General features: G+C 40.3%; 28 protein-coding genes and 1 pseudogene. 12 read left to right on the plus strand and 17 right to left on the minus strand.

Going from position 1 to position 40,440, the window contains the following annotated elements; all coding sequences use genetic code 11:
• Positions 1-809 precede the first annotated feature (809 nt).
• The 5 genes from uvrA to ATH1_RS0110170 all read left to right on the plus strand — a co-directional run bounded on the left by uvrA (position 810) and on the right by ATH1_RS0110170 (position 7,342).
• Positions 810-3,668: an excinuclease ABC subunit UvrA gene (gene uvrA / locus ATH1_RS0110150; RefSeq protein WP_081467440.1), complete on the plus strand. Its 2,859-nt coding sequence runs from the start codon at positions 810-812 to the stop codon at positions 3,666-3,668.
• A 198-nt stretch (positions 3,669-3,866) separates the two neighbouring features.
• Complete coding sequence (locus ATH1_RS0110155) at positions 3,867-5,534, plus strand: nucleoside kinase (protein WP_010421070.1); 1,668 nt, start codon at positions 3,867-3,869, stop codon at positions 5,532-5,534.
• Between the two features lie 377 nt (positions 5,535-5,911).
• Entirely contained in the window at positions 5,912-6,436 is a 525-nt protein-coding gene (locus ATH1_RS19300) for a hypothetical protein (protein WP_010421073.1), read from the plus strand.
• A gap of 208 nt (positions 6,437-6,644) precedes the next feature.
• Positions 6,645-6,932 (plus strand): DUF2752 domain-containing protein, encoded by a 288-nt coding sequence (locus ATH1_RS0110165; RefSeq protein WP_010421075.1) that lies wholly within the window; start codon positions 6,645-6,647, stop codon positions 6,930-6,932.
• A gap of 65 nt (positions 6,933-6,997) precedes the next feature.
• The gene (locus ATH1_RS0110170) at positions 6,998-7,342 is read left to right on the plus strand and encodes a TM2 domain-containing protein (protein ID WP_029164071.1); all 345 of its coding nucleotides are present in this window, start codon (positions 6,998-7,000) and stop codon (positions 7,340-7,342) included.
• Between the two features lie 669 nt (positions 7,343-8,011).
• Here ATH1_RS0110170 and lpdA read toward each other — a convergent pair.
• The 4 genes from lpdA to ATH1_RS0110195 form a co-directional block, all read right to left on the minus strand.
• A complete protein-coding gene (lpdA, locus tag ATH1_RS0110180) occupies positions 8,012-9,403 on the minus strand; it encodes a dihydrolipoyl dehydrogenase (RefSeq protein ID WP_010421083.1) in 1,392 nt (463 codons plus the stop codon).
• A 577-nt stretch (positions 9,404-9,980) separates the two neighbouring features.
• Entirely contained in the window at positions 9,981-11,078 is a 1,098-nt protein-coding gene (locus ATH1_RS0110185; RefSeq protein WP_010421086.1) for a TlpA disulfide reductase family protein, read from the minus strand.
• A gap of 10 nt (positions 11,079-11,088) precedes the next feature.
• Positions 11,089-12,204 carry a methylmalonyl Co-A mutase-associated GTPase MeaB gene (gene meaB, locus ATH1_RS0110190; protein ID WP_010421088.1) on the minus strand — a complete coding sequence of 372 codons (1,116 nt, stop codon included), beginning with the start codon at positions 12,202-12,204 and terminating at the stop codon, positions 11,089-11,091.
• Between the two features lie 784 nt (positions 12,205-12,988).
• Positions 12,989-14,074, minus strand: coding sequence for a DUF1573 domain-containing protein (locus ATH1_RS0110195; RefSeq protein WP_010421089.1), 1,086 nt, complete (start codon positions 14,072-14,074; stop codon positions 12,989-12,991).
• A gap of 422 nt (positions 14,075-14,496) precedes the next feature.
• On the opposite strand from ATH1_RS0110195, the gene ATH1_RS0110200 reads away from it, so the two are divergent.
• Positions 14,497-15,675, plus strand: a complete 1,179-nt coding sequence (locus ATH1_RS0110200) for a M20 metallopeptidase family protein (RefSeq protein WP_044115165.1) — start codon at positions 14,497-14,499, stop codon at positions 15,673-15,675.
• Here ATH1_RS0110200 and ATH1_RS22605 read toward each other — a convergent pair.
• Positions 15,665-15,858 (minus strand): annotated as a pseudogene (locus tag ATH1_RS22605) (hypothetical protein). The gene ATH1_RS0110200 and the pseudogene ATH1_RS22605 overlap by 11 nt on opposite strands.
• Positions 15,859-15,940: 82 nt before the next feature.
• Here ATH1_RS22605 and ATH1_RS0110205 point away from each other — a divergent pair.
• Positions 15,941-16,645, plus strand: coding sequence for a Crp/Fnr family transcriptional regulator (locus ATH1_RS0110205; protein WP_010421093.1), 705 nt, complete (start codon positions 15,941-15,943; stop codon positions 16,643-16,645).
• Between the two features lie 203 nt (positions 16,646-16,848).
• On the opposite strand, the gene ATH1_RS0110210 is transcribed toward ATH1_RS0110205, so the two are convergent.
• Both ATH1_RS0110210 and ATH1_RS0110215 read right to left on the minus strand, forming a co-directional pair.
• Positions 16,849-19,311, minus strand: a complete 2,463-nt coding sequence (locus tag ATH1_RS0110210; RefSeq protein WP_010421095.1) for a bifunctional UDP-N-acetylmuramoyl-tripeptide:D-alanyl-D-alanine ligase/alanine racemase — start codon at positions 19,309-19,311, stop codon at positions 16,849-16,851.
• Positions 19,308-19,496, minus strand: coding sequence for a thymidine kinase (locus tag ATH1_RS0110215; protein WP_010421097.1), 189 nt, complete (start codon positions 19,494-19,496; stop codon positions 19,308-19,310). The genes ATH1_RS0110210 and ATH1_RS0110215 overlap by 4 nt, the downstream gene beginning before the upstream one ends.
• Before the next feature lie 73 nt (positions 19,497-19,569).
• Between ATH1_RS0110215 and ATH1_RS0110220 the strand changes: the two genes are divergently transcribed.
• The 4 genes from ATH1_RS0110220 (at position 19,570) to ATH1_RS0110240 (ending at position 23,475) form a co-directional block, all read left to right on the plus strand.
• Complete coding sequence (locus ATH1_RS0110220) at positions 19,570-20,475, plus strand: hypothetical protein (RefSeq protein ID WP_010421099.1); 906 nt, start codon at positions 19,570-19,572, stop codon at positions 20,473-20,475.
• 68 nt (positions 20,476-20,543) lie between these two features.
• Positions 20,544-21,245, plus strand: a complete 702-nt coding sequence (gene rsmI / locus ATH1_RS0110225; protein WP_010421100.1) for a 16S rRNA (cytidine(1402)-2'-O)-methyltransferase — start codon at positions 20,544-20,546, stop codon at positions 21,243-21,245.
• Positions 21,246-21,784: 539 nt separating this feature from the next.
• On the plus strand, positions 21,785-22,657 hold the full coding sequence (locus ATH1_RS0110230) for a Cbp1 family collagen-binding glycoprotein adhesin (protein WP_245531763.1): 873 nt from the start codon (positions 21,785-21,787) through the stop codon (positions 22,655-22,657).
• Positions 22,658-22,782: 125 nt separating this feature from the next.
• Entirely contained in the window at positions 22,783-23,475 is a 693-nt protein-coding gene (locus ATH1_RS0110240) for a YjjG family noncanonical pyrimidine nucleotidase (protein WP_010421106.1), read from the plus strand.
• An 80-nt stretch (positions 23,476-23,555) separates the two neighbouring features.
• Here ATH1_RS0110240 and dnaB read toward each other — a convergent pair whose 3' ends face one another.
• The 10 genes from dnaB to ATH1_RS0110290 all read right to left on the minus strand — a co-directional run bounded on the left by dnaB (position 23,556) and on the right by ATH1_RS0110290 (position 39,130).
• Positions 23,556-25,139, minus strand: a complete 1,584-nt coding sequence (gene dnaB, locus ATH1_RS0110245; protein WP_010421108.1) for a replicative DNA helicase — start codon at positions 25,137-25,139, stop codon at positions 23,556-23,558.
• A 465-nt stretch (positions 25,140-25,604) separates the two neighbouring features.
• Positions 25,605-27,248: a sodium:solute symporter gene (locus ATH1_RS0110250; protein WP_010421110.1), complete on the minus strand. Its 1,644-nt coding sequence runs from the start codon at positions 27,246-27,248 to the stop codon at positions 25,605-25,607.
• A 41-nt stretch (positions 27,249-27,289) separates the two neighbouring features.
• A complete protein-coding gene (locus ATH1_RS0110255) occupies positions 27,290-28,372 on the minus strand; it encodes a glycoside hydrolase family 130 protein (RefSeq protein ID WP_010421112.1) in 1,083 nt (360 codons plus the stop codon).
• A gap of 77 nt (positions 28,373-28,449) precedes the next feature.
• The gene (locus ATH1_RS19305; protein WP_010421114.1) at positions 28,450-29,232 is read right to left on the minus strand and encodes a hypothetical protein; all 783 of its coding nucleotides are present in this window, start codon (positions 29,230-29,232) and stop codon (positions 28,450-28,452) included.
• Positions 29,233-29,400: 168 nt separating this feature from the next.
• Entirely contained in the window at positions 29,401-30,960 is a 1,560-nt protein-coding gene (locus tag ATH1_RS19310; RefSeq protein WP_010421115.1) for an IS4 family transposase, read from the minus strand.
• Between the two features lie 113 nt (positions 30,961-31,073).
• Complete coding sequence (locus tag ATH1_RS19315; protein ID WP_010421117.1) at positions 31,074-31,727, minus strand: hypothetical protein; 654 nt, start codon at positions 31,725-31,727, stop codon at positions 31,074-31,076.
• A 53-nt stretch (positions 31,728-31,780) separates the two neighbouring features.
• Complete coding sequence (locus ATH1_RS0110275) at positions 31,781-33,289, minus strand: cellulase family glycosylhydrolase (RefSeq protein ID WP_010421119.1); 1,509 nt, start codon at positions 33,287-33,289, stop codon at positions 31,781-31,783.
• 75 nt (positions 33,290-33,364) lie between these two features.
• Entirely contained in the window at positions 33,365-34,255 is an 891-nt protein-coding gene (locus tag ATH1_RS19320; RefSeq protein WP_010421121.1) for a hypothetical protein, read from the minus strand.
• 25 nt (positions 34,256-34,280) lie between these two features.
• Entirely contained in the window at positions 34,281-35,783 is a 1,503-nt protein-coding gene (locus tag ATH1_RS0110285) for a RagB/SusD family nutrient uptake outer membrane protein (RefSeq protein ID WP_010421123.1), read from the minus strand.
• A 254-nt stretch (positions 35,784-36,037) separates the two neighbouring features.
• The gene (locus ATH1_RS0110290; protein WP_010421125.1) at positions 36,038-39,130 is read right to left on the minus strand and encodes a SusC/RagA family TonB-linked outer membrane protein; all 3,093 of its coding nucleotides are present in this window, start codon (positions 39,128-39,130) and stop codon (positions 36,038-36,040) included.
• A gap of 261 nt (positions 39,131-39,391) precedes the next feature.
• Here ATH1_RS0110290 and ATH1_RS0110295 point away from each other — a divergent pair, with 261 nt between their 5' ends.
• Positions 39,392-40,252 (plus strand): AraC family transcriptional regulator, encoded by an 861-nt coding sequence (locus ATH1_RS0110295; protein ID WP_010421126.1) that lies wholly within the window; start codon positions 39,392-39,394, stop codon positions 40,250-40,252.
• Positions 40,253-40,440: the final 188 nt, after the last annotated feature.

Below are 40,440 nucleotides of genomic sequence, written 5' to 3' on the forward strand. Positions count from 1 at the left end.
AACAATGTTAACAATGTTAACAATCCTAACAATATTAACATCTTAACAACTTTAACAATTCTAACAACCGTAACAATTTATTAAATGTGAGATGAAAGGAGCATGACAAGGTTTTTCACAATAAGAATATGTATAAGCACCATTTAGCCTCTAATCATCAAAGAAACCAAAAACAGGCAACAGATTCTTCGTCGTTACCTCCTCAGAATGACACCGGGCATCCTGCCATTCTGAGCGAAGCGAAGAATCTCTCTCTGATTGATAATTGTCAAATCTGTGTCAATCTGTGTAATCTGTGGTGAACTCTCAACCTCAACCTCAACCTTAATCTCAACCTCAACCTTAATCTCAACCTCAACCTCAACCTCAACCTTAGCTGTTTGTCATTCTGAGCGGAGCGAAGAATCTAACCACTAATCATCTGACATCAATTAAAGTATGATAAAATGCGCCAGACCAATGACTTAGACTTATTTTATACTGATGAAAAGTAAACTCCGTTTTTGGCTAACGCAACAAATATTACTTTACAATACTCCGTTAAACTTTTCCGGATGTCTGGTAATTAATTGCTTACCAATGAATGGCATAAACCACAACTCTCTCATAATAAAAACTTTGCGTCATTGTGTCTCTGCGTTTAGGCTTTTTTAAACTGACTATTTACTTTTTGAACAGACACATGATTTGTAACAATTTTTTTGCCGACTTTACAGACGGGCACTGGTTATCTTCATATTTTGAAAAGAAGGTTCTTTTCCCGGCTTATATACTTTTGCTATCTTTGTAGGTTCTAAAAAACCTTATAAGTGAAGTCATTGAATAACAGTACATCTCTCATAGAGGAAGACCTTGAGCAAATTGAGATACTTGGAGCAAGGGTTCATAATCTCCAAAACATAGACGTAACCATCCCGCGCAATGAGCTGGTTGTCATTACCGGCCTTAGCGGAAGTGGTAAATCATCACTTGCATTTGACACAATTTACGCGGAAGGACAAAGGCGGTATATAGAAACATTCTCGGCCTATGCCCGCCAGTTTCTGGGGGGGTTGGAACGGCCGGATGTGGATAAAATAACGGGCCTTAGTCCTGTCATCTCTATCGAGCAAAAAACAACCGGGAAAAACCCACGATCCACCGTCGGAACCACCACTGAGGTATATGATTTCTTTCGTCTTCTTTATGCACGTGCCGGAGAAGCTGTCTCTTATGAAACAGGCGAAAAAATGGTGAAATACACCGACCGGCAGATTATCGACCTCATTCTGTCTTCATTTGAAAACAAAAGCGTTTACATCCTCGCCCCTATGGTTAAAGGACGGAAAGGGCACTATAAAGAACTGTTTGAGCAAATCCGGAAAAAAGGATTTCTCAATGTAAGAGTGGACGGAGAAATCAAAGAGATAAAACATGGGATGAAACTTGACCGCTACAAAAATCATTTTGTAGAAGTTGTTATTGACAAGTTAAAAGTATCATCCAAAGACCGGAAACGCCTGGAAAATTCAGTATCTCTTGCTATGAAGCAAGGAAAAAACATTATGATGGTACTCGACAAAGAGGCTGACAAACCACGATATTTCAGCCGGCAACTAATGTGTCCCACAACCGGTATTTCTTACAATGAGCCGGCCCCCCATAATTTCTCTTTCAATTCGCCCCAGGGTGCATGTCCTAAGTGCAAAGGGCTGGGATTTGTCGAAGAAACAGATCTCGAAAAAATAATTCCCGACGATAAAATATCGATCTACTCGGGCGGCATTGTTCCGCTGGGTCGATACAAGAACAGCCTTATATTCTGGCAGCTGGAAGCCATTGCCGACAAACATGGTTTCACCCTGAAAACACCTGTAAAAAACATCCCCGAAGAAGGTCTGGATGAGATACTCCATGGCACTACGGAACCGCTGCGATTAAAAAACACACCACTGGGCAGTTCATCAAACTATAGTCTGAGTTTCGACGGAATTATCAGTTACATCCAAAACCAGCAAAACAATGACACTTCGCAAAAGGCCAGAAAATGGGCCAATCAGTTTATCCGGCAAACAACCTGCCCGGACTGTAACGGCCAACGCCTGAATAAAGAAGCCCTTCATTTTCTTATCGACGGTAAAAATATTGCCCAGGTAAGTAAAATGGATTTGAATGATCTTTATAATTGGTGTGACGGTCTTGAAAGCCGGTTATCGAACAAACAGAGAGCCATCGCTACCGAAATTCTGAAAGAGATCAGAACCCGGTTAGGTTTTATGCTTGATGTCGGTCTCGAATATTTGTCCCTTGACAGAAGTGCCATGTCACTTTCGGGAGGCGAAAGCCAAAGAATAAGACTGGCCACCCAGATAGGCTCTCAGCTTGTCAATGTTCTTTACATTCTAGACGAGCCAAGTATCGGGCTTCATCAACGTGACAATCATCGTCTTATAGATTCACTCAAGCAATTGCGCGACACCGGAAATTCTATACTGGTGGTTGAACACGACCGCGACATGATGCTGGCAGCCGACCATATTATTGATATGGGGCCTTATGCAGGTCGTCATGGCGGCGAAATTGTGGCTCAGGGAACTCCCGATGAGATACTTAAAGCTAACACTCTTACTGCCGGTTACCTGAAACGTATTAAAGAAATTCCTTTACCCGAAACAAGAAGAAAAGGTAATGGAAGAGTATTGACCATCAAAGGTGCCAGGGGCAATAATCTGAAAAATGTTGATGTATCATTTCCGCTTGGTACTTTTATTTGTGTTACAGGCGTTTCGGGTAGCGGAAAATCAACACTGGTCAACGAAACCCTTTATCCCATTCTCAGCCAGCGTATCTACAAATCGGTGAAAGACCCCCTGCCCTTCAAATCGGTAGAAGGACTTGAATACATCGACAAAGTTGTAGATGTGGACCAGGCACCCCTTGGCCGAACACCGCGCTCCAATCCGGCCACTTATACCAAATTGTTCGACGACATACGGAAACTCTTTGCCGAGTTACCCGAAGCAAAGATACGGGCCTATAAACCGGGACGCTTTTCGTTCAATGTAAAGGGAGGCAGGTGCGAAACATGCAAAGGAGCCGGCGTCCGGGTGATAGAAATGAACTTTTTGCCCGATGTAATGGTCGAATGTCCCGACTGCCGGGGGAAACGTTACAACCGCGAAACACTGGAAGTTCGCTACAAGGGAAAGTCTGTCAGCGATGTGCTGGATATGACCATCAACCAGGCTGTTGAATTTTTCGAAAACATTCCTTCCATTCTTCACCGTCTGAAAGTCCTGCAGGATGTCGGACTCGGCTATATCAAACTTGGACAGCCATCCACGACACTCTCGGGTGGCGAGTCCCAGCGAGTGAAACTTGCCACAGAACTCTCGAAAAAAGACACGGGAAAAACTGTTTATATCCTCGATGAACCTACAACGGGACTGCATTTTGAAGACATCAGGGTGTTACTGGATGTTCTCAGCAAACTTGTTTCGAGAGGCAACACGGTTATCGTCATCGAACACAATCTCGATGTCATCAAAACAGCCGATTACATTATTGATATCGGTCCGGAAGGCGGTGCGCGGGGTGGACGGATAATATGTTGCGGAACACCCGAGAAGGTGGCAGCCACAAAAAAAAGTTTTACCGGACAATTCCTTAAAAAAGAAGAAGGTTTGTGATACGGCTTGTTTTCTTTATATTGTAGAACATCCCGATATTCAATTCGCTACTATTAAAGCAATAAGGAACGAGCCTGGAGCTTTGATTCCCCCGGCTCAGCCGCTTTGTTTACAAAGAATTTTGCCTTAAAGGAGCATATATAAAAGGATTGCAAGTCCTATCAGGCCTTAAAAAAACAAATTTTACACTAATAAAATATGAAAAAAACAATAAGAATAAAATGCCTCAATAATAACAAAACATTTTTTGTTGAAAGAGGTACCACTCTAAAAGAAATTGCAGACTCGCAAAATATTAAACTTGACCATCCCATTTTAGGTGCAATGGTCAACAACCAGATTAGAGAACTCGCTTTTGAAATATATAACCCAAAAACCATTGAGTTCATTGACATTACTCATAAAGACGGAATGAGAATGTATATCCGGGGACTCTCTTTTTTACTTTACGCTGCAACACGGGAACTGTTTCCCGAAGCCCGGCTAAGAATTGATCATTCGGTCAGTAAAGGCTTTTATTGCGAATTGCGTGATATCGATTATCAGCCTACAATAGATGATGTCTTCGAACTGGGCCAAAGAATGAAGCAACTGGTCGAACAAGACATCCCCATAGTTCAGCACAAGGAGGAAACAGAAGATGTTATTGAATTTTTCAAACAACACGGTTTACACGATAAAGTAGATTTATTGCGTCACCGCGGACAATATTACTCTACCTATTATACCCTGAAAGACCATATTGGAAAATTTTACGGATTCATGGTTCCCTCTACCGGCTATCTGAAAGTGTTTGATTTAAACAAATACTTCAATGGGATGCTGCTCCAGGTTCCCAGCCAGGAAAATCCGGATGAAGTTCAGGAATTGGTGGAACAAAACAAAATGTTCGAGATATTTCGTGAGTTCAGTCACTGGAACCAGGTACTTAATGTTACAAACATCAGTGACCTGAACAATGCCGCCACCAATGGGAAAGCCGAGCGTCTGATAAAAGTCAGTGAAGCGCTCCATGAGAAAAAAATTGCGCAAATTGCAGACGCCATCTCCGAACGCAGAAAAGATGTAAGGATTGTTCTGATCAGCGGACCCTCATCAAGTGGAAAGACCACTTTTGGAAAACGGCTGGCTATCCAACTATTGGTGAATGGCATCTGCCCCCTCAATCTTTCATTGGATAACTATTTTGTCGACCGCGAAAGAACACCCCGGGACGAAAATGGTCAATATGACTTTGAAGCACTCGAAGCTCTTGACATAAAGTTATTTAACCAACACCTGCGGCAACTTCTTGCCGGGGAAGAAATAAACCTCCCGAAATTCAATTTCGAGACCGGGAAACGCATGTTCAACGGCGATTCACTGAAAATGCGAAAAGACAATATCCTTATCATAGAAGGAATTCACGGACTAAACCCAAAACTGACCCATTCGATAGAGAATAAGACAAAATTTAAAATTTATGTTTCGGCGCTGACCAATATCAATATTGACGATCAGACCAGAATCCCAACCACTGACAATCGTTTGGTACGAAGAATCATTCGCGATTACCGCTATCGTAATTACTCTGCGCTTGAAACCATTTCACGCTGGGATAGTGTTCGTCGCGGTGAAGATAAACACATCTTTCCTTACCAGGAAGAGGCAGATATCATGTTCAACTCAGCTTTGCTCTACGAGCTGGCAGTCCTTAAGCCGTATGCCGAGCCCATTCTGCTCGAAGTCCAGCCTAACCAGCCGGAATACTCGGAAGCCATCAGATTGCTGAAATTTTTCAGCTACTTTAAACCCATCCAACAAAGAGAAATTCCGCCAACTTCCATCCTCAGAGAATTCCTCGGAGGAAGTAGCTTTACCTATTAATTGACGATAGTTTGAATGACAGAGTCTTTTCTCTGAAATAACAGCCGCTTTCTCTAAAAGAGCCGTGCTTCCAGAGCCAATATTTTGGCCTCCGGTTGCCCGGTATTTTTGTCGTGTGAATGGGGCCGTTTCCCTATATACCATTATACCATTAAATAAAGAGGTCAACATGCTCCGGATTTCTTAACCAGCAGCCACAAAAAATGGCAGAGAGTCAGAGCATGGTTCGGATTTTTCCGTATTTTTGACTTGTCTTGAAAGTTAGGGTATCTCAACAAGACACTTAAGTAGCACAAACAGTGAACACCAAAACCACTTTAAAAATGGGGCGAAACCGAAAAGCCAAACGAGTAGGAAAATTTTAAAAATAGTAATTTATGAAAAACTTTAAACTCAGTTTCATTTTATTGATTCTGACAGCCGTAATGTTAAGTAGCTGTTCGCAACGCATTTTTGACTTCACTATGGTTTCAACTAAAAATATTGATTTATCAAAAGCGTCCACATTTAAACGTTCGAACAATCGTGCAAATGGTGAAGATGGCGTATATTGGATAATAACTATCCCCTTAGGGGTTCCAAATTTGAAAGAAGCTATAGATAAAGCCATCGAGTCTACACCAGGAGCCGTAGCATTAGTTGACGGTGTTGTTTATTCAAAATCATGGTGGGCAATTGTTACCGGTTACTCTGGCTACGTTGTTGAAGGAACACCTCTTATCGACCCGGCTTTAGCGTTTAATTCCAAAGATATACCAACATACGGAAAGATAGAATTAGATAAAAATGGTGAAATAAAAAATGTTGAAAATATTTCTTCAACTGAATATTTAGCACTTAAAAATAAATTAGTAAAAGATTCAAAAGAAACAAAATTTAAAAATTCTTTGAAGCTACAATAACAAGCCCATAACAGTGGCTCCAAAAGCATTGTGAATGAGGTGCATATTTAAAAGTATGTACCTCACTTTAACTCCAAGTAAGCATTCCTATATAAAATTTGTAGGATTTTGCCACTAAACGCAAAAACAACAAAATTCATCCGTGTAAAATTTATCTATTAAGGTCGGATGGAACTCGCATGCAAGAACTTAGACTAATCATATAGTGATGAAGTACATCTTTCATCGAAAACATGTGGAAGCTTTTATCTGGATTGTAGGAATACTTTCTCTTGCCATCACCAACCCTTCGACAAGCGATCATTTTTCTCTCTGTCCGTTAAAGAATGCAGGATTTGATTTTTGTCCGGGATGTGGCTTAGGACATTCCATATCATGGCTTTTCAGGGCAAATCTGACGGCATCATTTCAAAGTCACCCTTTGGGAATACCGGCCGTTATTATTTTATTAGCAAGAAGTTTTAACCTTTTGAAAAACGATGTACATTTACAATAAACCGATAAAAGTATTGAGTATAGATAATTGTACTTTATTATAGAATCAACTAAATCTTAGAAACAATGGAACGAATCTACAAACTAATGCCCGAAGTTGAAATGGAAGAAGCCTATTATCTGGATAATCTTCTTAAAGACAAAACCGACCAACAGGTCAAAGATTTTCTCATGGTATACAGGGCACGACGACGTGATCCGCAAATAACTTTATTAACAGCTTTAATCGGATTCCTCGGCATTTCAGGTATTCACCGTTTCCTTCTAAACCAAATAGGAATGGGAATTCTTTACCTGCTTACCATGGGACTCTGTTTTATTGGTACTATTGTCGATCTGGTCAACCATCGTAATCTTACTCTGGAATATAACCAGAAAATGGCCAATAATCTTAAACTGATGATGCGGTAAAGGAAAGTCGGGCATTCACGGATTAGAGCCGGTTTTGTCAATTGTCTCTGTGTCATCTGTGTTCTATTTGGTTACTTCGCTCGTGAAGCAGCATTTTCCGAAATCACATCACCCGTTTTCAATCTCTTATTAACGCTTTAAGGCCATCGGTGATGGTTAACTATAGTACAGGTAATGGTTAATCATAATTACATGTGATGGTTGGCTCAGTATCTCGGGATAACCTATCTGTTTACAGATTACAGCCACTTTCTGTTGTCTTTTCATTTCCTGTTGTTGTTGTTTAATCAAAAATTCCGCTTTTCAGATAAAGTAACAGGCCGGACTTCGTCCTGCCTTAAAAACCCTCGAATCATTGTAAAGGCACTTACAGACTGTTTGTAAAAAAGGCCTGCAAAAAATAATAACCTGCAGGCCTTTAAACTATGAAAAATGGCAAACATTTGTCTCAGTACAACACCCGGATTCGGAGCCGAGCGATGCAATTTTCGTACACTACCGGCTCCGTTCACAAAGTATCGGGGACAAAGAAAATTTAAGTTTTTCACCTCACATATTCGGCGAAAACCGATAATTTCCATGTCGTTGTTATATCTAAGTAAAGCGCTTTTTTACTTCGTTTAAACCGCTGAACTCAGGTAACCATAAAGCTCCCGGATGACAAGAAGATCAAATATGTATTACCTCGTCATAAGCGGCAGCGGCGGCCTCCATAACAGCTTCCGACATAGTTGGATGCGGATGTACTGATTTAATGATCTCGTGTCCGGTGGTTTCCAGCTTACGAGCTGTAACCAGTTCAGCTATCATTTCGGTAACATTGGCACCAATCATGTGTGCACCAAGTAATTCGCCATATCTGGCATCAAAAATAAGTTTCACAAAACCCTCTTTATGCCCGGCAGCACTGGCCTTTCCACTGGCTGAAAATGGAAATTTCCCGACTTTCAACTCGTAGCCGGCTTCCTTCGCAGCCTTTTCTGTCATGCCAACACTCGCCACCTCGGGCGATGTGTAGGTACAAGCGGGGATATTGCCATAATTCAGCGGTTCCACATCCATTCCGGCAATCTTTTCGACGCAAATTATTCCTTCGGCCGATGCCACATGAGCAAGCGCCTGCCCGGGAACAATATCCCCGATAGCATAGACACCATCAACCGATGTGCGATAGAATTCATCAACCTTAATCCGGCCTTTTTCAACTTCAACACCCGCTTCTTCCAAACCAATATTTTCAATATTCGGAGCAATTCCAACAGCAGAAAGAACGATATCAGCTTCAATATTTTCTTCTCCCTTCTTGGTTTTTACAACGACTTTAACCTTCTTGCCCGATGTATCTACGCTGGTTACCTCCGAACCGGTCATTACATTTATGCCGGCCTTCTTAAATGACCGTGCCAGTTGTTTTGACACCTCCTCGTCTTCCAGTGGAACTACATTGTCCAGATACTCTACAAGTGTTACTTTAGTGCCGATAGAGTTGTAAAAATAAGCAAATTCACTGCCAATGGCACCCGATCCGACAACCACCATCGATTCCGGTTGTTTTTCAAGCGTCAGCGCTTTTCGATACCCGATAATCTTTTTACCGTCTTGAGGAAGGTTTGGTAACTCACGGCTACGTGCTCCTGTGGCCAGCAAAACATGTTTGGCCTCCACCGTCTCTTTTCCCCCGTCATTTTTTTCTACCTCAACCTTTTTGTCTTTGGTAAGCTTTCCTGTTCCTTCAATAACTTCAATTTTATTCTTTTTAAAAAGATACTGTATTCCCTTGCTCATGCCAGCAGCAACGTCCCGGCTGCGTTTGATCATGGAAGGAAAATCAGCATTGGCTTTACCTTCAATACTGATACCGTAATCCCCTGCGTGCTGCAAATACTCAAAAACCTGTGCACTTTTCAACAACGATTTGGTAGGAATACAGCCCCAGTTTAGACAAACACCACCCAATTCTGCTTTTTCCACAACACCGACTTTCATTCCTAATTGAGAAGCCCTGATGGCAGCTACATAACCTCCGGGGCCACTTCCTATTACTACGAGATCGTAATTCATAATATGTTATAGTTTGAATTTTTATTAAGTTTAAACTAAATAGATCGTTAGATTTTTAGATATCAGATGTAAGACAATCCATATAATTTTGATATAATGTATTTGCCCGCTCTAAAAAAATTTTTTGTTACAAACCAGTAGTTTGCAGCATATAGATTTTAACGAACTATTGAAAAACAAATTTAATGATATTTTATCCGTATAAATTTATCTAAATAATTGGTCTGATGCAAATCGCTTCATCTTTCATCCGTATAAAATTTATTTATTAAGGTCTGATGCAACTCGCATGCAAGGATTTATACATGTTCTTTTGTGACCATCTTTGTCAGGCCCGTTACGAAATTAACATTCAATTATATCTTAAACAATCATTTTTCTGCTTTGTTGAAAGCCCTCTGCCTATGCAAACAAAAAAACCGGTTTCCAATGAAAGAAACCGGCAATTAAAAGAGGTTTTGAGCCGTAGTTTGTGTCTGTCCTTAAAGCACCATCTGTTGCGTTATGATTGCAACTTGCACTTTCTGAGCAGACACACATATTTTAATCTTCAAAGCCTTCTACAGAAGGACACTAACTATAAAAGTTCTTCCAGTTTTTCCTGCAATGCTTCCCCACGAAGGTTTTTCTCAATTATCACGCCTTCTTTATCGAGCAGCAATGTGAAAGGAATGGACTGTACACCATACTCATTGGCCACATCTCCTTCAGGATCGTGCAGCTGAACCCAAGTAATATTATCTTCTTCAACAGCTTTCAGCCATGGTTCTTTTGTTTTGTCAAGCGACACTCCCACAATTTCAAAATCATCGCCACCATATTGTTGATAGACTTTTACCATATTGGGGCTCTCTTCACGACAAGGCCTGCACCATGAAGCCCAGAAATCAAGGAATACATATTTCCCGTTGAAGTCTTTAAGACTAACTTCGTTTCCTTCGATGTCGGTAAGTGTAAAGTTCGGGGCTTCTTTCCCTATTTGTATCGCTGTTTCAGCAGCTTTTCGCTTTTTCATAGGTTCCAGAATATCCTTAAGTTCCTGAACATAAGGATGATCTGGAATGTTCTCCTCGAAAGATGCCAGTAACTCCTCCAGTTCTTCCATCTGCAAAGAATTGGCCATATTCAGAGCAAGGAATGCCCCAACAGCGTTATCGGTATTATCGAAAACAAAATTGCGGTAATACTCCTGCTGCGATTGCATAATAGATTGATACTCTGCTGCAAGCGATTGCATTTGTCCCTGATCACCAGCTTTCCGGGCATCCATGAATTCCTGCTGAAGCGACTCAGCCCTGTCCATTGAAGGCACCGAATTGTTGAACTCCATAAATATCTCATTCAGCTTCCCTCCAACTATCTCTGCATCCTGCAGATTCTCAATATTACCTGAAATTTTTATATTTTCTGGCTCAAGGAAGAAAGCGACAGGCATTCTGTTGTCATTAATTTTAATCAGATGCAGTTCCGGATATTCAACGGTTCCAGAAAACTCAAATGTTCCATCAACAATTTTTACACTGTCTACAGTCTCCGCTCCGCCTTTTCCAACTTTTTGCAGAACGGCGGTTCCTTCATTAACGCCGTCAATTGTTCCTGACACCGTGTATTGATCTGTTTTACCACAAGATGCCAGTAAAACACCAATTCCCAATAAAAAAGCAATTTTTCTCATAAAACAATCATTATAGTTTATCAAAGTATTTATTTAACAGCTCCCGTGCAGCAATAAAAGAACTTGTTTCGTCGTTGAGCACCTTTTGCTCGTATTTTTTCAGTTCGTTCTTAATTTTAGGATGCTGATAGAAACTGTTCTTGAGTTGTTCGTTTATGGTTTCAAACATCCAATATTTTGCCTGTTCCCGGCGATTGACTTTAAAGAAACCGTTATTCTTCACGAGTTCGACATATTCCATAATCATTTCCCAAATCTCTTTCACTCCCTGGTTTAGAAGGGAAGAGACAATTTCAACCCTGGGCGTCCATCCCGAACGGGGAGGCGGAAACAAATGGAGGGCATTTCTGTATTCGGCTTGAGCCATCTTTGCCTTTTGCAGGTTTTGACCATCCGCCTTATTAATAGCAATGGCATCTGCCATTTCCATAATGCCTCTCTTTATTCCCTGCAGCTCATCACCTGCGCCCGCCAGCATCAGCAACAGAAAAAAATCAACCATAGAATGAACAGCCGTTTCTGACTGGCCAACGCCAACTGTTTCAATAAAAATGGTGTCGAAGCCTGCTGCTTCACATAAAATGATCGTCTCCCTGGTTTTTCGTGCAACACCACCCAACGAACCGGCCGAGGGGGAGGGACGAATATAAGCATTTTTTTCGGCCGATAATTTTTCCATGCGTGTTTTATCGCCCAAAATGCTCCCCATCGAACGTTCACTACTGGGGTCAATGGCCAAGACAGCCAGTTTACCGCCTTTATCAAGAATATGCATACCCAGTGCCTCAATAAAAGTACTTTTCCCCACTCCGGGAACACCTGTAATGCCAATTCTTATCGATTTGCCTGCATGAGGCACACACCTCTCGATAATTTGCTGAGCCATCTCCTGATGGTCGGCTTTATTACTTTCAATCATTGTAACAGCCCGGCTCAGGATGGTCACATCTCCCCTCAGAATTCCCTCCACATATTGTTCTACTGACAATTTTGATCGCTTTCTTCCCAAAAAACGACGGGCCGCATCCGGATTTACAGAAGGCAGGCTTTCTACGCCTTTATTGACGTTAAGGCCCTTGTATGAAGGATCGTTTTCTATATGTTTGTGACCGTCCCAGATATTCATCCGTATAAAATTTATTTATTAAGGTCGGATGGAACTCGCATGCAAGAACTTATACATGTTCTGTTGTGGCAAACTTTGCCATGCTCGTTTTATCCGTATAAAATTTATCTGAGTTATTGGAATGATTCAACTTATCATACTTTAATTGATGTTAGATTCTTCGCTCCGCTCAGAATGACAAACAGCTAAGGTTGAGGTTGAGGTTGAGGTTGAGATTAAGGTTGAGGTTGAGATTAAGGTTGAGGTTGAGGTTGAGAGTTCACCACAGATTACACAGATTGACACAGATTTGACAATTATCAATCAGATAGAGATTCTTCGCTCCGCTCAGAATGACAGGATGCCCGGTGTCATTCTGAGGAGGAACGACGAAGAATCTGTTCCCTGTTTTTGGTTTCTTTGATGATTAGAGGCTAAATGGTGCTTATACATATTCTTATTATGAAAAACCTTGTCATGCTCCTTTTATCTTACATTTAATAAATTGTTACGGTTGTTAGAATTGTTAAAGTTGTTAAGATGTTAATATTGTTAGGTTTGTTAGGTTTGTTAGGTTTGTTAACATTGTTGATATTGTAGATGTGTTAGTTGTTAGAATGTTATAAGTTTTATCACATTAGCTAACAATCTAATGACCTAATTACCTAATTACCTAATTACCTAATTACCTAATGACCTAATTACCTAATGACCTAATTACCTATTAAGGCTATCTTTGCTATGCTCATCTCATCATCCAAATAAAATAAAAATTGCTTTCAACCCCGCGTTTCAGGACAAAAAACTACTTCACCACTGTTCCGCTCAATCTCAACAACAAAGTGCTTCGCTTTGGATCGTTTGAGTAAACCGTTACGGATTTGTTTTGACGCCCACTCATCCCTCGCGAGTTGAATTGTGCCACAATTTTGGTGCTTTCGCCCGGTGCAATAACAGTTTTATCGGGCTGGATAGCGGTACAGCCACACGAAGCTCTGATTTTACGAAGAATAAGATTCGATTTTCCCTTGTTGGTAACAATAAAGTCATGCGAAACTTTTTCACCCTGTTTTATCTCTCCAAAATCGAAAACTCTGTCGTCTATTTCAATAACAGGTGCATTGGCCATTTGTTCTTCCGACCATTTTGAATAATCTTCTTCAATGGTTGCGCTAACACTCAATCTGTTTTTATGATCAGATTCCCCGTTCATCTTCAGATAAACCTGGTCGACAACAAATCCCCAATCGTCTTTAACCGCAGCATCGTAAGTAGCAACAATTTTACCTTTCTGCCCGGGTTCAAGGGTTTCAGGCTCCATTCTGATCTTTAAATGCTCAGGAACTCTCTCGAACTCAATTTTTACAGGGCTGTCAGAGGTATTGATCATTTCCAGCTCTTCGGTTTTTACTTCCTGGGGAGCTATACGTGTAAAGGACAAATGAGCTGTTTTTAAACGGACAGGCCCCATGGCTCGTGGATATATATCCTCAATGGTCTTTTCACGGGGAAGTACCTTTCCGGTTATTCTCAAAACGATGGTTGACTCCTCACCGTTCGTGTAAACCATTATCGATTTGTTAAAGTTTCCGGGACGGTTGCGTGGATCAAATGTCGCCTTAACGTAACCTGACTTTCCCGGCTGCACCGGCTGACGTGTCCAGTCGGGGCTGGTACAACCGCAGGAAGCTTTTACGTTATGAACAATCAGAGGCTGTTCCCCTGTATTTTTAAAGTTAAATGTGTGGGTCACCTTGCCCCCGTCTTCCTTTATCTCTCCAAAATCAAAAATCTTCTCTTCAAATTCAGCATTCGGCCTGGATGGCTGGCTAAAGGCTGTAACACCCAAAGTGCCAAGCATCAAAATCAAAAAAAGCTTATTTATTTTCATATTCTTTAGTATTTAGTTAGTGTCTGTCCATAGAGAACCATTTGCAATCCTTATATAAATACACTTTCCCCGATGCGATCGGGTATCTTTGCAGAGTCAAGCGACATAACCGAGCGGACACTTGCTTGCAAGAACTTAAGTACAAAGCTAACAATATTTTTATTTCTCCATATTTTCTAAAATCATGCCAGTATCATCTGTCTTAAAGTGAAATTTTTCAATACAACCTGATTTCCGCAAAGGTTTTATTTTTTCAGGCTTAACCAACAGCCAAGCACTTTTACTTCCTCACATAAAGCACTATCTTTGCTTTTGCTTTTTGACCTGACGAAACAAACCGGCCGGGCGGTATTTTAATGCCGGCATCGTTTCAGGTGCATAATAACGACATCGTTGACAAACGATATTTGAACGCAACAGACATGGAAGAAATAAAAAATCGGATCAAAGAACTGACAAAAGAGCATCTTGAACAAATTATCAAAGACAGACGATACCTCCATCAGCATCCCGAATTGTCGTTCGAAGAGCATGGTACATCAGCATATATAGCTTCGCGTTTAAGAGAAATGGGTATTCCTTTTCGCGACAAAGTTGCCGGAACAGGAATCATCGCTACCTTAAAAGGGAAAAGTGAGGGCAAAGTAATTGCACTAAGGGCCGATATGGATGCCCTTCCGATCCAGGAAGAAACCGGACTTCCTTTTGCCTCGGTTAACAAGGGTATCATGCATGCCTGCGGACACGATGCACATAGTGCTGCTTTACTTGGTGTTGCCCATATTTTAAATCAGCTAAAAGAAAAATGGACAGGAACCGTTTTACTGATATTTCAGCCGGGAGAGGAAAAATTTCCGGGCGGCGCAAGCTTGTTGCTTAAAGAGGGTGCACTTGATCGTCCCAAACCCGACCTTGTCATAGGGCAACATGTATTACCGGATATGCCGGCCGGCCATGTGGGTTTTAAACCTGGCATGTACATGGCTTCAGGCGACGAGGTTTATCTTACCGTTCACGGACAGGGCGGACATGCAGCTTTGCCGCATACACTTAACGATACCATCTTAATCGCCTCCCACATTATTGTGGCTCTCCAGCAAATCGTATCGCGCATGGTGCCGGCCAATATTCCGACAGTGCTTTCGTTTGGCCGTATTGAAGGATTGGGAGCAACCAATATTATTCCCGGAAAAGTTGAAATTGCCGGAACTTTACGTACCATGGACGAAACATGGAGAGAAAAAATTCAGGAACTCATAAAAAAAATTGCCGAAGGAACCGCCATCTCAATGGGAGCTTATTGCACGGTAGATATTAAGCACGGCTATCCGGTGGTGCATAACCACGAAAAATCCACAAAAAAGGCAATTTCACTGGCCAAAAATTTTCTTGATGAAGAACGTGTTGAAGATATGGACATACGCATGACCGCCGAAGATTTTGGCTATTACACGCATCAATTCCCTTCGGTTTTCTACCGCTTTGGTGTAAAACAGAAAACAGGGAAAACAGGTGCTTTGCATACTCCGCAATTTAATCTCAACGAAAAAGCCATGGAAACTGCCACCGGTCTGCTGACATGGTTGACGGTTAACTGTTGAATTTATGAGCCCGGTCTAAAAAGCCTTCAAACTGCTGATTTTTACCATTTTTACCCCTGACCCCTAAAGGGAACTGCTAAAAATCAGCAGTTTGAAAAAGTCCCCTTTAGGGGATTTAGGGGTCAAAAGGCTTTTTAGACTGCATTCATTATTAAAAATCTCTTTTAGAGCAGACTCAATCATTATCAAATTTTAACCTTTAACAATCACTGTTTTTTATAACTTTGTATGTTTTACAACATTGTTATAAAACATAAACGGGAAAATGGGGACAAAAAAAGGAACACTTCGCGAACCTACCATCAAAGACATACCTCAACTATATGATGTCTTAACACCGGAAGAACAGGAATATCTACTGGCCAACCATACGACCATCAAATACCGGAAAAACCAGATCATCTACCAGGAAGGAGAATGGCCAACAGGTTTGCTTTGCATAGGTACCGGCAAAGTCAAAATTTACAAGGAAGGCATGATGGGACGTGAGCAGATAGTCAGGATGGCCAGCGGCCCGGGATTTATCGGCTACCGTGCCCTGTTTGCAGACGAACGTCACATTGCATCGGCCGTGGTTTTTGAGCCCAGCGTGATATTTCATGTGGCAAAAGATGTTGTCATGAAGCTGATGAAGTCGAACAACGACCTGTGCATGAATATTATCAAATCGTTTGCCACAGAACTGGGATTTGCCAGGTTCCGAACCGTCTCTCTGACACAAAAACACATTCGCGGCCGTCTGGCCGAAAGCCTCCTTGTTTTGCGCGATATATACGGCTACGAAGAAGACAATTGTACGTTAAGCATTTATTTGTCGCGCGAAGACCTGGCCAACTTTTCAAACATGACGGCATCAAATGCCATACGAACCCTGACAGCCTTTGCAAAAGAAAAGTTACTGACAGTTGATGGGCGCATTATTCGTATTCTCGATGAACAGAAGCTGGAAAGAATATCAAGATTAGGCTGATTCAATAGATGGTTAGATGTTAGATTATTAGTTGTTAGTTGTTAGTTGTTAGTTGTTTCAATACTCTGTTAAACTTTTGCAGTTGTTTGGTAATTAATTGTTTACACGATTAATGCCACGAACCACAACTCTCTCATAATAAAAACTTTGCGCCATGGCGTCTCTGCGTTTAGTTTTTTATACTGGACTCAACAATTGTAAGGTTATTCCCTGTAATAGACTCTCGCTACACGGCGTGAAATACTGGTCAGAATTTCATAAGGAATCGTATCAAGCTGACGTGCAAGGTTGGTAAGCGGATAATCATCGCCAAACACGATTACTTCATCTCCCTCTTCGGCATTTATATCGGTAAGATCGATCATACACATATCCATACAGATATTTCCCACAATTGAAGCCAGTCTGCCATTGACCATCATTTTTCCGCGCCGGTTACTTAAATGACGGTTCAACCCGTCGGCATAACCGACGGGAACAATTCCGATCCTTCCGTCGCGCATCAATGACCCTGCCCGGTTATAGCCTATCGTATCATAGGCAGCCACCGGTTTTATCTGGGAAATATATGATTTCAAAGTCACTACATTTTGCAAATCTTTAATTTCGCCTGCTCCAAAACCATAGAGTCCTATCCCGAGCCGTACCATGTCGAACTGTGCTTTCGGGAAACGCTCTATGCCACCAGTGTTAAGAATGTGCATCCAGAAATCCGTATTCAGGGTTGTTTTGATTCTCGTGCATATCTCTTTAAACAGCGATATCTGACGCCGTGTAAATGCATCATGAGCTTCATCGTCGCTCCCTGCCAGATGCGAAAATACCGATTTCACTTTCAGGGCAGGCATCCGTTTAAGTCGCGATACAAGTTCACCGATCTCCCTGTCCAGGAACCCCATACGATTCATCCCTGTATCGATTTTAATATGCACCGGTACCTGACCTGCTTCGGCCGCTGCAACAGAATTAAATGCTTCGAGAATCCTGAAACTATATATCTCGGGTTCCAGATTGTATTCAAGCATTTGTCCAAAGCTTTTTTCTTCAGGGCTCATAACAATTATTGGGATGCTAATTCCGGCCCTCCTTAGTTCCATTCCCTCATCGGCAAAAGCTACTCCCAGATAGTCCACGTTCTGGTGTTGGAGGGCAGATGCAATCTCGTAAGAACCGCTTCCGTAAGAAAAGGCTTTTACCATGGCCAGAACCCTGGTTTCACGGTCCAACAGACGGCGATATTGGTTCAGATTATGTACCAGGGCATCCAGATTAATTTCCATAACAGTTGCATGACGCTTTAGCTCCATCCGCTGAACGATGCGTTCAAACGAAAACCGTCGCGAACCTTTGACAAGTATTGCCTCACCACTGAAATGAAAAGACGGAAGGGCATTCAACAATTCACCTGTTGTTTCAAAAAAGCGGGTATCGCCTCCAAACAAAGAGGAATGTCGTAACAATGCCGGCCCCACTCCAATAAACCGGTCAATCCCCTTTTCATTTATCAGCCCGGCAACAAGCGGATAAAGCTCATCCTCGGGCAGTCCTGTCTGAAGGAGATCGGACAGGATAACAGTTCGGTTGATTCCCTTTTTCCTGCTTTGCTGAGCCAGGAAGTCCAGAGCCATTTCAAGTGAAGTAACATCTGCATTATAGGTGTCGTTGATAAGAAGATTATGATTAATGCCTTCTTTTTGCTCGAGCCGCATGGCAACAGGCATTAATGATGCAGCCCTTTCGGAGATAACATCGGGAGAATATCCCCGGTGCAAAAGAAACAAGGTGACGGGAAGAATATTTTCCACACTCACCCTGTCAGTAAAAGGTATTTCCAAACAAAAAGTAGTCTCGCCGTATTTCAGTGTCAACTTTTTATGATCATCCAGGTCGGTTTCTTCTAATAACTGAAGGGTTACGCCATCGCTCCGCCCCCATGAAAGCAATTGCTTTTCGGGATAACATCTCCTGATGGTCTCATCCACCAATGGCTGATCGGCACCGTAAAAGATAGTGGCAACATTCTTAAAAAGAATCAGTTTCTCCATCAGCTTCTCTTCCAGCGAAGAAAAATTCTCCTGATGAGCCTGTCCCAGTGTCGTAAACAGTCCCATCCCGGGGCGAATGATGTTCTCCAGTCGCTCCATCTCACCGGGTTGTGAAATGCCAGCCTCAAATATTCCCATTTCCGATTGAGCATTCAGTTGCCAGACGGAAAGCGGAACTCCAACCTGACTGTTGTAGCTGCGGGGAGACCTGGCCACAAAAATATCGTTGCCTGTCATTTGGGTAATCCACTCTTTAACAATGGTCTTCCCGTTACTACCGGTAATGGCCAGCACAGGAATGGTGAACTGCCGGCGATGGTAGGCCGCTACATCCTGCAATGCTTTCAATACATCCGGAACTTCAATCCAATTGGCCCGTTCTTTTAGATCAGGAGGAATTTTCCCTTCTTCCACAACAAAATTACTCACCCCTCTCTGCAAAAGCTGTCGGAGGAATTGATGACCGTCGTGTCTGCTTCCTTTCAATGCAAAAAACAAGCCTTCGGAAGCTTCGTAAACTGAACGACTGTCGATAAACAACCTTGAAATCCGGGATTCAACGTTCATCGACAATCTGCCTTGACAAGCTTCCTCAATTTGCCCGGGAGAGTATGTAATCATTTTTTCAGGTATTTTTGATGACAAGCTCTGCAAACAGTCTCACAGGCTTTGTCAGCACCCACTTCGATCAGTTTATCACTTAAGGTTTTACGCAAGGAATATTGAGCCGGATCGCCACAATGCACGTCATGGAACCGGCCATAACTTCTTTTTATACCGTACTCAACCATATTTTCAAGAAACATTAAAAGAAAAATTTATTTTAGCATTGCAATCACTACATTTGCAAATGTAACGAAAAATGGGCCTCAAGCTATTATGGAAAAAGATGCTCTTATAGAAATCATACTTCACGACCTGAACGAAGTTGAAACACTGGTAAAATCATTTAAAGGGAAACCCACAGTTTCAAAGGCTTTCTACCGCCTTACCCGTAACAAACTGAACAGTGTTCTTGAAGAAATTGACATGCTGGAAGAGATTACCGGTTCTTCTTCGGAAACAACAAAATCTTCACCCAAATATACAGAAAAAAAGGAACAGAATTATTTTGATATTGAAAAGAATACAGTAAACGCAACCACCAACAATGCGACGAATAAAGAAGAAATTTCAGCTGCAGCATCGAAAGAAAAGAATGCAGAAAAGATAAATACATCTGAAGAATCCGTACCACAACCCTCTTCGCCTATAGAACAAAAGGCAAAAGAACCTGTTTCTGATAATGCGGCAGAAGAACAGCTGCAAAAAAATACAACATCTGCTGAAGAGGGGCAGACCCAAGACAAAGACCATAACGAAAAACCGGTATATAAATCAGAAAAAAGCAGCCCGGAAACACAACAACAAAGGAACGATAACGTTATTCATCCAAGCAAAGAGCAAAAGAAAGACAACAAAGTGTTGGGGGAAAAACTGGTGACCAATAAAGCTTCCTTTAATGAGCATATTGCCAAAAAACAACCCGAAAACAAGAAAAAACGCTCTTTAACATCACCTCCCATCAGTGATATAAAGAAGGCCCTGGGAATAAACGACCGCTTCTTTTTTCAGCGCGAATTGTTTGGCAGAAATGCCGATCTGATGAACCAGACACTCGATCAAATCAACCAGATGAACGGCATCGATGACGCGAGGAACTTCCTGTTGGCCAATTTCAACTGGGATTCCGAAAACGAGGCTGTTATTCGTTTCATGGAACTGGTGGAACGAAGGTTTTTATAATGAAACCATAAATCGAAGTAATCCTTCGCTAAAGTTATGGATGGCAAAGAAACCACAAAACAATAAAAATGCCGGGTGAAAATCCAACAAGCGCAAAAACAGGAAAACTTTTCGTTGTCCCAACTCCCATCGGGAACCTGGAGGACATGACATTCAGGGCAGTTCGAACCCTGAAAGAAGTTGATTTTATTCTGGCAGAGGACACCCGCACATCAGGCAAATTATTGAAACATTTCAGCATAGAAACCAGGATGTATGCCCATCATAAGTTTAACGAACACACAGCCACAGAAAAGGTGACTGAACGTTTGTTAAATGGTGAAACAGCAGCTCTGATTTCCGATGCCGGTACACCGGCCATATCAGACCCCGGATATCTGGTGGTTAAAAAATGCATCGATGCCGGCATTGGGGTGGAATGTTTGCCAGGTGCAACAGCTTTTGTTCCGGCTATTGTAACAGCCGGGTTACCAAACGACCGGTTTTGTTTCGAAGGATTTCTTCCGGTTAAAAAAGGGCGACAAACACGACTCGAGTCACTTGCCAATGAAGCAAGGACGATAATATTTTACGAATCTCCGCACCGGCTGTTGAAAACACTGAAACAACTGGCAGAAAAATTCGGCAATAACAGAGAAGCGGCAGTTTGCAGGGAGATCAGTAAAATGCATGAAGAGACCCGGCGTGGTAGTCTCGAAGAACTGGAGAAGCACTACAACTCACACCCGCCAAAGGGAGAAATTGTTTTGGTTGTAAGTGGAAAGAAATAGCTAAATTCAGATGAAACAAGCATGACAAAGTTTGTTTTAATAGATTTTTAGATTTAAGATGCTAAGATGTAAGATAAAACGGGCCTGACAAAAATTATTATAAAATTGTTGGGGTTGTTAAATTGTTGGGGTTGTTAGCTAATGTATAAAACTTATAACATTTTAACAACTAACACATTAACAATATTAACAACTTTAACAACTTTAACAACTTTAACAATCCTAACAGTCGTAACAACTTATTAAATGTAAGATGAAACGAGCATGACACGGTTTGTCACAAAAGAACATGCATAAAAACTCAGTCATGCGAGTTCCATCAGACCAATAATTTAGACTAATTTTATACGGATGAAACGAGCATGGCAAAGATTGTCACAAAAGAATATGTATAAAACTCAATCATGCGAGTTCCATCAGATCAATAACTTAGATGAATTTTATACTGATGAAACGAGAATCTCAAATTTACTCTAATATCTAAATATCTATTAATCTATCAATCTATTAATCTATTAATCTATAATCTAATGAACGCCATGAAGAAAACATTGTTAATAATTCTGACCTTGTCACTGCTTTGGCAATGTCAGCAAGGGCCAAGCCGGGAAGAGTTAATAGAACAAAAAGATTCGCTGGAAAAAATGGCTGCATTGAAAGACACCCAAATGAACCAGATGGTGAACACGATCGGTGAAATTGAGGCCACCCTGAGGGTAATCAAAGAAAAAGAAAAAATTATTGCTCTGAAAGCCAGAGAAGGTGAAACCGAAGGTGATGCAGCTGAGCAAATCAATGAAGACATTCGTCTGATCTATGATCTGATGGTACAAAACAAAGAGCGGATTGAATCGCTGGAACAGCAGCTGAAACGCTCGGGCGTCGAAACCAACCGCCTGAGGAAACTGGTAGAAAGCTTGCAACAGGAGTTGCAGGAAAAAAATCAGGAGATAAAGGAACTAAACGAGTTGCTGAAAGAAAAGAATGCAGAAATTGATGACATGAATTATGCACTGACCGATATGGAGATAGCTCTTGACTCCATGAAAGAAGTCAACGCACAAACCAGGGCACAACTTGAGGTAACCAAAGACAATATGTACAAAGGTTACTATGCCATAGGCACCAGGAGCGAACTGAAAGAAAAGAACATCATCGATTACGAGGGTTTTTTGTTTTTTGGAAAAACACAAGTATTAAAAGACAATTTTGAGAAGGCCTACTTTGCCGAAATCGATACCCGAACCACCGACAGCATTGAGCTTTTCCAAACCAATGTAAAAATTCTCACCTCTCATCCTGAGGGTTCATACAAATTGAATGAACAGGAAAACGGGAACCAGGTTTTGGTCATTAATGACAAAGAAAGTTTCTGGAGCATTTCAAAATATCTTGTCGTTCAGGCTAAATAGTGTCGTATAATGAATGAGCCTGGTCTAAAAAGCATCTTTGTTGCCAAACTCATGAATACAATACGAATCACGGCCCCCCGGCAATTTTCTTCCGGGGGGGCGGATCATTTTAAACAAATTTTGCAATGGCCTACAAACATCTCTTTTTTGATCTTGACCATACCATCTGGGATTTCCATACCAACCAGATTATTACGCTCAAGCAACTTTTTGATCAATACAAGCTTGGAAGGTATTTCCGCGATTTTGACGATTTTTTTGAACAGTATATGCCCGTTAATCTTGGATTGTGGCATGATTATCAATACGGGCGCATCCCCAAAAGAGATGTGAAAGTAGGCCGGTTTTACCAAACTTTCCTGCAGGCGGGACTGGATGATATGAATATCGCCGAAAAATTTGCTGACGACTTTGTTCATGACAATTCACTTCAAACCAATGTAATCCCGCATACTTTCGAAGTGCTTGACTACCTGAAAAGAAAGAAATACCACCTGTATATTATTACAAACGGATTCAGAGAAGCACAGCACACAAAAATGGAGCGCAGCGGTTTAACACCCTATTTTGAAAAAACTTTCATATCGGAAGACATAGGGGCAAGTAAACCTCATCACCGTTTTTTTGAACATGCCATAAAAAGTGTTAATGCAAAAAAGACTGAAAGTCTGGTTATTGGTGACAGTCTTGAAAATGACATCCAGGGGGCCCGCGAGTTCGGCCTCGATCATGTATATTTCAATCCGGAAGGCACCCCTCATCAAGAAAAGGTATTCAAAGAAATAATATCCCTGAAAGAGCTGATGAACTGGCTTTAACCCCCCTCAAACATAATTATGTAACCATCTGAAAAAAAGGAAGTTGCTTGAGCTGTGTATAAGATAGGCAAAAAAGTGCTTCAGAAAGGTGCTTCTCTGTCAAAACCTGAAGGTGGGGGCGAATCAAAACCTCCTGATAAATTATTGTTTCCTGTTGTTGCCTCCTCTTCTTCTTCCTCATTCATTTTGGAGCTGAACGTCATGGGCGAACCGGCAGTATTAGCTGTGTCATATCCCGTTCCGGCAGAGGGTAATCCCTGAAGTTCCGGGTCTTCGAAGCGTGCCAGTTCCTTACGGAAACGCAGGCGTACCTCACCGGTTGCTCCGTTACGATGCTTTGCAATAATGATCTCGGCGATACCTTCAAGCGGATATCCGTCAGCATCCTCGAACATGCCATAATATTCGGGCCGGTGAATAAACAACACCATATCGGCATCCTGTTCAATGGCTCCCGATTCGCGAAGATCGGCCAATTGCGGACGTTTTCCTTCAAGTCCCGAGCGACTTTCGACGCCCCGGTTCAACTGCGACAATGCAATAATCGGGACATCCAGTTCTTTGGCCATGCCTTTCAACGAACGCGAAATCATACTCACCTCCTGTTCGCGGCTGCCGGGGTTCATACCCGAAGCGCTCATCAGCTGCAGATAATCAATAATAACTACTTGTATATCGTGTTGTTTTTTTAACCGGCGGCATTTTGCCCGCAACTCAAAGATGGTTAAACCCGGGGTGTCATCCACAAAGATAGGCGCACCCATTAATGCATGTATTTTTGAATCAAGCTGTTCCCATTCGAATGGTGCCAGATTTCCGTTTCTGATTTTTTCCCCTGGTATCTCCGTTTCGGAAACAATCAAACGGTTCACCAGCTGAATATTGGACATCTCAAGAGAAAAAAGAGCCACGGGCTGTTGATGTGTAACAGCCATATTCCGCGCCATAGACAATACAAAAGCAGTCTTCCCCATGGCGGGACGTGCCGCAATGATAACCAAATCAGAAGCCTGCCATCCCGATGTAATCCGGTCGAGTGCAGTAAACCCCGAAGGTACTCCGCTCAATCCGTCTTTTCGTTTTCCGGCTTCACGAATCCGCTCAATAGATTCCTGAATGACCGGATCAATCTGGGTCACTTCTTTCTTCATTGTCCCCTGCGAAAGGAGATAAAAGTTGTTCTCGGCCTCGTCCAACAAATCATTGACATCAATGGATTCATCGTAAGAACGGGTTTGCAGATCGCTGGAAATGCGTATCATCTCGCGCTGAAGATACTTCTGCCATATAATGCGCGCATGATATTCAATATGAGCGGCCGAAGCTACGCGACTGGTCAGTTGCGAAATATAAAATGCCCCGCCAATTTCCTCCATCTTGCCCATCTTCTTTATCTCCTCGGTAACCGTGAGGATATCAATTGGCTGCTCATGAAAAAACAGATTTGAGATGGCCTGAAAAATATGCTGGTGGGCTTCCTTATAGAAGCATTCGGGTTTCAGCAATTCAGAAACTGCTATAAATGCATCCTTCTCCAGCAACAACGCCCCTAAAACAGCCTCCTCCAGCTCTATGGCCTGAGGCGGCATCTTCCCCATCTCGGCATCAATCTGTGCAGGTGTTTTCCGATTAGATTTGTTGTTCCCGTAATTTTTCTGAGCCATGATAACCTGTTTTTTCCAAGGATGGAGCAGTTAATAATTATTGGTCAAAAAATTGATTATTGAGTACAGTATAAAAAACATATTTTTTGTCAAAATATAGGCGTTTTAAATTTTTGTACCAGAGTTAACTTATTGTTAATGAGGATGCAAAAATTTAAAACAACAATGAGTTTGGCAATAAAGATGCTTTTTACACTGACTCAATATCAGCTCGTTCACAAATAAGAGCCAAAGAACAACAAAGTTAGGCATTTTTTTGATGGAAATACAAATGACCAGACTCTAATAAATACAGGGCCTTCAGGAGCCATTTGAATGCAAACAACTAATAGTCGGAAAATTGCAAAAGGTGTTAAAAACAAAAACACGATATATTTTTACGAACATTCCTTCCGACAGATTAGATGCCTCATAAAATTTTGACATGCTGCATTTTTAAACACAAATCCATTTGCTTACAAAGCATTAGAAGAAAATACAATACATTCCCAAACAAGTAGCAACAAGTAGTAAAGAAAGTACTCTAAAATTGTTGTACCATTTTACACCTTCCAGTTCTTTTGAATCTTGCTGCCAAACTCTCTTTGAATAAGTATACTCATCAATTTTTGCCTTATCAGGTTTATCGCCTGCATAACTGACTAACACATTAATCATCAAGCTAACCACCATCATAATTGGCGCAAGGATTAGAAAATGCAACCCAATATCCAATTTAAACACATATTTCCAAATCATGAGAACGGCTGCCATAATCAACCCGCTTATTAAACTCCAAAAAGCACCATTGGCATTGGATCTCTTCCAGAACAAGCCCATAAAAAAAGCACCAACCACAGGGGGAGACAAATACGATATGACCTCTTGGTAATAAGCTACAAGCGAATCAAATTTCTGAATAAAGGGAGCCCATAGCATGGCAAGAATTAAGACCATTAAAGCAGTTAACCGCCCGACTTTCACAAGTTCTTTGTTCCCGGCATTTGGTTTTAATTTTGTATAAAAATCCATGGTAAACAAAGTAGAGGCAGAACTAATTGTTGCGCTCAAAGTAGAAGTCAGAGCAGAAACCATAGTTGCAAGAATCAGACCAATCAATCCCACAGGTAAAAGTTCAAGAATTAAACGGGGATACACCTCATCCGTGTTAATACCATACTCATTTTTTAACTCTAAACCGTCAATTATCTGATGAGGCAGATGCTCAACGCCAAAAAGATTAATTCCTCTTCCTATCAGACCTGGCATAATAAAAATAAACAAAGTGAACAGGTACAAAAAACCTACAAACAAAACACCTTTTCGTCCTTGATTAATTGAACGGGCTGAAAGAACCCTTTGCACTATCACTTGATTATTACACCAGAAATAAAAACCAAGAATGGGAATGCCGAAAATCATTCCTAACCAAGGTACTGTAGGATCATCCATTGGACGCGTCAGCCGCAACCAAACTCCGTCATTGAATCTTTCATAGAATTCACTCCAGCCACCAATTTCATCAAAAGCAAAAAACATAAGGATAGCTGATCCAATAAGCAGTATCAACGCCTGTATAAAATCGGCATTAACCGCAGAAGATAATCCCCCTATTATGGTATAACTTCCGGCAACCAATCCCATAATAATGACAATCCACATAAACTCGGCATCAGGAATTATCATTTTGATAATCAATGCTCCGGTATATAACGCTGCAGCTGCATCCAAAAATACATTGCCCACAATGGTTACAAGCGAAAAATAAACCCTTGACCTCCTGTCAAATCTACGTTCCAGGAATTCAGGCATTGTATAAATACCTGAACGCAGGTAAAATGGCAGAAAAAATATAAGAAAAAATACCATTACAATAATGGAGACCCAGTTGTAGTTGAAAACAGCTATCCCACTAATAAATCCTTCTCCGGAATGGCCCATAAATGTTGAACTGGAAACACTTGCTGCAAACAGGGACAATCCCACCACAGGCCAGGTCATCTGTCGGCCTGCCAAAAAGTAAGATTCCGAATCTTTACTTTTTCCATGCTTCAAGGCCCACCACACAATAAAAACAAAATAGAGCAAAAGAATGCTAATATCAGTAATGCTTAATTGTATCGATTCCATAACAGTTTTTTATTCGGACATATTTGGTTTTCGACTGATACCTAGATACGGTGTTTTTTCAATTCATTTAAAAGCTCTTCCAAATTACAGGTTGCTAAACAACAATATTTATCTGCTCCTCCATAATAAATATATAATTCATCACCCACTATCATGTTGCCTGTCGGAAACACACATCCATTGTACATTCCTTCTAATTCATACCAATGCTCAGGTTCCATAATCCAATGGGGTAACCTGGCAATAAGTTTCCCGGGGTCGTTCAAGTCAAGCAGGGCTGCTCCGACTCTGTAATACCCCAATCCTCCATTCTCAATACCGTGATAAATTACCAGCCAGCCTTCTTTCGTTTTCAGTGGCGGGGTACTGCCACCAACCTTTTCTTCCCATGAACCTCTCCTTCCCTTGATAAGCAGTTTACTCGGCTGGTTCCATACCATCAAGTCATCCGAAAAAGTAATCCAAATAGAAGGTTCTTCACATCCGTAAGCTTCTCCTGTCCACTGTTTAGGACGATGCAGCATTACGAACTGACCGTTTACTTTTTCAGGAAAAAGAATAACATCCCTGTCATCAAGATTAGACTGTGTTATTCGCCCAAGTCGTTTCCATGTTTTAAAATCCCTGGTAACCGCTAATCCGGTATTTGCTATGTTTTTACGATAAACAGCCGGTGCATCAGGGCCCGTCTCGGGTAACTGTACAACATCGTGCTCAAACTTCCAATACTGCCCGGGAGGATAAGGCCGATATGCATAAGTTACGTAAAATTCATCACCAAACTTTACAATTCTCGGATCTTCAACACCTCCCATATCAGGCCCGTCTATACTTGGTTCAAAAACCGGTTGATCGGAAACCCGTTTAAAGTTTACACCATCTTCACTAACAGCAAGCCCGAAACGAATAATGTGGTCTTTATCATCTCCGGCTGCACGATACAGAAGATAAAACAGTCCGTTTTCATACCATGCCCCGGGATTACAAACCACCAAATTCTCCCAATAATGAGATGGATAAGGCTCAAGAACGGGATTATGCTCTGATTTTTTTAGTATAAAAGGATGATTTAATATGTTTTTAGGCTTGGCTTCTTTCTTCTTCTCGCTTTTCTGAAATGTCATAAGTATATATCAAAAATCTCACAATTATTAAAACTGAGACTTACATTGTCCTGAAAAAATTAGTTATACTTTACTGGTTAATAAGGGAAAGTTGTTAATAGGGAAAAACTTTCCTTTTCGAGACGGATTTCATATTCTTCCGGTATGGTAAAATTCTTTCTGTTCGGTACAGGATAACCCAAATCATTTTTTGGCCTGAAGTCTTTCCGATAAGCAAACTCCTGAACATATTCTAAGTCTTCAGGAACCTGCAATCTGATTATCTGCTCTTTATCAGAAACATTGACAAAAGCAAGACTGAATTTTCCATCTTTAGAACCGGCTACGACACGTATGCCGTGCGGAAGTTGTCCGTTAACATTTAATATATCGATCCCTGCAGGGAAATAACGACACATCAAAGACCATGTATAATACCAGGGCCGAATGTTTTCTTCTTCAGGACTTCCAAATACCTCCTCTCCAAGAATATTCCACATACCCCAAAGTTTAATGTCCTTTGTATTCCCGGAATCACCATTCGAATGCATTGCATCATCGAGCATCCAAGCTGCAATAGCCGAATAGCCACCATTCATAATATCCATTGCAAGGATTGACATATCAAGACCATAGAAATAGTCATAAACCATCATATTACTATCACTTCCTTTGGTAAAGGGATGTGTCTCAGCCCTTTTAATGTATTCCTGCATCAACATTGAATCTGCTTCCCGCCAGTATTTATAGCCGGCTTCTCCGAGAATAATCTTCTTATCTTCGGGAATATTCTTTTTATATCTGTCGATAATATCTCTGAAATTGCCTGATCTCACCTGATGCTGTCCTGGATAAGCGTGAATATCATATATTCCTATCACACTATCCAACTGAAAAACTGTCTGATCAACCCATTCAAAAGAATTATATTTTGATTCAGGATTGTTATAATCAATTAAAGTTTCCCACTTTTCTACGCCCCATATAATGTGGTATGTTAAATTGAATAATTCGTGTTAAACAAAAGCGTAAATATCTGTGGGTAAGACTTATGCGGCGATGACGCCTGTTTCGGTCGTTTTCATTGGGTTATCGCCTGTTTTATCTAATTCCATCACTACATTGATGAGCTGTTGAGGAATATTTTCGTTGTTAATCATTTTTTCCATTCCTTCAATAATATCAATACCAAATATATCGGCCAATACCAAAACCACCTTTGCCAATATGCGCAGTAGTCTTTCATCCGTATAAAATTTATTTATTAAGGTCGGATGGAACTCACATGTAAGATTTACACATATTCTTGTTGTGGCAACTTTTGCCATGCTCGTTTCATATAAAGTTAGTTCCAATAAATCCTGCTGCACTTGTCGGAAAATGACTCCGGTTGTCTCATAATCTTCAAATCGTTTATTAAGCGTTAATATTGTATGAGTTATCAAAGCTAAAGTTGCATCAGCGATTTGACCATCAAAATCAGTATTTTGAGATTGCCCCAATCTCAGATACTGCTTGCATTCTTTGAACAAAACCTCTATGGTCCAACGTATTTGATAAAGTTCCAGCGTTTGCACAAAACTCAGGGTTAAGTCCGTTGTTAATAGTAATGTCCAATTCTTCGAATGATTGTACTTTATAAAGAAAAGACGAACAGGATTCCCTTTGTAGTCTACCACCAGAGAGATATAGTGTGACTTATGCTTCCGGGAATAGCAACCCCTTTTTCTTGCATATCTTGCAATTAACTCTCTGCCATTAAGACTTTTGCCATCAATTTCATATTTGCGGGTATCTAATTTACACATGCCCAATACATATAGGCAAGTGTTTTTAATCGATTTGATACCGGCAATTATAGTATCATTGACAAACCAACTGTCCATCAATACATAATCTGCAATAAAACCATGTCTTATGGCACGCTTTATCATCGATAAGCAATTTTGGGTTTTAGATATGTCTAGTTCTTTAACCCGCTTTGCTCCCTTGCTTTTAACATCCCTTTCCTTGGCAAATCGTCTTTTAGCCTCCTTTTTTGATATGCCGTAAGTACCTTTGCTTCCTTTTTCACGGTGCAAAGAAAAATCGGTAGAAATAAGACTTTTACCGTCCCAGTATCCAAGCAATAACAATTTAAATCCAAATATATATTTCCTTGTGATATGGTTGAATACCCGCCCCATGAATTCAAATGTTTTGCCAGTTTTATTTAGGTCGGTATCATCAATCACAAAACATTTTGGTTCGGAAACCGGATCGCCTTTTTCTTCAACATTTCTTTTAAATTCTCTGGCAAAACGGTAAAGTAACCCGCGCCAATTCATCATACAATTATTCATCAATCGGTAAAACGCGTTATCATCAATTTTGGGTAAAAACGAAATACTTTTATGTCCGGAATGGGTAGATTCACCTTTTAATCGGAACAGCAAAAGTGAAACAATAAGAATAGAAACCCGCCATCCACGCTTTTTGGCGGTCTCAAATAAGCCCAAAAACCGACCAATTTTAAAGGCTGATATCGGGTTGAGTACGGCCTTGTGCAAACTTTCATTATGGCATAGAACGTTTTCTAATTCGCTTAATTTTCCTATTTTTGATGACATAAGTAGTGGTTTGTTGATGATTTTGCTTTTTGTCTTGTAATTACCTCAAATATAGCAAATTAAATCATAAAAACCACTGCTTTTTCTTATTTTTTATCCCCTTTTTTCAAGGCTTACAGAAGTGGGAAACTTGAATAATCAATAACCACATCGGGGCCTGCAATGCTTACTTTGTCCGTTAATCCCGGATATTTTTTCATTTCTCTATGAAACCGTAGAATCATTTCTTTCCAAAGATCAAAGTCACCATTAGTAGAAGACCAATGACCATCCGGTTCATTAAAAAGATTATAATACCGAATGCAATCGAAGCCTAAATCAGTCACCAGATAATTCAGGTAATTGGCTGCCATTTCAATCCACCGTTGATCATTCTTCATTTCCCATGTTGGAGGGTTAAATTCTCCAAAAAGGACAGTTATGTTGTTATCCTGACAATACTGAAGGACTCTCTTTAAAGAACTAATATTGCGTTCTTTTTCGTATTCTCCCGTTTCATAGTTGAAATATCGGAAAGGACTATTTATCATGCATCTGACGTACTGAGGGCGCATGTAATCCAGACGTTCGTACAGTTTATTCCAATCTTCATCAGAAACGGCTACACCCCAGCTCTCAGCTTCAGGATAAGCATCCCATTGAACACCGTTACCCATATAATCTGCATTTATAACTTTGCGGGTTACTTTTATACTTACATTATCTTTGGTTAAATCACATCCGAGAAATAAACCAAACCCTATAACCAATAATAGTTTTACCTTCATTTTTTAATAGTTCAGAATAATTTTTAATAATACCATTACAAGAAAAATGGCAATTATTGAGACATATTGGTAAATAAATAAAATGAGCGTGGAGCTATAGTCAGGCCTTGTCCACCATTTATTTCTAACGAAAAGCTGATGTTTGATTCATAAGGAACGGCAAAACCATCACTATTGACAGGACCTTCAAATTCATCTTCCTCTTTAGCAATGAATTTGTATTCATTGATACCCGAAAGTTCAAGTCGGGTTGCAGCGGCCAGCTGAACCTCATACTCCACAAAATGAGAATTTACAATAGCTATGGTATATTTCTCCCCCTTTCTGACAGCCACTGCACGTAATCCCTTTTTATCGGGGAGTTCAATTTCCAAGATTTCACTTCCTCTAGGGACATATTTTGAAAGTAACGACATTGGATAAAACCACGGACGAATAACCTCATCCCCGGGACTTTCAAATTTCTCTTCTCCCAAAATGTTCCAGAAGCCCCATCTTTTTAATCTGGTTGAACTCCCACCATCAATATTATACATAGCATCATCCATATTCCAGACTACTACACCACTAAATCCGGCAAGCATATTCTGAATTACGGCATCAGCTATGTCAATGCCGTAAAATGAATCATAAATAAACATATTGCTATCGTCGGAGGCGTATGGGTCATCATTTATTCTCTGTGCATTTTCCTCTCCTAAATCTGACGAAGCTTTATATTTAAACCCGAATTCTCCCATGATCATTTCCATTCCATTCGGGACCGCATTGCCATATGCGGAAATCATATTTTGATAATCACCATCTCTAACCAGCTCTGCTGTTGGATAGGTATGAATGTCGTACGCTCCCATCAGATTGCCCAGATTGGTAACGGTATTGTTTAGCCACCACAACGTATTGGTATCCCATATAGCAATATCTGGTCCGATGATCTTTATCTTATCACTCATCCCCTCCTGAACCAGTCTTGAATGATACTGACTAACGAGAGAATGCCACAAATCATAATTCCCATCCATCGATGACCAATCACCGTTGGGTTCATTCACCAATATCATATATTTTATACAGGAATAGCCTTTAGTTTCTACCAACCATTTCAGAAACTGAACAGAATTATCAAGCCAACCTTGATCAATAGTATTGCCCCCTTGATGACTCCATTCCCCAAATACAACAGAAATTCCCTCTGATTCACAGAAGTCGAGGATTTTTACCAGCACATCATTGCTTTTTTCAGGATAAAATTGACCATTAACTATATAGTTCCACCCGGGACTAACCATTATTCTTACCAAATCGGGGCTCATAAACCGCACCCTTTTAAACAACTTTTCCCAATCTTCATCTGAAAGTGTTGATGATCCAGTCCAGGCTTTAAGAATATCGTATCCCCCCCATTGGGCACCATTGCCAGAATAAAAGGATGTTATAACATTATTGGTTATCAATAATTTGTCTGCGGTGTCATTTGGCTCAGGAGTCGAATTTTCTCCTTCACATGACCAGCAAAACAATAAAAGAAAACTTATAGAAGTAATGTGTTTAATTATTCTCATATTTTTTTATTTATTGTGTTTCACAAATTACGGGACTCTCAAAGAGAGAATTTTTGAGAGTCCCATTTTAAATAACTATTGTTTTTCAACAGCATACCAAAAATATTTGGCTTCCTGTTCCATTTTTGCAACCCAGTCCCATGGATTATCCCAATAAATTTCAACGGAGAATTCAAATCTTATCTGGTATTCGGGATCGTCTTCTATAAGCTGTGCATAAGTCTCATTACCTTCTCCATCAATAAATGTAAGCGAATTATCAGAAGGATTGCGCAACCAGGTTCCTCCGTCTTTAGGCATAAGCCGGTACTTGTAATTAAAGTCATATCCCCATTCATTGTGGGTAAACTCACCGTATTGTCCGTCTTCGCCAGAAGAATGAGTAAAGCTTCCATAACTGTTTCCATTCTCATCTACGCCGTCGAAAGTAAAAGTAAATGTGTTATCATATTCGGCGGCTGATTCAGGCAAATAATCAGAGATGGTTCCTTCTTCAAAATAACCACCCCATTCAGGATGATCTCCCATCACATCAATAATAATCCTGATATCATTAATGTCCCAACTTCCGCTCATTAACTCAGTAAAAGGATCCAACTTAATAGTCCATTCAAGAGGAGAACCATTTTCAGGAATCACTTGAATCGTCGCCGTTTTGTTCTCATTGTCAAAGTTCAACGATTCTCCTGTATTAACAGTCGCTTCAGCACCGTAAGATATTTCGAGAGATTTAATTTTGACATCAGACAAGGGGATACCGGCATTCATATTAAATGAGAATATTACTTCAGCCGTTTCTTCTGTCCTGGTTATTTCAGCATCACCAATTTGCCCTTCAAAGGAAATATCTATAATATTTCGCTCTTTGTTCCAACTTCCATCTTCAATATCTTCCAATGGATCTTTTTGACACCCAAAGAGAATAAGAAAAAGAAAGCTGAATTCTAAATATATTAATGTTTTCATAATAGTAATATTTTTCCCGGTTAGACTATTGAGAAATATTTGGATTAAGATCAATTTCCCTCTGTGGAATGGGATAAAAAGTCGCAACTTCTTCGGAAATACCAGCCGAAATAGCATTGGGTACTTTGGTCAATACCGTTTTTGTTCTTCTTAGATCATACAGATATTGCCCTTCATAAGCAAACTCCCACGCGCGTTCCTGAATGACGGCTTCACGAAACTCTTCCAGACTCATCCCGGTAGGAGCATTACTTAATCCAGCTCTGTCCCTTATCCTATTCAACCATTCATATCCTTCAGATGTAGGACCAACAGCTTCAGCATAAGTCAGTGCTATATCTGAAAATCTTATTAGATAAGGTTTTGCACTTGTCTTTTGACCCACGAAATAAGGATCAAGATATTTCACACAAAACAGGGAAGGTATTTTACCATCGACAACACTCCCTGTCACTTCTCCGGCATCATTGTAAATTTTATTATGTAAAAGCGCTGTCTTCCTTAGATCGTTATCGTCATAGGTATCAGCAAAAGAATCGTTAACACGATAAACCTCCCATCCATTGGTTGTATAAACCAACGAACCATCGGGAAACATAAGATAGTAAGGCGCTCCATCTCCCCAAGGCAAAAACATTAATGGCGTTTTGGAATAATTTCCCTCATTCTGTCCGGTCCTGTCCTGGCTCAATATAAATATGTGTTCCGGCCCGTCAGGACTATCAACATCATAAATATTTAATAAATCCGGGTCAAATGAATATTCATTCTGTTCATGCAAAACTTTTTCGGCGAAGAATGCAGCACTATCATACATTTGAGCAACATCTTTGGTCATATCGGAATATTTCAATACGCCATTTTCCTTTGAAGAAGCCATCGTCAGATAAGCTTTTGCCAGGATTGACCAGGCAGCCGCTTTATCTAACCTTCCAACTCTTCGATCAATTTCAAGCATTTCAGTTGCTTTTCTTAAATCTCCAATCATAAAATCATAAACTTCCTCCAAGGAACCTTCCAAGGATGGTGACGTTTGAGAAATGGTCTGCACCATCTCTCTCTGAACAGGCACAACGCCAAACACACGAATCAGATTAAAGTAACTCCAGGCCCTCAATGTATAAGCCTCTCCAAGTATTCGATTCTTTATTTCTTGGTCAAAAGATGCATCACTTACGTTATGCAGCACTGCATTTGCTCTGTTTATCGCTATATAGCAATACTTAAAGTAATTCATGAGTGTTTCATTGGTTGAACCGGCTGTCCAGCTGTTCATTTCCTGAGCATCAACACCTTCATCAGGTTTCAGATCAGTTGTCTGTGTTGGTAAATCACCAATACTAGTAATTCCACGCGTATATTCAATATAGGTAAGCGCGTTATAGGCATACCTCAAAGCGGATTCCGCATCAGCCTGTGTTTTATAAAAGTTATCATCTGAATAGAATCCGTATGGTTCTTCTGACAAGTCGCAGGAAAATGCAACTATACCCAGAATTGCTATTACATATATTATCTTACTTTTCATTAGTATATAATTTACTTATGTTATTTGTCTAATGGAATTCGCATGCAAGGATTTATACATATTCTTTTGTGGCAAACTTAGCCATGCTCGTTTCGTTAGCATAAAATTTATTTATCAAGGTTGAATGGAACTCTTCAGGGATAATCGGAACTTGTTTCACAAACTTTGTTTTTTACAATTACCAAAACTCCCCAAAAGTAACGGACTGTCCATTTATGAAATGCTCTTCATAAGTGTTTCATAATTTGGTATTTCTAGAACGTAACATTAAGACCTAATGTCCAGTTTCTCAATCTTGGATAACCGCCCCAGTATATACCATCCATTCCAACTTCCGGATCATACCCGTCAAAATTGGTAAATGTATATAAATTGCTAACATTCAGATACAACTTTACCTTTTTGAAAAAACTGGCAGGGTTTGTATTGAAATTGTATCCGAAATTAACATTTTGAATTCTTAAAAAAGAACCGTCTTGTATAAACCAATCGGAAAGCAGATATTGACGTCCATTTCGTAAGCTTGGATAGTCGTTGGTTTGATTATCCAATGTCCATCTCAAAGGACGCACATTTGGTTCATCCATTCGGTTTTGGTACAAAATATCATTCCCGTAAACACCATTAAGGAAAACTGATAAGTCGAAGTTCTTATACCCCACATCAACTGCAAGACTGGCTGTAAAATCAGGGTTCGGATCACCAATAATAGTTCGGTCATCCACATCGATCACTCCGTCGTGATTTAAATCCACATATTTAAACTCGCCTGACTGAGCCATTTCCCCTGTGAGACCGGCTTCCAGGCCTTCGGCCTCACTTTGGATAATCCCGTCCGTCTTATAGCCGTAAAACACATTCCGGGGTTGTCCAACAGCCAGGATATTGGCGTTTTGTCGGAACTGCGTAAAGGAATATCCGGTAAATTCATACTTCATCCCGGTTCGGTTATCAGTTTGTAGTCCGGAAGAAACAGCTTCGCCAAGACTCACCACCTCATTCTCGTTTTGTGAGAAAACAAATGTAGATGCCAGATTCCAGTTAGCATTATGAATAATATCGGCTTCCATTGTTACTTCAAATCCTTTATTATCAATAGAACCATCATTGACCCACATACGATCATAGCCCGAAGACAAGGAGAGGATTCTCTCTCGTAGCAAATCTGTGGTATGTTTGTTATACATATCGACGGTAAACCGTAATCTTCTATTTAAGAATGCCAAATCCAAACCAAGATTGAATTGCTCCGTTGTTTCCCATTTTAGGTCGAGATTAGGAATTCCGCCCCAAATTCTATAACGATCATCGGCACCAGAATAACCGACTACGTAACCAGGTCCAATAGCTGTACGCCAAGCACCGGCATCATAATAATTTTCAATTCCGTAACGGCTCAACGTCTGGTAAGGGGATATTCCCTGATTACCGGAAATACCATAACTCACTCGTACTTTAAACTGGTCAAATACACCGAGACTCTGTACAAAAGGCTCGTTATGAGCTTTCCAACTCAGTGCTCCTGATGGGAAATTTGCCCATTTATTGTTTTCGCCAAACTTAGACGACCCATCAGCCCTGAAAGTAAATGTGGCCATATATTTATCCATCAATGAATAATTAAGTCGACCGATATAGGACAACAACCTGGAATCGGAATAACTATTGGAATGAGTATTTTTCTCAGGATCACCGGCACCCATATTTTCATTCTGCAATGCCTCGTTCACAAAATTATACGATCCCATATTTGTGGAACGTTGCATGCTATACTGGAAAGAATGACCAGCCATAGCTTTAAGCGCATGCACCTTACCAAAAGTCTTTTCAAAAGTCACATAGGTCTCTGTAAGAAAATCCTGTCCCATCCATTTATTCAAATAAGCAGCGCCATTGTTAAAATAGCCAGCTTCTGTATATTTTTCAGGAAAGTACTGATCGGTTATTGAATTTCCATATTTGTAGTTTACCTGCGATTTAAGATTGAGGCTTTCTATAATCTGGTAATCCAACAAGTAAGAAGTAATATAATCCAAACCATTGTTCTCGTTTTTTACAAAATCCGTAATTGCCAGAGGATGTCCGAAATCGGTAACAGTAGTCTGATAATATTCTCCATTTTCATCCCGAACAGGCCAAAGTGGATTTCTCCAATAAGCCAGCCCTCCATTATCATTTCTGAAATTTTTGGAGAAAATATTAGAAGTAACAATTTTTAGATTATCAAAAATCTGATGACTTACACCAAGATTAACAATCCCTTTTTGATAATCGTCTTCAATATAGACCCCTTTCTCTTCTACATAATTCAGGCTAAGATTAAATGAGGTTTTTTCATTTGCACTTTTTATTGAAACCGTACTGTTATTCGATATGGGCAGATCACGAAAAACAATCTCATCCCATTGTGTATTATAAGGCCAATCACCAGACTCAATTTCATGTATAGAGGGATAATAAACACCAACAGAATTTACTTCCCCGTCATAAATAATAGGCCGACCGGCATTCACCATTTCTTCGTTGGTCAATTTTGCCATCAATAACGGATCATTCCACTTATTCAATTTCGAGGTAAACTGAGAGATGCTGGTTTTTTGTGAAACATTGACTTCCGTAACACCTTCTTTAGCTTTTCCCGTGGTAATCATAATTACACCATTAGCACCTCTTGAGCCATAAATAGCGGAAGCCGAAGCATCCTTCAAAACCTCTATTGATGCAATATCTTCAGGGTTAATCTGTTTTAAATCACCAGCATCCCCTAAAGGAAATCCATCCACAACAACCAATGGAGCATTTGAGCCTCTCAAAGAACTACCTCCTCTGATACGTACGGTAGCTCCGGCACCCGGAGCCTGCGATGAATTTATCACCTGTAAACCTGCTGTGCGGCCCTGAAGAAGGCTTTCAACCGAATTGGCAGGAATATCCTTTATGGACTCAACCTCAACCGTGGCAACCGATCCTGTTAAATCACTTTTTTTAACGGATCCATAACCTACCACAACCACCTCATCCAAGCCCATGATATCCTCTTCCAACGTTACATCAATCAGAGTTCTACCTTCAACCGGAACTTCTTTGGTAGCAAATCCGATAAATGAAAATCTCAAAACAGATTCAGCGGCAGGATTTTCAAGTAGTAAAGAAAACTCTCCATTAACATCTGTAATGGTTCCGTTTTGGGTTCCTACTTCAACCACGTTTACGCCGGGGACGAATTCCCCAAAACTATCGGTTACTGTTCCTGTTATTTTCTGCCCCTGAGCAAAGGCCCCATGGGTACATATAGATAACAACAGAAAGATGTTCATTGCATAGAGCACAAATGATCGCTTTTTCATAGACAGTAATTTTAAATTAATTTTAACATTACAAATGTATGCTTTAAGTGAACATCAATCTTTGCATTTAAGACTAAAAAAACATATTTTAATGAATATTTTCTTCATAATTAAAAACTTCATAAAAAAAATATTACATTAATCGCTTTATATCATTGCATTATTAAAAATTTTAATGATTAAATAATGATACTATAATGAATTTTTTAATACATTTATGCCATATTTAATAGCATTAATCACAAATTAAACATTAAAAAAATGAAAAGAATTGTTAGAGAAATAACACCAATTAACGAAGGAGATGTATTTGTGGTACTAAATCATCTTAAGGCAAAATTCGACTTTCCTGTTCATTATCATCCGGAATACGAAATAAACCTGGTACTCAACTCTACTGGGAAAAGAATAATCGGCGACTCTATAAAACCATTCTCAAATCCTGACATGGCACTTATAGGACCAAATACCCCTCACGCATGGATAGGACATGAGTCGGAAGAGGTTCAGGTAATAACGATTCAATTTCATGAAGACTTTCTTTCGGCAAAAACACTCTCCAGAAATATACTACATCCAATCAGAGATATGCTTCAAAAATCCAGGTTAGGAATTCATTTTTCTAAAGAAGCTACAATAAACATGATTCCAAGAATTAAGAAGCTAACTCAAGAAAGAGGATTTGATTCATTGCTGGATTTTTTGTCTATTCTCTACGACCTCTCAATTTCCAGAAATCAGTCATCTTTGTCATCTCCGAGCTATGTGGATATTTACGATACATCGAAAAGTAAGCGAATTTCGATGGTTAATGATTACCTCTGCAAAAATCTGCATAATACAATAAAAATCGAAGATGTAGCCAACCTTGTCAATATGTCTTCCTCGGCTTTTAGCCATTTTTTTAAAAAAAGAACACAAAGAACTTTTTCAAATTATCTCTCGGATCTCCGGGTTGGCAATGCAGCAAAACTTCTCATCGAAACCGATAAAAACATTTCAGAAATCTGCTATGAAAGTGGTTTTAACAATTTATCAAATTTCAACAGAGTTTTTAAAAACCAGAAGGGTTGTACTCCCAAGGAGTTCAGAATGCAACAAAAGCTTATCACAAAGCACTAAATCTCTACGAAACTAAACTAAAGAATAATTGATAACTAATTTGCCGGTTAAATAATACTCATCTATATACTCGCAAGAATTTTTATAAGATGTGTGTCTTTTCAGAAAATTCCATTTACAAGGGTCCGAAAGCTTAACCCAACTTGCGGGGTTTTCTATAAAAATGCAGCTATTTTAGGGTAAAAACA

This window comes from Anaerophaga thermohalophila DSM 12881, from assembly GCF_000191885.1.
In the GTDB taxonomy this organism is placed as follows: Bacteria; Bacteroidota; Bacteroidia; order Bacteroidales; family Marinilabiliaceae; genus Anaerophaga; species Anaerophaga thermohalophila.

What these genes read in the sequence shown, in the direction of transcription:
- ATH1_RS0110155 (WP_010421070.1), top strand. Translation starts at nt 3,867, where the DNA reads ATGAAAAAAACAATAAGAATAAAATGCCTCAATAATAACAAAACATTT.
- ATH1_RS19300 (WP_010421073.1), top strand. Translation starts at nt 5,912, where the DNA reads ATGAAAAACTTTAAACTCAGTTTCATTTTATTGATTCTGACAGCCGTA.
- ATH1_RS0110165 (WP_010421075.1), top strand. Translation starts at nt 6,645, where the DNA reads ATGAAGTACATCTTTCATCGAAAACATGTGGAAGCTTTTATCTGGATT.
- ATH1_RS0110170 (WP_029164071.1), top strand. Translation starts at nt 6,998, where the DNA reads ATGGAACGAATCTACAAACTAATGCCCGAAGTTGAAATGGAAGAAGCC.
- lpdA (WP_010421083.1), bottom strand. Translation starts at nt 9,403, where the DNA reads ATGAATTACGATCTCGTAGTAATAGGAAGTGGCCCCGGAGGTTATGTA.
- ATH1_RS0110185 (WP_010421086.1), bottom strand. Translation starts at nt 11,078, where the DNA reads ATGAGAAAAATTGCTTTTTTATTGGGAATTGGTGTTTTACTGGCATCT.
- meaB (WP_010421088.1), bottom strand. Translation starts at nt 12,204, where the DNA reads ATGAATATCTGGGACGGTCACAAACATATAGAAAACGATCCTTCATAC.
- ATH1_RS0110195 (WP_010421089.1), bottom strand. Translation starts at nt 14,074, where the DNA reads ATGAAAATAAATAAGCTTTTTTTGATTTTGATGCTTGGCACTTTGGGT.
- ATH1_RS0110200 (WP_044115165.1), top strand. Translation starts at nt 14,497, where the DNA reads ATGGAAGAAATAAAAAATCGGATCAAAGAACTGACAAAAGAGCATCTT.
- ATH1_RS0110205 (WP_010421093.1), top strand. Translation starts at nt 15,941, where the DNA reads ATGGGGACAAAAAAAGGAACACTTCGCGAACCTACCATCAAAGACATA.
- ATH1_RS0110210 (WP_010421095.1), bottom strand. Translation starts at nt 19,311, where the DNA reads ATGATTACATACTCTCCCGGGCAAATTGAGGAAGCTTGTCAAGGCAGA.
- ATH1_RS0110215 (WP_010421097.1), bottom strand. Translation starts at nt 19,496, where the DNA reads ATGTTTCTTGAAAATATGGTTGAGTACGGTATAAAAAGAAGTTATGGC.
- ATH1_RS0110220 (WP_010421099.1), top strand. Translation starts at nt 19,570, where the DNA reads ATGGAAAAAGATGCTCTTATAGAAATCATACTTCACGACCTGAACGAA.
- rsmI (WP_010421100.1), top strand. Translation starts at nt 20,544, where the DNA reads ATGCCGGGTGAAAATCCAACAAGCGCAAAAACAGGAAAACTTTTCGTT.
- ATH1_RS0110230 (WP_245531763.1), top strand. Translation starts at nt 21,785, where the DNA reads ATGAAGAAAACATTGTTAATAATTCTGACCTTGTCACTGCTTTGGCAA.
- ATH1_RS0110240 (WP_010421106.1), top strand. Translation starts at nt 22,783, where the DNA reads ATGGCCTACAAACATCTCTTTTTTGATCTTGACCATACCATCTGGGAT.
- dnaB (WP_010421108.1), bottom strand. Translation starts at nt 25,139, where the DNA reads ATGGCTCAGAAAAATTACGGGAACAACAAATCTAATCGGAAAACACCT.
- ATH1_RS0110250 (WP_010421110.1), bottom strand. Translation starts at nt 27,248, where the DNA reads ATGGAATCGATACAATTAAGCATTACTGATATTAGCATTCTTTTGCTC.
- ATH1_RS0110255 (WP_010421112.1), bottom strand. Translation starts at nt 28,372, where the DNA reads ATGACATTTCAGAAAAGCGAGAAGAAGAAAGAAGCCAAGCCTAAAAAC.
- ATH1_RS19310 (WP_010421115.1), bottom strand. Translation starts at nt 30,960, where the DNA reads ATGTCATCAAAAATAGGAAAATTAAGCGAATTAGAAAACGTTCTATGC.
- ATH1_RS19315 (WP_010421117.1), bottom strand. Translation starts at nt 31,727, where the DNA reads ATGAAGGTAAAACTATTATTGGTTATAGGGTTTGGTTTATTTCTCGGA.
- ATH1_RS0110275 (WP_010421119.1), bottom strand. Translation starts at nt 33,289, where the DNA reads ATGAGAATAATTAAACACATTACTTCTATAAGTTTTCTTTTATTGTTT.
- ATH1_RS19320 (WP_010421121.1), bottom strand. Translation starts at nt 34,255, where the DNA reads ATGAAAACATTAATATATTTAGAATTCAGCTTTCTTTTTCTTATTCTC.
- ATH1_RS0110285 (WP_010421123.1), bottom strand. Translation starts at nt 35,783, where the DNA reads ATGAAAAGTAAGATAATATATGTAATAGCAATTCTGGGTATAGTTGCA.
- ATH1_RS0110290 (WP_010421125.1), bottom strand. Translation starts at nt 39,130, where the DNA reads ATGAAAAAGCGATCATTTGTGCTCTATGCAATGAACATCTTTCTGTTG.
- ATH1_RS0110295 (WP_010421126.1), top strand. Translation starts at nt 39,392, where the DNA reads ATGAAAAGAATTGTTAGAGAAATAACACCAATTAACGAAGGAGATGTA.